The organism is Nonomuraea sp. B10E15 (assembly GCF_039871615.1).
Classification (GTDB): domain Bacteria; phylum Actinomycetota; class Actinomycetes; order Streptosporangiales; family Streptosporangiaceae; genus Nonomuraea.
The window spans coordinates 226,940-284,610 of the sequence record NZ_JBDPMB010000002.1 but is presented as its reverse complement, the minus strand read 5'-3'; the positions used below and the strand labels follow the sequence as shown (position 1 = coordinate 284,610).

45 protein-coding genes (2 of these 45 running past the window's edge) are annotated in these 57,671 nt (G+C 72.6%); 16 read left to right on the top strand and 29 right to left on the bottom strand.

Annotation, left to right across the window (positions count from 1 at the left end; genetic code table 11):
• Positions 1-254: the 3' portion of an MFS transporter gene (locus ABGB14_RS10410; RefSeq protein ID WP_347643377.1), read on the top strand. It extends 1,147 nt beyond the left edge of the window; only the last 254 of its 1,401 coding nucleotides appear in the window; its start codon lies beyond the left edge, outside the window; the stop codon is at positions 252-254.
• A 68-nt stretch (positions 255-322) separates the two neighbouring features.
• On the opposite strand, the gene ABGB14_RS10405 is transcribed toward ABGB14_RS10410, so the two are convergent.
• A complete protein-coding gene (locus ABGB14_RS10405) occupies positions 323-2,164 on the bottom strand; it encodes a glycoside hydrolase family 15 protein (RefSeq protein ID WP_347643376.1) in 1,842 nt (613 codons plus the stop codon).
• 303 nt (positions 2,165-2,467) lie between these two features.
• Between ABGB14_RS10405 and ABGB14_RS10400 the strand changes: the two genes are divergently transcribed.
• Both ABGB14_RS10400 and ABGB14_RS10395 read left to right on the top strand, forming a co-directional pair.
• The gene (locus tag ABGB14_RS10400) at positions 2,468-2,830 is read left to right on the top strand and encodes a hypothetical protein (RefSeq protein ID WP_347643375.1); all 363 of its coding nucleotides are present in this window, start codon (positions 2,468-2,470) and stop codon (positions 2,828-2,830) included.
• On the top strand, positions 2,827-4,011 hold the full coding sequence (locus ABGB14_RS10395; RefSeq protein ID WP_347643374.1) for a DegT/DnrJ/EryC1/StrS family aminotransferase: 1,185 nt from the start codon (positions 2,827-2,829) through the stop codon (positions 4,009-4,011). The genes ABGB14_RS10400 and ABGB14_RS10395 overlap by 4 nt, the downstream gene beginning before the upstream one ends.
• Positions 4,012-4,023: 12 nt before the next feature.
• On the opposite strand, the gene ABGB14_RS10390 is transcribed toward ABGB14_RS10395, so the two are convergent.
• From ABGB14_RS10390 to ABGB14_RS10380, 3 genes are all read right to left on the bottom strand, one after another.
• Entirely contained in the window at positions 4,024-4,206 is a 183-nt protein-coding gene (locus ABGB14_RS10390) for a hypothetical protein (protein ID WP_347643373.1), read from the bottom strand.
• A gap of 63 nt (positions 4,207-4,269) precedes the next feature.
• On the bottom strand, positions 4,270-4,857 hold the full coding sequence (locus ABGB14_RS10385; RefSeq protein WP_347643372.1) for a helix-turn-helix domain-containing protein: 588 nt from the start codon (positions 4,855-4,857) through the stop codon (positions 4,270-4,272).
• A gap of 153 nt (positions 4,858-5,010) precedes the next feature.
• Positions 5,011-5,535, bottom strand: a complete 525-nt coding sequence (locus tag ABGB14_RS10380) for a cysteine dioxygenase family protein (RefSeq protein ID WP_347643371.1) — start codon at positions 5,533-5,535, stop codon at positions 5,011-5,013.
• Between the two features lie 100 nt (positions 5,536-5,635).
• Between ABGB14_RS10380 and ABGB14_RS10375 the strand changes: the two genes are divergently transcribed.
• The 3 genes from ABGB14_RS10375 to ABGB14_RS10365 all read left to right on the top strand — a co-directional run bounded on the left by ABGB14_RS10375 (position 5,636) and on the right by ABGB14_RS10365 (position 13,379).
• Positions 5,636-6,508 carry a LysR family transcriptional regulator gene (locus ABGB14_RS10375; protein ID WP_347643370.1) on the top strand — a complete coding sequence of 291 codons (873 nt, stop codon included), beginning with the start codon at positions 5,636-5,638 and terminating at the stop codon, positions 6,506-6,508.
• A 21-nt stretch (positions 6,509-6,529) separates the two neighbouring features.
• Positions 6,530-7,156: a LysE family translocator gene (locus ABGB14_RS10370; protein ID WP_347643369.1), complete on the top strand. Its 627-nt coding sequence runs from the start codon at positions 6,530-6,532 to the stop codon at positions 7,154-7,156.
• A gap of 91 nt (positions 7,157-7,247) precedes the next feature.
• Positions 7,248-13,379: a tetratricopeptide repeat protein gene (locus ABGB14_RS10365; protein WP_347643368.1), complete on the top strand. Its 6,132-nt coding sequence runs from the start codon at positions 7,248-7,250 to the stop codon at positions 13,377-13,379.
• Positions 13,380-13,461: 82 nt separating this feature from the next.
• Here the strand turns inward: ABGB14_RS10365 and ABGB14_RS10360 are convergent, their stop codons facing one another.
• From ABGB14_RS10360 to ABGB14_RS10340, 5 genes are read right to left on the bottom strand one after another with little or no spacing between them, the layout of a single operon-like run.
• Positions 13,462-15,063, bottom strand: coding sequence for an acyl-CoA synthetase (locus tag ABGB14_RS10360; RefSeq protein WP_347643367.1), 1,602 nt, complete (start codon positions 15,061-15,063; stop codon positions 13,462-13,464).
• A gap of 45 nt (positions 15,064-15,108) precedes the next feature.
• Complete coding sequence (locus ABGB14_RS10355) at positions 15,109-16,257, bottom strand: thiolase domain-containing protein (protein ID WP_347643366.1); 1,149 nt, start codon at positions 16,255-16,257, stop codon at positions 15,109-15,111.
• Positions 16,257-17,276 (bottom strand): lipid-transfer protein, encoded by a 1,020-nt coding sequence (locus ABGB14_RS10350; RefSeq protein WP_347643365.1) that lies wholly within the window; start codon positions 17,274-17,276, stop codon positions 16,257-16,259. The genes ABGB14_RS10355 and ABGB14_RS10350 overlap by 1 nt, the downstream gene beginning before the upstream one ends.
• A complete protein-coding gene (locus ABGB14_RS10345) occupies positions 17,273-18,172 on the bottom strand; it encodes an OB-fold domain-containing protein (RefSeq protein ID WP_347643364.1) in 900 nt (299 codons plus the stop codon). Before ABGB14_RS10345 ends, ABGB14_RS10350 begins: the two co-directional genes overlap by 4 nt.
• Positions 18,162-19,709, bottom strand: coding sequence for an acyl-CoA synthetase (locus ABGB14_RS10340; RefSeq protein ID WP_347643363.1), 1,548 nt, complete (start codon positions 19,707-19,709; stop codon positions 18,162-18,164). The genes ABGB14_RS10345 and ABGB14_RS10340 overlap by 11 nt, the downstream gene beginning before the upstream one ends.
• A gap of 224 nt (positions 19,710-19,933) precedes the next feature.
• Here ABGB14_RS10340 and ABGB14_RS10335 point away from each other — a divergent pair, with 224 nt between their 5' ends.
• Positions 19,934-20,743, top strand: coding sequence for a crotonase/enoyl-CoA hydratase family protein (locus ABGB14_RS10335; protein WP_347643362.1), 810 nt, complete (start codon positions 19,934-19,936; stop codon positions 20,741-20,743).
• Here the strand turns inward: ABGB14_RS10335 and ABGB14_RS10330 are convergent.
• From ABGB14_RS10330 to ABGB14_RS10310, 5 genes are all read right to left on the bottom strand, one after another.
• The gene (locus tag ABGB14_RS10330; protein ID WP_347643361.1) at positions 20,740-21,846 is read right to left on the bottom strand and encodes a nitronate monooxygenase family protein; all 1,107 of its coding nucleotides are present in this window, start codon (positions 21,844-21,846) and stop codon (positions 20,740-20,742) included. The two genes, ABGB14_RS10335 and ABGB14_RS10330, sit on opposite strands and share 4 nt — an antisense overlap.
• An 83-nt stretch (positions 21,847-21,929) precedes the next feature.
• Positions 21,930-22,667 (bottom strand): SDR family NAD(P)-dependent oxidoreductase, encoded by a 738-nt coding sequence (locus tag ABGB14_RS10325; protein WP_347643360.1) that lies wholly within the window; start codon positions 22,665-22,667, stop codon positions 21,930-21,932.
• Positions 22,664-23,983 (bottom strand): FAD-binding oxidoreductase, encoded by a 1,320-nt coding sequence (locus tag ABGB14_RS10320; RefSeq protein WP_347643359.1) that lies wholly within the window; start codon positions 23,981-23,983, stop codon positions 22,664-22,666. The genes ABGB14_RS10325 and ABGB14_RS10320 overlap by 4 nt, the downstream gene beginning before the upstream one ends.
• The gene (locus tag ABGB14_RS10315) at positions 23,980-24,867 is read right to left on the bottom strand and encodes a decaprenyl-phosphate phosphoribosyltransferase (protein ID WP_347643358.1); all 888 of its coding nucleotides are present in this window, start codon (positions 24,865-24,867) and stop codon (positions 23,980-23,982) included. The genes ABGB14_RS10320 and ABGB14_RS10315 overlap by 4 nt, the downstream gene beginning before the upstream one ends.
• Positions 24,864-25,784: a DUF3068 domain-containing protein gene (locus tag ABGB14_RS10310; RefSeq protein WP_347643357.1), complete on the bottom strand. Its 921-nt coding sequence runs from the start codon at positions 25,782-25,784 to the stop codon at positions 24,864-24,866. Before ABGB14_RS10310 ends, ABGB14_RS10315 begins: the two co-directional genes overlap by 4 nt.
• 119 nt (positions 25,785-25,903) lie before the next feature.
• Here ABGB14_RS10310 and ABGB14_RS10305 point away from each other — a divergent pair, with 119 nt between their 5' ends.
• A complete protein-coding gene (locus ABGB14_RS10305) occupies positions 25,904-27,157 on the top strand; it encodes an acyltransferase (RefSeq protein ID WP_347643356.1) in 1,254 nt (417 codons plus the stop codon).
• On the opposite strand, the gene ABGB14_RS10300 is transcribed toward ABGB14_RS10305, so the two are convergent.
• The gene (locus ABGB14_RS10300) at positions 27,094-28,923 is read right to left on the bottom strand and encodes a hypothetical protein (protein ID WP_347643355.1); all 1,830 of its coding nucleotides are present in this window, start codon (positions 28,921-28,923) and stop codon (positions 27,094-27,096) included. The two genes, ABGB14_RS10305 and ABGB14_RS10300, sit on opposite strands and share 64 nt — an antisense overlap.
• 113 nt (positions 28,924-29,036) lie before the next feature.
• Between ABGB14_RS10300 and ABGB14_RS10295 the strand changes: the two genes are divergently transcribed.
• A complete protein-coding gene (locus tag ABGB14_RS10295) occupies positions 29,037-29,777 on the top strand; it encodes a class I SAM-dependent methyltransferase (protein WP_347643354.1) in 741 nt (246 codons plus the stop codon).
• Here ABGB14_RS10295 and ABGB14_RS10290 read toward each other — a convergent pair.
• From ABGB14_RS10290 to ABGB14_RS10250, 9 genes are all read right to left on the bottom strand, one after another.
• The gene (locus ABGB14_RS10290; RefSeq protein ID WP_347643353.1) at positions 29,718-30,686 is read right to left on the bottom strand and encodes a DUF3068 domain-containing protein; all 969 of its coding nucleotides are present in this window, start codon (positions 30,684-30,686) and stop codon (positions 29,718-29,720) included. The genes ABGB14_RS10295 and ABGB14_RS10290 overlap by 60 nt on opposite strands.
• Before the next feature lie 5 nt (positions 30,687-30,691).
• Positions 30,692-32,542 (bottom strand): hypothetical protein, encoded by a 1,851-nt coding sequence (locus ABGB14_RS10285; RefSeq protein WP_347643352.1) that lies wholly within the window; start codon positions 32,540-32,542, stop codon positions 30,692-30,694.
• Positions 32,539-36,789, bottom strand: a complete 4,251-nt coding sequence (locus ABGB14_RS10280; RefSeq protein WP_347643351.1) for an alpha-(1->3)-arabinofuranosyltransferase family protein — start codon at positions 36,787-36,789, stop codon at positions 32,539-32,541. Before ABGB14_RS10280 ends, ABGB14_RS10285 begins: the two co-directional genes overlap by 4 nt.
• On the bottom strand, positions 36,786-37,997 hold the full coding sequence (locus tag ABGB14_RS10275; protein WP_347643350.1) for a glycosyltransferase family 4 protein: 1,212 nt from the start codon (positions 37,995-37,997) through the stop codon (positions 36,786-36,788). The genes ABGB14_RS10280 and ABGB14_RS10275 overlap by 4 nt, the downstream gene beginning before the upstream one ends.
• Positions 37,998-38,100: 103 nt before the next feature.
• Complete coding sequence (locus ABGB14_RS10270) at positions 38,101-38,232, bottom strand: hypothetical protein (RefSeq protein ID WP_281284010.1); 132 nt, start codon at positions 38,230-38,232, stop codon at positions 38,101-38,103.
• 124 nt (positions 38,233-38,356) lie between these two features.
• Complete coding sequence (locus ABGB14_RS10265) at positions 38,357-39,886, bottom strand: hypothetical protein (RefSeq protein WP_347643349.1); 1,530 nt, start codon at positions 39,884-39,886, stop codon at positions 38,357-38,359.
• Between the two features lie 160 nt (positions 39,887-40,046).
• Positions 40,047-41,219: an acyl-CoA dehydrogenase family protein gene (locus ABGB14_RS10260; RefSeq protein ID WP_347643348.1), complete on the bottom strand. Its 1,173-nt coding sequence runs from the start codon at positions 41,217-41,219 to the stop codon at positions 40,047-40,049.
• Positions 41,216-42,880 carry a class I adenylate-forming enzyme family protein gene (locus ABGB14_RS10255; protein WP_347643826.1) on the bottom strand — a complete coding sequence of 555 codons (1,665 nt, stop codon included), beginning with the start codon at positions 42,878-42,880 and terminating at the stop codon, positions 41,216-41,218. Before ABGB14_RS10255 ends, ABGB14_RS10260 begins: the two co-directional genes overlap by 4 nt.
• A gap of 47 nt (positions 42,881-42,927) precedes the next feature.
• Entirely contained in the window at positions 42,928-44,247 is a 1,320-nt protein-coding gene (locus tag ABGB14_RS10250; protein WP_347643347.1) for an MFS transporter, read from the bottom strand.
• Between the two features lie 204 nt (positions 44,248-44,451).
• Here ABGB14_RS10250 and ABGB14_RS10245 point away from each other — a divergent pair, with 204 nt between their 5' ends.
• Both ABGB14_RS10245 and ABGB14_RS10240 read left to right on the top strand, forming a co-directional pair.
• Positions 44,452-45,456, top strand: coding sequence for a hypothetical protein (locus ABGB14_RS10245; RefSeq protein WP_347643346.1), 1,005 nt, complete (start codon positions 44,452-44,454; stop codon positions 45,454-45,456).
• Positions 45,453-46,553, top strand: a complete 1,101-nt coding sequence (locus ABGB14_RS10240; RefSeq protein WP_347643345.1) for an alcohol dehydrogenase catalytic domain-containing protein — start codon at positions 45,453-45,455, stop codon at positions 46,551-46,553. The genes ABGB14_RS10245 and ABGB14_RS10240 overlap by 4 nt, the downstream gene beginning before the upstream one ends.
• A gap of 2 nt (positions 46,554-46,555) precedes the next feature.
• Here the strand turns inward: ABGB14_RS10240 and ABGB14_RS10235 are convergent, their stop codons facing one another.
• Positions 46,556-47,389 carry an IclR family transcriptional regulator gene (locus tag ABGB14_RS10235; RefSeq protein ID WP_347643344.1) on the bottom strand — a complete coding sequence of 278 codons (834 nt, stop codon included), beginning with the start codon at positions 47,387-47,389 and terminating at the stop codon, positions 46,556-46,558.
• 74 nt (positions 47,390-47,463) lie between these two features.
• Between ABGB14_RS10235 and ABGB14_RS10230 the strand changes: the two genes are divergently transcribed.
• From ABGB14_RS10230 to ABGB14_RS10220, 3 genes are read left to right on the top strand one after another with little or no spacing between them, the layout of a single operon-like run.
• Positions 47,464-48,609, top strand: coding sequence for a hypothetical protein (locus ABGB14_RS10230; RefSeq protein ID WP_347643343.1), 1,146 nt, complete (start codon positions 47,464-47,466; stop codon positions 48,607-48,609).
• A 34-nt stretch (positions 48,610-48,643) separates the two neighbouring features.
• The gene (locus tag ABGB14_RS10225; RefSeq protein ID WP_347643342.1) at positions 48,644-49,855 is read left to right on the top strand and encodes a CaiB/BaiF CoA-transferase family protein; all 1,212 of its coding nucleotides are present in this window, start codon (positions 48,644-48,646) and stop codon (positions 49,853-49,855) included.
• The gene (locus ABGB14_RS10220) at positions 49,852-50,616 is read left to right on the top strand and encodes an enoyl-CoA hydratase/isomerase family protein (RefSeq protein ID WP_347643341.1); all 765 of its coding nucleotides are present in this window, start codon (positions 49,852-49,854) and stop codon (positions 50,614-50,616) included. Before ABGB14_RS10225 ends, ABGB14_RS10220 begins: the two co-directional genes overlap by 4 nt.
• A gap of 46 nt (positions 50,617-50,662) precedes the next feature.
• On the opposite strand, the gene ABGB14_RS10215 is transcribed toward ABGB14_RS10220, so the two are convergent.
• Entirely contained in the window at positions 50,663-52,912 is a 2,250-nt protein-coding gene (locus ABGB14_RS10215) for an acyl-CoA dehydrogenase (RefSeq protein WP_347643340.1), read from the bottom strand.
• 62 nt (positions 52,913-52,974) lie between these two features.
• Positions 52,975-53,757 (bottom strand): hypothetical protein, encoded by a 783-nt coding sequence (locus ABGB14_RS10210; RefSeq protein ID WP_347643339.1) that lies wholly within the window; start codon positions 53,755-53,757, stop codon positions 52,975-52,977.
• A 692-nt stretch (positions 53,758-54,449) separates the two neighbouring features.
• Between ABGB14_RS10210 and ABGB14_RS10205 the strand changes: the two genes are divergently transcribed.
• Together ABGB14_RS10205 and ABGB14_RS10200 are read left to right on the top strand one after the other, a co-directional pair.
• Positions 54,450-55,880 carry an AMP-binding protein gene (locus ABGB14_RS10205; protein WP_347643338.1) on the top strand — a complete coding sequence of 477 codons (1,431 nt, stop codon included), beginning with the start codon at positions 54,450-54,452 and terminating at the stop codon, positions 55,878-55,880.
• 19 nt (positions 55,881-55,899) lie between these two features.
• Positions 55,900-56,985, top strand: a complete 1,086-nt coding sequence (locus ABGB14_RS10200) for a trypsin-like peptidase domain-containing protein (protein ID WP_347643337.1) — start codon at positions 55,900-55,902, stop codon at positions 56,983-56,985.
• Positions 56,986-56,993: 8 nt separating this feature from the next.
• On the opposite strand, the gene ABGB14_RS10195 is transcribed toward ABGB14_RS10200, so the two are convergent.
• Together ABGB14_RS10195 and ABGB14_RS10190 are read right to left on the bottom strand one after the other, a co-directional pair.
• Positions 56,994-57,506 carry an OmpA family protein gene (locus ABGB14_RS10195; RefSeq protein WP_347643336.1) on the bottom strand — a complete coding sequence of 171 codons (513 nt, stop codon included), beginning with the start codon at positions 57,504-57,506 and terminating at the stop codon, positions 56,994-56,996.
• A 7-nt stretch (positions 57,507-57,513) separates the two neighbouring features.
• Positions 57,514-57,671, bottom strand: partial view of a hypothetical protein gene (locus ABGB14_RS10190; protein ID WP_347643335.1) — the 3' portion only. It continues 445 nt past the right edge of the window; 158 of the gene's 603 nt are visible here — the last part of the coding sequence; its start codon lies beyond the right edge, outside the window — the gene reads right to left on this strand; its stop codon occupies positions 57,514-57,516.

The window sequence follows — 57,671 nt, the reverse complement described above, 5'->3', positions numbered from 1 at the left end:
CCCCGTCGGTCAACGTCGTGCAGTCCAGCTTCCCCGAAGAACTGCAGGGTGAGATTTCCGGATTGTCACGCAGCGTCTCCAACCTCGGCTCGTCGTTCGGCACGGCGATCGTCGGCACGATCCTCATCTCCAGGTCGGCCGAGGGGGAACATTCCTACGCTCTCGCCATGATCGCTCTCGCGGTCTTCGCGCTGATCGGCCTCGCCGCCGCCATCAGCCTCCCGTCCGGTTCGGGACCGCCCGGCCCGGCATAGCCTGCCGGGCCGTGCCGTACGGGCTCCCCCGGTCCGCGGGCCTCCGGCCCTGGGCTGCGCCGCGCCGCCTACCGGCCGGCGCGGTCGAGCTGCTCGTCGAGGGCGACGGCCGCGGCGATGATCGCCAGATGCGTGAACGCCTGCGGGAAGTTGCCGAGCTGCTCGCCCGACGGGCCGATCTCCTCGGCGAACAGGCCGACGTGGTTGGCGTAGGTGAGCATCTTGTCGAAGGCGTAGCGGGCCTGTTGCAGCCGGCCGGCGCGGGCGAGGGCCTCGACATAGAGGAAACTGCACAGGTTGAAGGTGCCCTCGCAGCCGCGCAGCCCGTCCGGGGAGGCGGCCGGATCGTAGCGGTAGACGAGACTGTCGCTGACCAGCTCGCGGTCCATGGCGTCGAGGGTGCTCAGCCAGGCCGGGTCACGCGGGGAGATGAAGCCGACGCGGGGCATGAGCAGGAGCGAGGCGTCCAGCACGTCGGTGGCGTAGTGCTGGACGAAGGCCTGCCTGCGCGGGTTCCATCCGCGGTCGACGATCTGGCTGAAGACGGCGTCGCGGGTGGCCATCCAGCGGACGAGATCGGCCGGGCGCGAGTAGGTGGTGGCCATGCGGATGCCGCGATCGAAGGCGACCCAGGTCATTAGACGGCTGTAGGTGAAGTCCTGGCGCCCGCCGCGGGTCTCCCAGATGCCCTCGTCCGGACGGTCCCAGGCGTCGGCCAGCCAGTCCAGCACGCCGGCGAAGGATCGCCAACCACGGATGTCCCCGATCTCCTGGGCCTGGGCCAGGGCGTCGGCGGCCTCACCGTATATGTCCAGCTGGAGCTGGTCGGCGGCCGCGTTGCCGGCCCGGACCGGCGCGGACTTCTGGTACCCCTCCAGGTGGTCGAGGACCTCCTCGGTCAGGTAGGGGTCGCCGTCGATCCGGTACATGATCTGCAGCGGCTCGCCCGAGGCGGTGCCGCCGGCCTCCAGGCGCTCGCGCAGCCATCTGCGGAAGGCCTGGGCCTCCTCGACGAAGCCGAGGTCGATCAGGGCCCGGACGGACAGCGACGCGTCGCGGACCCACGTGTACCGGTAGTCCCAGTTGCGCTCGCCGCCGATCTGTTCCGGCAGGCCCATCGTGGCGGCGGCGATCGGCGCGCCGGTGGGCGCGTAGGTGAGCAGCTTGAGAGTGATCACCGAACGGTTGACCATATCGTGCCAGCGGCCGCGGTACCGGGACGCGCGCAGCCAGTCATGCCAGAAGGCGCGGCACGATTCGATGCTCGCGCGCACCTCGTCGGCGGTCGGAGGGGCTGCCGCGTGGTGCCCGCCGCTCCCGCCGGCACCGCTCTCGGTGGTCAGGACGACGAAGGCCGTCTCACCGGCCTGGAGGACGAAGTCGGCGGTCACGTCGTCGCCGTCGGGGCGCAGCGAGAGAGAGGGGGGAACCTGCACGTGCAGGTCCGTTCCCGGGCCACGGAGAAGAGCCGAGCCGTCATCGAGGAAGGTGAGGGTGTGCGGTGCCCGCCCGTAGTCGAAGCGGGGACGGCAGACGAAGGAGAAGGGCAGGCTGCCCCGGACCACCCGGACGACCCGCACCAGACGGTGCCGGTCGGTGGGGATGCTGGAGGGGTTCGGTTCCATGAAGTCGGCGACCTCTCCGACGCCGCCGGGAGCCATGAAGCGGGTGACGAGGATCGCGGTGTCCGGTAGGTAGAGCTGCCGGATGGTCACTCCGGCGACGCGGCCGGAGTCGACGGCGAGCCGGCAGAAACCGCCGCGTTCGCTGTCGAGCAGGGAGGCGAAGATACTCGGGGAGTCGAACCGTGGCGTGCACCACCAGTCGATGGCGCCCGTTCCGGAGATGAGCGCGGCGGTCTGCAGGTCCCCCACCATGCCGTGGTCCGCGATCTGCGGGTAGTCGTTCATGGTTCCTCCGTCGTTCGCCGGGCGTGCCGAGCGACTGCCTCCACGCCTGCCGGGTGACCGGCCGCCGAGGGGACGGAGCAGTACTTTCCACTCTAACCACGGAACACGGCACGGAGCCGCCTCGGGTGGACGCAGAGTCAACGGGCCCGCGACTCCCGGCCATGGACCGCCCGGCGCTCCGCTCCCTAGGTTGATCAGACGTGACCGTCGCCGACCGGCGTCCGGTGGTGCGCCACCTGATCGGCCCCTGGCGCCGGCTGCGTCGTCGGGGGTGGCGGCGCTCGTCGCATGAAAGTGATCGTCGTGACGCAATCTCTGTATTACGTGGACGAACCTTCGCACCCGCGCTGGACCGAGCACGTGGGAACGCTGGACGTCGTACGGCCCGGGGAGCTGACCGCCGAGGCCCTCGCGGCGTGGCGGGCGATGCAGCGTGGCCGGCCGCAGCAGTTCAGCCTGCTGCGCCGGTGGAAGTCCGGGCAGTATCGGACGAAGGCGGGCCTGATCCAGCACGTACGGATGGTCGAGGCCGCCGCGGCGGCCGGGGTTCGCACCATCGACCTCAGCGTGAGGGCGGAATCGGAGTACAAGGACGCGCTGGGCAACGCCACGGGCGTCATCGCGTCGGGAGAGGCGCGCCGCCCCCGCTTGCGGGGTGCGGCATGATGCTGCGGGCGGCGATGGCCCGGCGGCTCGGCCAGCCGTGCGTGCACGTGCCCTCCGCGCGGCTCGGCCTCTACCTGGCGTTGCGCCACTGGACGCGGCCGGGCGACCGGGTCCTGATCGCGCCGACCAACTGCGAGACCGTGCTGTTCACCGCCCTGGCCGCCGGGCTGGAGCCGGTGATGGCCCCGGTCAGCATCCGCGACGGCAACATCGACCCGGCCAGGGTCGACTACCGGGGGCTTGCCTGCGTCGTCACCACCCACCTGTACGGCCAGCCCGACCGGATCGTCGAGCTGGAGGCCGCCTGCAGGGAACGAGGCCTCGTGCTCGTCGACGACGCCGCCCACGCGCTGGGTGTGCAGGTGGCGGGGCGCCCGCTGGGCACCTTCGGCGACGTCGGGGTGCTGAGCCTGGCCAAGCACGGCCGCGCCATGTCGGGCGGCTTCCTGACCAGCGCCGACACCGCCCGGCTCGCCGGGGCGGCGGGCACGCTGGACACGCTGCTGCGGCCGGGGACCTGGCACGGCCACCTGCGTGACCTGCTGCGGCCGATGGCCCGCGAAGCCGTCGCCCGGGCCGGGCTCACCGGCCCCGTGTGGCAGGCGATGAAGGCGACCGGCCTGGCATCCTGGGGAGCCCGCTGGGAGGGGCACCGCGTGGCCGCGCGCGAGCCCGAGCTGCGTGCCACGCTGGCGATGCCCTTGAGCGACGAGAACGCGCGGCTGTCGGCGCTCGACCGCTGGCTCCGCGTCGACCAGGCCGCCTGGCGTACGCGTCAGACCGCGGGGCTGCGCCGCTACCAGCTGACCCGCCTGCGCACGGCCGAACGTGAACGCGGGCGCAGGATCGTCGGCGTCGAGAGGCTGCGGGCGACGCCCTGGGCCGCCGACGGCGTCAAGGAAGGGCTGGCCCTGCCCCTGCTCCGCGTCCCGCTGCTCGTCCGGCAGCGGGACGAGGTGGTGCGGGCCCTCGAACGGCGCGGCGTGGTGCCCGGCTTCATCTACGACCCGCCGCTGAGCGACTATCTCGCCCTGGTGCGACCGGGCCCCGCCCAGGCCCACGCCCGCTGGTGGACCCGCCACGTCCTGCCCGTCGACCCCCTGGACGCCGAGCGCGTCGAAGCGCTGCTCACCGAGCTCGGCGTCCACCCGGCGCCGGCGCTCCACGACGTCCTGGCCTGAGGCGGGCACCGGTCAGGAGTGGGCGGGGCGGCGGTGGACGAGCCGCAGGCCCATCTCGATCAGTGCCCAGCCCAGGCGGGTCTCCCAGCGGCGGGCGGCATGGACGGGTGTCTCGGCCAGGCGGCTGCGCTCAGCCTCGGCGCGCAGTTCAAGGGCGCGGACGCGCTCGACGTACAGGAACAGGTCGGTGTTCATCGGCCCTCCCAGGGGTCGTTTCAGGCACGGAGCGGATCGTTTCGGGGCGGGGAGCGGGTCGCTTCAGACGCGGAACGGGAAAGCGTTGACGTGCAGGGCGACATTTTCGCGGCCCTGCGTGTCGCCGGCCTCGCGGGCCGCCGTGCCGCGTTCGCGCCACTTCGCGACCAGCTCGCCGAGCTCGCGGCCGAGCTCCTGCAGTTCCTCGGCCGTGAGCGTGAACAGGAACTCGGAGCTGAACGACGCGCCGCGCCAGTCGTCGCTCCACGCGTGCTTGCTGTCGAGGTATTCCTCGTACATCTCGTTTCGCTGGCGGGCGTACACGCGGGAGACGGCGGTGTGGACGGCGGCCCGTTCTGGGGCGTCGCGCCAGTCCTCGTCCCTGGTGCTGACGGTGGTGGAGACCGGCCGCCACCACCGCTCCCTGCCGTCGCCGCTGCCCGGCTCGGCCTCCTCGATGATGCCGTGCGCGGACAGCTTGCGCAGGTGGTAGCTGACCAGGGACACGGCCTCGTCGACCTTGTCGGCCAGCTGGGACGCGGTCGCCGTGCCCGCCATGAAGAGCGCGCGGTAGAGCTTGATGCGCAGCGGGTGGCCCAGCGCCTTGAGCGTGTCGATGTCCTTGACGCGATGGTTCTTCTCGGCGACCATGATTCCACCATAGAAGCGAAAGGAAATTTGCGCAATACAAGTTGCACAAATTTCGCTTCCTATCTGGGCGCGCGGACGGTCGGCTCCTAAGCGACGGGAGCGCGCGCAAAGGCCGCCCGGCGCTGGGAGGCGCCGGACGGCCGGTGGAGGTCGCTACCTCACGGGCAGGTCGTAGACGCGGCGCACGCTGCTGCCGAGCCGGCTCACGTCGGCGCCGTACACGTGGAGCGACACCCCGACCTCGTCGCTGGTGTTGCGCACCATGTGGATGTCACCGGGCGGCGCGAACCCGCTGACCTCGCCGGGGCGGTTGGCCGCGCGCCCGATCTCCACCAGATGGTGACCCATGTCGCGGTAGAGGGTTTCGTACTCGATGCCGCTGAGGATGCCGAACGTGCACCACGCCACATGGTCGTGGATCATCGTGAACTGGCCGGGCCGCCACACGACCGCCACCACCGAGAAGCGCTCCTGGGCGTGCAGCACGTGCGAGACGTACCCGTCGGGTGAGCCCGCGCGCTCCTCCGGCGTGAGGATGTCGAGCCCGGGGAGGCCGTCGCGGAGCAGATCGGCGACGGCGTGCGCGGTGTCGCGGGGCTCTATCTCGCGCGCCACGATCGCGGAGATGCCGGACACGAGCAGATCCAGCCCCGGACGGACGGCGGTGACGGTGCGCATGAGGTACTCCCTGGAAAATCGCCTTCCCTTCCACCGTGTCCCACTTGCATCGATAGGTCCAACAGAAGTCTTCTGGCCTATCGATAGATACCATTGATAGATGCTCGACGTCACCCGGCTCCACGTCCTGGTCGCGGTCGCCCGTACGGGGTCGCTCACCGCTGCCGCCAGGGAACTCCACTACTCCCAGCCCTCGGTCAGCCACCACCTGGCCAGGCTGGAGGCGGAGACGGGAGCCAAGCTCATCCAGCGCGCCGGGCGCGGCATCCGGCTCACGGACGCCGGCCGGCTGCTCGCCGAACGCGCCGCCGACATCATCGGCCGCCTCGACGCCACGTCCGAGGAACTGGCCGCCCACGTCGGGCTGCGCACCGGCCGCGTGCGGCTGGCCGCCTTCCCCTCCGCGCTCGGCACGTTCATCCCGAAGGCGGCCGGCCTGCTCGCCGCCGCCCACCCCGGGCTGCGCCTGGAGCTCATGGAGACCGAGCCGCCGGAGGCGCTCAGGCTGCTGCGGGCGGGCCGGGCCGACGTGGCGGTGATGTTCCGGTACGACGACACCGCGCCGGAGGACAACGGCCTCCACATGATCCACCTCTTCGACGAACTCAGCTACCTGGTGTCCAGCGCCCCGGCCGGCGGGCTGGAGAGCGGGCTGGCCGAGCATGCCGGCTCACCCTGGATCGCGGGCTGCGACCGGTGCCGCAGCCATCTGCTGGACATCTGCGACAAGGCGGGATTCACGCCGCGCATCTCGTTCACCAGCGACGACATCGTGGCCGTGCAGGCCCTCGTGGCGGCCGGGCTGGGCCTGACCCTGCTGCCCGGGCTGGCGCTCACCGCCCACCGCCACCCTGGCGTGCACGTGACCGAGGTGCCCGGCTCGACCCGGCACGTGTACGCCGCCGTCTACGGCGAACCACCCCACCCACCGGCCACGGAAGCACTCGTGAAGGCGCTGCGAGAAAGCCTTTGACGCCGTTCCTACGATGGCCGCATGCCAGACATCGCGACGCTCGCCGTCTTCTGCGTGGCCGTCCTCGGGCTGCTGCTCGTGCCCGGGCCTGCGGTCGTCTACATCGTCACCCGCAGCGTCGCGCAGGGCCGCGCCGCGGGCGTCATCTCCGTGCTCGGCGTGCACGCGGGCTCGCTGGTCCACATCGGCGCGGCGGCGCTGGGCATCAGCGCCCTGCTGGCGGCCTCGGCCACGGCGTTCACCGTGGTCAAATACGTGGGCGTGGCCTACCTCCTCTGGCTCGGCGTGCGCAAGCTGATGCGCGGCGAGGACGGCGCGGACACCGTCGAGCTGCACGTGCAGTCGAAGCGGCGGCTGTTCTGGGAGGGGTTCGTGGTCAACGTGCTCAACCCGAAGACGGCCGTCTTCTTCGTGGCGTTCCTGCCGCAGTTCGCCGATCAGCGGGCCGGGCCGATCGGACCGCAGATCCTGCTGCTCGGCGCGATCTGGCTGGTGCTCGGTGTGGCGTCGGACGGCACGTACGCGATGCTCTCCTCCGCGCTGGCCGGCCGGATCCGCGGGTCCGCCAGGGCGCGCCGGCGGCTCGAGCTGGGGAGCGGCGTGGTCTATCTGGGTCTGGCGGCGTGGCTCACATCCGCGAAGGCATGACAAGGGCGGAAATTTCCCAGCCATAGTGCGATAGTTGAGATCACAGGCTCGAGGGGGACGACACGTCGCGACGTACCTAATGGGCGGACCCATGGACACGCCACCACACCGCCTCGCGCTCGAACGGGTCGTCGAGGTCTACTCCGGTCACGACGACCTCGTCGGCGTGACCGGATCCGGATACGTGATCGGCGCCGACCTGGTGCTGGCCTCCGGCCAGGTGGTCGGGCCCGGCAGGCCGTGCCAGGTGCGCGCGCCCTGGTCGGCCCGGTGGATCGCGGCAGAGCAGGTGTGGCGTGGACGCGGCGCGGCCAGCGCGGTGCTGCTGCGGGTGCCCGGCTCCCCGTGGGCCGAACTGCCCGGCATCGAACACGTGCGCTGGGCCAGGGCCGCCGCACCCGGCGTACGGTGCCTGGCCAGAGGGTTTCCGCGGGCGGGGCAGCGGGCCGGGTTCCGCGACGCCGAGACGCTGGCCGGCGTGGTGGACGCCCCGGCCGACGCGGCGTCGAAGGCGCTGACGGTCTCCGTGGGGAATCCCGGGAGCCACGCGGTGCCGGGCTCGCTCTGGGGCGGCCTGCCGGGCGCCGCCCTGCTCGCCGAACCGGCCGGCCAGCTCATCGGCGTGATCACCTCAGGTACCGCACCGCGGCTGGACGCCGTACCGGTGACCGCGCTGCTGAGCGACGCGCGTTTCCGTGAGCTGGCCGGCGTGCCGCCCGGCCGGCTCGAGACCGTGACCGGCGACGAACCCTCCGTGCCGCTCGCCGACCTGCTGTCGCCCGCCCGTGACGACCCGCCGCCGGACGGCCCCGGCTGGACGCTGCTGCAGGCCCGTCACGCCGTCGTGCCCTTCCTGGGGCGGGAGGAGGAGCTGGCGCGGCTGCGCGCCTGGGCCGCCGAACCGGCCCCGCTGTCGATCGCGGTGCTGACCGGCCGCGCGGGAACCGGCAAGTCGCGCCTGGCGGGCGAGCTGTGCGCGGAGCTGGCGGGGTCCGGCTGGGACGCCGGCCTGCTCCCCCTCGACGCGCTCTGCGACCTGGACCCCGAACCGGACGCGGCCGCCGGCTGCGCGGCGGTGGGCGGACGGGCCGGTGCCGCGCTGGATGCCGTCCGGCCGACGTTGCTCGTCGTCGAGCATCCCGAACCGTCCGTTCCCCTGGTGGGCGAGCTGATCCGGCGGCTGGCCAAGCATGGCCGCAACCCCCGCGTACGGCTCCTGCTCGTGGCCCGCGAGCCGGGCGAGCCCGGGTGGTGGCGGCGCCTGGACACGGCGGCGGGCGGCTGGCTGCGGCGGCTCAACACCACGACGATCCAGCTCAACACCCGCCCGCTCACCCTGCCCGAGCGGACGGAGCACGCCCGCGCCGCCATGAAGGCGTTCGCCCCCAGCCGGGCCGCGCTGCCCGCCCCGCCCCATCTCGACGATCCCGAGTACGGCCTGCCGCTCCACGTCCACCTGGCCGCCCTGATGCGGCTGCGCGACGAGGGCGAGCACGCGCGCGGCGGGCTCCTGGAGCGGTTCGTCGCGCGCGAACTGCACGAGTGGGCACCGGCCCGGCCCGCCGGCCACCAGCGGACGGACGACGTGACGGCGCGCCAGGCTACGGCGGTGGACGCGGCGACCGCGCGCCAGGCCGTGGCGGTGGTCACGCTCACCGCGCCCACGCCCGCCGAACTGCCCGGCCTGCTCGCGGCCGTGCCGGGACTGCGCGACGCCGCGTCCAGCGGGCCCGGGCTCGACGGCCCCGTCCACGACGTGGTGGCCTGGCTCCGCCGGATCCTCCCCGGCGGCGAACGGCTCGTCCCGCGGCTCGTTCCCCTGGGCCCTGACCTCGTGGCCGAACAGCTCCTGTCCGGCACCGAGGACCTCGAATCGCTCGTGCTCGCCGTGCACGACCTCGACGGCCGGACGACCCGGCATCTCGTACGGATGCTGGACGTCCTGCGGGTGTCCGCGGGTGGGGAGCGGGTCAGGTCGGCGCTGCGGACGCTCGTCACGGCCAGGGCCGGCAACCTGGTCGAGGAGGCCGTGACCCGTCCGGGGACGCGGCTCGGCGACCTGGTCGACGCCGTACTCGGGCTGTTTCCCGCCGAACCGGAGGCCATGGCCGCGTTACCTGTACGGGCCGGGCGCGACCGGCTCGGCCTGCGGGCCCTCGACGTGACGCTCGGCGAACTGGCCGTGCACCGTCACCGGGCACGAGGCGAGCGGTTCGCCCTGGCGGAGGCGCTGTCCACGGTGTCGGGCCGGCTGGCGGCCGCGGGGCGCGTGGGCGAGGCGGTCGCCGCGGCGGCCGAGGCCGTGGAGATCCACGCGGCCGCTCCCCCGTACGAGGAGGTTGCCGGACGGGCGGAAGCGCTGTTCGACCTGGGGGCCTGCCTGTTGCTTGCGGGCGAGGCCGGGGGCGCGCTCAAGCCCGCTCAGGAGGCGGCGGCCAGGTTCCGGAAGCTGGCCGGGGACGACCCCCGGTATGCGGATGCGGCCGCGCGGGCACACCACAACCTCGCGTGCGCGCTGCTGGAGACCGGGCGGCTGGGTGAGGCGGTCCGGGCGTACGAGGCGGCGGGCGGGGACGGCGAGTTCGCGGGGCACCTGGCTGCCCTCCTGTCCGTGCCCGCCGCACGTCACCCCGGCACGACCTCGCAACCCCCGGCACCGCCGAGCGTCCCCGCTCCGCGCCTGGGGCGGTCCGGTTCCCCTCTTGGCGAGGCGGGTACGGCGGTTGTCTGGACGGGTGGGGCCGGGGCCGGCGGGGTGGTGCCGTCCGTGCCGGGAGCGGCGGCGACGGGCGGTGTGCGGCCGCTCGGCGTTCCGGTCGGGGGAACGGGTTTCCCGACGACGGACGCCGTCGCCGCGCCCGCGCCGCTGATGCGGTTCGACGGGCCGGATCCCGCGGCGGTGCCCGAGCTGGCCGCGTGCCTGGCCAGGGCCGCCACCGCCGCCGTCGAGCACGTGGCCCCGACGAGCAGGGACGTGGCCCGCCGCCTCCACCTCCTCGCCGCCTGGCTCGAAGCTCGGGACAAGCCGGCCGACGCCCTCGTCCCCGCGGGCGCGGCCGCCGTACGGCTGCGCGGCCTGGCCGCCGAGGGGCCGGAGCCGCGGTCCATGCTGGCGGAGACCGCGTGCATGCTGGCCAGGCTCCACACGCGGCTGGACGACCTGGACGCCGCCGCACGTTCCGCCTCGGAGGCCGTACGGAATCTGCGTGCCCTGGTCGCGCTCGACCCGGGCGGGCATCGCACCCGCCTGGCCGGGCAACTGCTGGTGCTGGGCGAGTTGCTGCTGGCGGACGACCGGCCCGAGGCGGCGCTCGGCCCGTTGCAGGAGGTCATGTGCGTGGCGGCGGAGCGGCACACCGCGACGCGGGCGAACGCCCGGCGGCTGCTCGGCCTCTGCCTGGACGAGCTGGGCAGGACCGCCGACGGCGCGGCGCAGCTGGAGGCCGCCGCCGAGCTGTACGACCTGGCCGGCGGCCACGCCCGGCAAGCGGCGGCGGTGCGGGCGAGGCTGGAGCGGATGCGCACGGCGCCGGACGTTCGCGACGTCGAACAGCCCTGGCTGCTGGCGATGGTCGCCCGCGATCCCGGGCAGGCCGTGTCCGGCGCGGAACAGCGGCTGGCGGAGTGCAGGCAGTCCTTCGAGAGCGCGGGCGTACCGGGGCTGGAGGAGATCCACGCCTACCTGGCCGCGCAGGCGACGCTCGCCCGCGCCTGGGCGGACGCCGGGCGGGCCGGGGACGGCCTCGCGCTCGCGACGCAGGCGGCCGAACTGTTGCAGCGGTATCCCGTACCGGATCGGCCCCACGCGATCGCCGTGGGCATGGTCGCGGCGGCGCTCGGGCGCTCGCTCGCCGGGCTCGGCCGCCATGAGGAGGCCGTTCCGCACCTGCGCACCGCGATCGAGTCCTACGAGCCGCAGACCGGTACGAGCGCCGCCTTCCGTACGGAGCTGGCGGAGCTTGCCATCCTGGAGACCGTCGCGCTGTCCCGTGCCGGTTGCCCACCGGACGCGGAGGCCGCCGCCGACCGGCTGGCGGGGCTGTACGAGGGGCTCGTGGCGGACGGGCTCCATGATCCCCTGGCGCACGCCGGCGCGCTGCGGCTCCAGGGCGGCATCCGCTTCGCCCGGCGGAACCCCGAGGGCGCGCTCCAGTCGGTCACCCGGGCCCTCGACGTCACGGGCACGGCGTCCGGCGATGGGCTGCTGGTCGCCACCTGCCTGGAGCTGGGCGGGTTGTGCCTGGCCGAGCTCGGCCGGAGTGGCGAGGCCAGGGCGAAGCTGGAGGAGGGGACGGCGTCGCTGGCGAAGCACGGTCGTGTCCCGCCGGATCTCGTCGACGCGCACGTGCTGGCGCTGATCAGGCTGGCCGGGCTGCGCGTGGCTGAGGAAGGGCCCGCCGCCGGGGTGGCTCTGTGGGCGCGGATTCTCGGCATGCGGCCGTTGCCGGGGGTGGACGTGCTGGAGGCCCTGGTCGAGTCCCTGGCCGGTTTCGCGGGCGACGTATCGGACCTGGGGCCGGCGCTGGCGGCGTTCACCGACGCTCTGGAGCGGGAGGTGCCGCTGAGCGGCACCGGCCCCGAACTGCACGCGAAGTACGGGCGCTGCCTCGCGAGGTTCCGGGACGCGGCAGCGCCGGCGGGAGACGACGGGACCACCCGCGTGCCCCCGGAACGGGCCACGGAACTGACCGCCGAGCTGACCATCCGTGTCCACCGGAACCTCGCCGCCGCGTCAGGCGCGCACCGTACGGAGCTGGGCCTCGCGCTGGCCGCCCTGGCCAGGATCGGCCACGCCGACCTCGCCGTCATGGAGCAGGCCATCGACCTCCTCACCGAACGACCGGCCGGCACGCCTGACCGGCCCGGCGAACGACCGGGCGGCAAACCCCGTCGGCCCGGCGAACGGCCGGGCGACACGACGGCCGGCACGCGCCGCCGGCCCGGCGGCGCGCTGGTCGACGTGCTCAACCGTTATGCCGTCCGGCTGCTCGAAGAGGACCGGGCCGTCGAGGCCCTGGCCCACTGCGAGCGCGCCGCCGATCTCTGCGACGAGCTGGACGACCCGGCCCTCGCCGCCGTCACCTACGCCCGGCTCGGCACCGGCCTGTCCGTGCTCGACCGTCCGCAGGCCGCGCTGGAGGCGATCACCTGGTCGCTGGCGGAGCTGGACCGGGCCGCGGCGTCGGGACAGGAGCTGCCGCACGTGCGGGCCGAGGCCGTCCGGGTGCGCGGGCAGGTGCTGCGGGCCTTCGGGAGGGGGCAGGAGGCGCTGGCTCACCTGGTGGCGGCGCTGGAACTGTTCGTGCAGCTGTCCGACGACGCGGCCACCGCCGATACCGCCGCGACGATCGCCGACGACCTGCTGGCGTCGGGGCGGGTCGAGGAGGCCGCCGGGTACGCCAGGACTGCCGCGACCGGGTACGCCCCCGGCACCGTCAAGCACGCGCTGGCCGTCCAGCGGCTGGCCAGGTGCCACCTGGTGCTCGGCGAGCTCACCGAGGCCAACGCGCTCGTGGAGCAGCTCATCCCGCTGGCCAGGCGGTCGCCGGACGAGCTCACCCACCGGGCGATCCTCGCCGACTCGCTGGCGCAGAGCTCTGAGCTGCTGCCCCTGCTGGGGCTGGACGGCGGGACGGAGGCGGAGACGAGAGCGCGGGAGGCGATCGCGATCTACGACGAGCTGCTGGCCGCGGGCATGGAAGCGCAGGCTCTGCACACGGGCCGGGCGGGCGCCTGCCTGACGCTGGCCTCCGCGCTGAGGATGCAGGGCATGGCCGCCGACGCGATCCAGCCGCTGCGGGAGGCGGTCGCGGCGCTCGAACGCCACGGGCCCGGCCATCCCATGCTGCTGGGTCTGCTGTCCAGGGGGATGCTCATGCTGGGCGACGCCCTCATGGAGGCGGGCCGGGCGCTGGAGGCCGGGCTCGTCTTCCACCGGGCCGCGCAGGTCACCCGGGACACGCTGTTCAGAGCCGTGGCGCACGCCAAGCTCGGCCTCTGCCAGGAGGAACTGGCCAGGGACGACGCCGCCGACGCCGCGCTGCGGGTCTCCGCGGGGCTGCTGCGCGACCTGCTGGCCGACGGGCGCGGCGAGGGGCCGGCCGAGTTACTGCGTGACGTGCTGCACGGCCGGCTGCGGCTCATGGAGCGGGCCGGGCGGAACGACGAGGCGACGGCGATCCAGGACGAGTTACACCGCCTCGCCCGCACGCAGGCTCCGTGATCGCGGGTGGGAGCCGGAGCCCCGGCACCTCACCCGCGCGTAGAATTCGTGATCGTCGGTGACGGCCGCAACCGCGCCGCTCTCACCCGCGCGGGGCTTCGGGCGAGCCGCCCTCTGCGATCTCTCGTGCCCAGCGGTAGTCGGCCTTGCCTGCCGGCGAGCGCATCATCTCCGCCACGAACGCGTACGAACGGGGCACCTTGTACCCCGACAGTAACGTCCTGCAGTGCGCGTCCAGCTCCTCCTCGGTGACCTCGACGCCCTCCCGAGGCTCGACCACGGCCGCCACCCTGTTCCCCCAGCGTTCGTCCGGCACGCCGGTCACCACCGCGTCGAACACCGCCTGATGCCCCTTGAGCACCGCCTCGACCTCTTCGGGGAACACCTTCTCCCCGCCGGTGTTGATGCACTGCGAGCCCCGGCCGAACACGTTCACCGTGCCGTCGGTCTCGACGGACGCGAGGTCGCCGGTGAGCAGCCAGCGGGTGCCCTCCTCGTCGGTGACGAACGTGCGGACCGTCTTGGCGGGGTCGTTGTAGTAGCCGAACGCCACCCGGCCCGACCTGGCCACCGTCCCCATCTGCCCGGAGCCGGGCTCGACGGGTCTGAGCCGTTCGTCGAGCACGGCCAGCTTGACCACGGAGTTGGGCTGGTAGCGCAGGCCCTTCTCCGGCGAGGAGCCGGCCACGCCCGAGGCCGTGTAGCCGGACTCGGTGGAGCCGAGGTTGTCGAGGATCATGACGTTCGGGAGCAGCTCCTGCAGCCGGTCACGTACGGCGCCGGACAGGATGGCCCCGGTCGAGCTGACCACGAGGAGCGAGGAGACGTCGTAGCCGCCGCCCTCCAGCGCGTCCGCCAGCGGCCTGGCCATGGCGTCGCCGGTGATGTTCAGGGTGAACACGCGTTCCCGCTCGATCGTCCGCCACACCTCCGGGGCGTCGAACTTGCGCACGTACACCATGGCCGAGCCCATCCACCAGGCGATGAACGTGGCCATCTGCGCGGCCCCGTGCATGAGCGGCGGCGCGGCCATCATCACCATCGGGTTGGCCTTGACCGCCTCGTCGACGACCTCCTGCGGGGTGGCGCGCGGCTCGCCGTACGGGTTGCCGCCGCCGAAGCCCATGAACAGGTCCTCGACGTGCCACATCGCGCCCTTGGGCAGTCCGGTGGTGCCGCCGGTGTAGATGATGTAGACGTCCTGGCCGGAGCGCGGCGGGAAGCCCCGTTCCGGCTTGCCGCGTTCGAGAGCCGTCGCGTACGGCACCGCGGAGCCGATCGACGACGGCCCGCCGACCGCGACCAGGTGCTCGAGCAGCGGCGCCGCACCGGCCACCGCGCTCACCCTCGGGTCGAACTCCACGTCGTAGATCAGCGCCCTGATGTCGGAGTCGCGGTACAGGTAGAGCAGTTCGGCCTCGACGTAGCGGTAGTTGACGTTGATCGGCACGGCCCTGATCTTCAGCGTGGCCAGCATGCCCGCGACGTACGGGATGCCGTTGTAGAGCTGGATCCCGACGTGCTGGCCCGGCTGGACGCCCAGGTCCGCCAGGTAGTGGGCGAGCCGGTTGGCCTCGGCGTCGAGTTCGGCGTAGGTGCGCCGGTCCTGACCGCAGACGGCGGCCGTCCTGTCCCCGATCGTGTCCGCGAGCCCTTCGAACAGGTCAGCGTGGTTGAACTCCATCGAAGTCCTTCCCATGGTCCGGGGTGTGGGGGCCTGCCTCGCAGGTCACGGTCTGTCGCGTCCGACGATCCACATCGCGAAGAACTGGGATCCTCCGCCGTAGGCGTGGCCGAGCGCCGTGCGGGCGCCGTCCACCTGGTGCTCGCCCGCCGTCCCGCGCACCTGCAGCGCGGCCTCGGCGAATCTGATCAGCCCGGACGCCCCGATCGGGTTGCTGGACAGCACGCCGCCCGAGGCGTTCCACGGGATGTCACCGTCGAGTGCCGTGGCGCCCGACTCGGTGATCTTCCATCCCTCTCCTGCCGCGGCGAACCCCAGGTTCTCCAGCCACATCGGCTCGTACCAGGAGAACGGCACGTACACCTCGGCGACGTCGATGTCGCGGCGCGGGTCGGAGATGCCGGCCTGGCGGTAGACGTCGGCCGCGCAGTCCTTGCCCGCCTGCGGGCTGACCGTGTCACGCCCGGCGCGGAAGATCGGCTCCGAGCGCATGGCCGTGCCGTGCACCCAGGCGGGGGTGCCGGTGGCCGCGGACTCGGACGACAGCACCATGGCGCAGGCGCCGTCGCTGGACGGGCAGGTCTCCAGGTAGCGGATGGGTTCCCAGAGCATGGGCGTGGACTCGACCATGGCCCGGTCGATGCCGGGGATCCTCAGGTGGGCGTACGGGTTCTTCAGCGCGTTCAGCCGGTCCTTGACCGCGACGAGCGTGCCGATGTGGCCGGGGGCGCCCGACGTGCGCATGTACTCGCGGATGTGCGGCGCGAAGTAGCCGCCCGCGCCCACCACCAGGGACGCGCTGAACGGCAGGTGTGTGGAAAGCGCCCAGGTGGCGTTCGACTCCGACTGTTTCTCGAACGCCACGACCAGCACCCGCTCGTGCACCCCGCCCTGGATGAGCGAGGCGCCGACGAGGGCCGTCGAGCCGCCGACGCTGCCCGCGGTGTGCACCCGCATCATCGGCTTGCCCGCCGCGCCGAGCGCGTCCGCCAGGTACGACTCGGGCATCATCACGCCCTCGAACAGGTCGGGCGCCTTGCCGATGACGACGGCGTCGATGTCCCTGAACGTCAGCCCGGCGTCCTCCAGCGCCCGCAGCGCCGCCTCGCGCACGAGCCCGGCGATCGAGACGTCCGTGCGCCTGCTGCGGTAGCGCGTCTGCCCGATGCCGACGACAGCACAACGGTTTCCCACTACGCCTCCAACACGGTGACGAGGTTCTGCTGCAGGCAGGGGCCGCTCGTGGCGTGCCCGACGGTGCGGCGGGCGGCGCCGTCGTGAATGCGCCGCGCGGCCTCGCCCACGCGGATGAGGCCCGTGGCCATGACGGGGTTGGCCGCCAGCGGGCCGCCGGACGGGTTGATCTCCGTCTCGTCGCGCAGGCCGAGCGCCTCCCGCAGGATGATCTCCTCGTGCGGGAACTGGGCGTGCAGCTCCGCCACCTCGACGGGGCCCTTGCCGACCCCCGCGGCGCGTGCGGCGTCGGCGGCGGAGGCCGAGCGCGCCAGGTCGCGCATGCCCAGGTAGTGGGGCTCCGTGCGGTGGGCGATCCCCCGGATGTAGGCGGGCCGGGGGCACAGCCGGCTCGCCAGGTCGCCCGCCGCGAGCACGACGGCGGCGGCGCCGTCGGTGATGGGCGGCACGTCCGTCGTCTTCAGCGGCCGGACGGCGACGTCCTCGCCTTCGGGGTCCGGCAGGTCGAGCGCGTACGGGTTGCGCCGCCCGTCGGCCCGGCTGCGCCTGACGATCTCGTCCAGCTCGGCCCGGTCGGCGCCGGCCGCGTTCGCCTGGAGCGCGGCGTAGGAGAGCTGGTCGAGCCCGAGCGGCGCCAGGTAGTACGGGTCGAGCTGGAGGGTCATGATCGTGCGCAGGTCGCCCAGCGACGACTTGCCGAAGCCGTAGACCAGGGCCGAGTCGACGTCGCCGTGCTGGAGGCGCACCCATGCCTCGTACAGGGCCCAGGCGGCGTCCATCTCGACGTGGCTCTCGGAGATGGGCGGCCAGGCGGCGAGCGCGTCGAGGGCCGACACGAACGAGAAGGGGGCGCCCGCCAGGTAGTCGCAGCTGCCGGAGCAGGTGAAGCCGAACCGCTTGAGCCCGGTGCGCTCCTTGACCTCGCCGATCACGGGGCCGATGAGCTCGGGCTCGGTCAGGCCGGTGTCGTGGCCCGTGTGCCGCGTCTGGGCGAACGCGACGATCGCTACGTCTCTCATGGCCGCTCCACGTCGGGCTCGCCGGTGGGGGCGAACCAGCGGATGTTCGCCATGGACGCCGTCCGTTCGTGCTCGGGGACCCAGACGGCCTTGACGCGCATGCCCTGGCGTACGTCGTGTGCTGGTATGTCCCCGATCAGGGCGATCATGGGGATGTCGCTGCCGTCGAGCAGGATGTACGCCGACACGAACGGCACCTCGGGGGCCCGCGGGTCGGGCAGGTTGTTGATGGCGAACGTGGTGATCGTCCCGGTGTCGGGGAGTTCGAGCGTCTCCGGGATGGCGTCTCCGCATTCTGGGCAGGTCAGCCGGTACGGCACGTACACCTTGGCGCAGGTGGCGCAGCGGCCGCCGAGGAAGACGCCGCGTTCGATGCCCTCCAGGAAGACGCGGAGGGCGCCGCCCGCCTGGAGGCGGTACTCGGTGCGGACGTTGGCCACGATGTCGGTGACCTCAGGGACGAAACACGAAATGTCGGTAATCTGGCCGGTGGGGCGGTCTTTCCAGACCGGCCACACCCGCAGGCCCGCCCGCAGCCTTCCAGGATCACCCGCGTCCACGGCGTGCACGAGCGCGGTGTCCGCGCCGTCGAGCCTGATCAGCGCCCAGGCGAAGGGCCGGTCGAGCGGGTGGCCCGCACCGGGCTCGGGCACGTACGCCCACGTCGTCACCGTCCCCGCCGGGCCGACCTCGACGAACTCGCCGGTGACCGGTTCGCCGGTCGCGGGGTCGTACTCGAGGGGCGGCACGAGCACCTTGCCCTCCTTCGTGCGCACCCCGACGATGCGGCGACTGCGTAATTCGCTGAGGAACCGGCCGATCACCGGGCCCGTGGTGCGCGAGTAACCGCCCGGGAACTCCAGAACGTGCCGGGCTACCAGCGGATCAGATGGCACGGTCGTGTCCCTCCCAGTACGGGGCGCGTAGCTTGCGTTTGAGCAGCTTGCCGTTGGGCTCGCGGGGCATCTCCGCGATGAAGTCGACGCTCCTGGGCCACTTCATCCTGGCCAGGCGGCCCTCCAGCGACGCGAGCAGCTCGGCTGCCAGCTCCGGCCCCGGCTCGATGCCGGGCGCGGGCTCGACCACGGCCTTGATCTGCTCGCCCCACTCCTCGTCCGGGATGCCGAACACGGCCACGTCCGCCACCTTCGGGTGGACCATGAGCTCGTTCTCGATCTCGGCCGGGTAGATGTTGGCGCCGCCCGAAATGATCATGTCGGCCTTGCGGTCGCAGAGGTAGAGGAAGCCCTCCTCGTCCAGGTATCCGATGTCCCCTACGGTGAAGTAGTCCTTGAGCCGGTTGGCTGCGGTCTTGGCGGGATCGCCCTTGTACTCGAACGGGACGCCCATCATCTTCATGTAGATCGTCCCGGGGGTGCCAGCCGGCACCGGCTCGCCCTGGTCGTCCACGACGAGCAGCTCGCTGATCGGCCAGGCCGAGCCCACCGTGCCCGGGTGCCCCTTCCAGCCCTCGGGCGTGGCCAGGGTGCCGCCACCCTCGGTGGCCGCGTAGTACTCGTACACGCAGTCGCCCCACCACTCGAACATCGCCCACTTCACCGGGACCGGGCAGGGAGCGGCGGCGTGGATCATCCACCGCAGCGAGGACAGGTCGTACGCGTGCCTGGTCTCCTCGGGCAGCGCGAGGAGCCGCTTGAAGTGGGTCGGGACCATGTGGGAGCTGGTGACGCGGTGCCGCTCGCACAACCGCAACATCTCCTCGGCGTCCCACCGGTCCATGTAGACGAGCGTGTGGCCCATGTGCAGGGCGCTCCCGCCGAACTGGGTCACTGCCGTGTGGTAGCTCGGCGAGGTCACCAGGTGGGCGTTGGGGCGGCCCGGCGTGATGCCGAACAGCCCGAGCAGACCCGTCATCAGCTCGGCCGAGTCGTCCGGATCCATCCCGCTCAGGTGGCGCCTGACGCCCTTGGGCTTGCCGGTGGTGCCCGAGGTGTAGTGCATGGTGGCGCCGGCGGTGCGGTCATCGGGCGCGGTGCCGGGCTGCCCGTCGGTCAGCTCGCGGGCCGGGCGGAAGCCGGCGGCCTGGCCGCCCAGGACGAACCGGCGCCCCGGCTCGACGGCCTCGGCGCCCCTCGCGCCCTCCTGGAGGAAGCGCGGGTGCACGAAGAACGCCTTCGCCTCGCTGTCGGAGACGATGTACGCGATCTCAGGGCCGGTCAGATGCCAGTTGACGGGGGTGTAGTACCACCCGGCCTGCAACGCGGCCAGGTAGAGGACGAGCCCGTCGGCGCCGTTCGGAACCAGCCCGCAGACGCCGTCGCCGCGCTCCAGCCCGAGACCGCGCAGGCCGTGCACGAGCCGGTTCGAGCGGGCCAGCAGGTCGCCGGCGCGGTGCTCCGTACCGTCGGGGTCGACGGCGGCGATCCACTCGGGGTCGGCCTGCGCGAGCCTCCAGAAGCCGAGCGTGCCCATCTACTCCCCCTGTTCATGGCCTCCACTCCGTGGAGGCGGGTTCGGTCGCCTTTGATGCCGCCACCTTCCCCCGCTCTGGTCGCTACGCTCCCGCCGCTCCTCCAGGCGACGGCGCTCCCTCACAGCACGGGGCCAGACAGGAACCTGTTCTCGTTTGATGGGGGGAGCGTATCCTGGGGCGAAAGTTTGTAGCAAGCGCTTGATTTAGCAATTCGGAGGCATCCGTGGAGCTCCTGCCGATCAGCACCCCCCACTGCCGGGTCGAACGCGACGGCCACGTCCTGACCGTCACCATGAACCGGCCGGAGGCCCGCAACGCGCTCTCCTCGGACATGCTCGTCGGCCTGGCCTCGGCCTGGGCGTACGCGTCGGCGGAGCCGGAGATCCGGGTCGCCGTCCTGACCGGCGCCGAGGGCACGTTCTGCTCCGGGGCCGACCTCAAGGCGATGGGGCAGCCGTCCACCGACCCCGAGGTCCAGGCCAGGGCCGCGCGGATCCCCGATTTCCACTGGAAAGGGCTGCTGCGCCAGGACCTGCCCGCCAAGCCGGTCATCAGCGCGGTCGAGGGGTACGCGGTCGCGGGCGGCACCGAACTGCTGGTGGGCACCGACCTGCGGGTGGTGGCGGAGTCGGCCACGCTGGGCCTGTTCGAGGCCAAGCGCGCCCTGTTCCCCATGGGCGGGAGCGCCGTACGCCTGCCGCGGCAGATCCCGTACTGCCACGCCATGGACCTGCTGCTCACGGGCCGCGCGATCACGGCCGCGGAAGCGCTGTCCATGGGCCTGGTCAACCGGGTGGTCCCCGACGGGCAGGCGCTCGCGGCCGCCCGCGAGCTGGCCGAGGACGTCGCCGCCTCGGGCCCGCTGGCGGTCCAGGCGATCCTGCGCACCTACCGCGACACGCTCGGCCTGGCCGAGCCCGAGTCGCTGAAGGTCTCGGACGAGCTCGGCTGGCCGGTGATCGGCTCGGAGGACGCCAAGGAGGGCACCCGCGCCTTCCGCGAGAAACGCTCTCCTCTCTACCGCGCCCTCTAGTCGCCGGTGATGCGCCCCAGGCGTTCCAGCGCCTCGCCGTACTCCTCCACCAGCCCGAACACCACGTCCTTGGTCGACCTGACCTGGTTGGTGACACCGATGATCTGACCGGCGGGGAACGTGGCCAGCTCCGAAACGTCCGAGCGGCCGATGCGGCGCAGCGCGTCCGACACCAGCATGAACTGCAGCGGCATCGGCAGCGTGCCCGGCGACTCCTCCGACTCCCACGCCTCGGTCCACTCGTTCCTGAGCAGCCGCGCCGGCTTGCCGGTCCAGCTGCGCGAGCGCACCGTGTCGCGGGACGTGGCCGCCAGGATGCGCCGCTTGGCCATCTCCGGCGTGTCCGCCTCCTCGACCGTGAGCCACAGGGATCCGGTCCACACGCCCTCCGCCCCCAGCGCCATCCCGGCCGCCATCTGGCGGCCGTTGCCGATGCCGCCCGCCGCCAGCACGGGCACGTCCACGGCGTCCACGACCTGCGGGATCAGCACCATCGTGGAGATCTCGCCGGTGTGCCCGCCGGCCTCCGTGCCCTGGGCGACGACGACGTCCACGCCCACCTCCACCTGCTTGAGCGCGTGGCGGGGCGTCGAGGCGAGCGCGGCGACCTTGACGCCCCGCGCGTGGGCGAGGTCCACCACGTCGGCGGGCGGCGGGCCGAGCGCGTTGGCCAGCAGCGCGATCGGGTGCCGCAGGGCCACCTCGACCTGCGGCCGGGCCGTGGCGTCCGTCCAGCCGAGCAGCACCCGTCCCGGGTCGGCGTCCGAGGACAGCGCCGGCACGCCGTGCCTGGACAGCAGGTTCTCCACGAACGCGCGGTGCCCGTCGGGGATCATCGACTGGAGGCGTCCGACCAGCTCATCGGGGGCGAAGTCCGCGCCCTCGTACGAGGCGGGCATGACGACGTCCACCCCGTACGGGCGGCCGTCCACGTGGTCGTCGATCCACTTGAGCTCCACCTCGAGCTCTTCCGGCGTGAAGTAGAGAGCCCCGAGCACCCCCATGCCGCCCGCGCGGCTGACGGCGGCGACCACGTCCCTGCAGTGGCTGAAGGCGAAGATCGGGAGCTCGATTCCGAACATGTCCGTGACCCGTGTCCGCATGGACCGACGATAAGTCCGGGCGAGCCATACTGCAACGCGTTCTACTCTAGAACGTTCGCTCGGTCAGCCTCATGGAATGCGTTCTAACGAGGCAGCCTGCGCCAGAGAGGGCGGGGCAGCAGCCGCAGCAGGCCGAAGGCGGGCCCGAGCGCCCGCGGCACCCAGACGGAGGACGATCCGTCACGCAGCGCGGCCACCGTGGCCAGCGCCACCTGCCGCGGCGTCGAGGACAACGGCGCGGGCGCCAGCCCTTTCGTCATCCGCCCGATCACGAAGCCCGGCCGCACGATCAGCACCCTCGCGCCCGACCCGTGCAGGGCGTCGCCCAGCCCCTGCGCGAACCCGTCGAGCCCGGCCTTGGCCGAGCCGTACACGAAATTGGCCCTGCGCACGCGCGCGCCCGCCACCGACGACAGCACCACGAGCGTGCCGTGGCCCTGCTCGCGCAGCACCCTGGCCGCGTGCAGCCCTGCCGACACGTGCGCGCCGTAGTTGACCGCCACGGCCTCGGCGGCGGCCACGGGATCGGCGTCGTAGCGCTCCTGGGTCCCCAGCACGCCGAACGCGGAGATCACCACATCGAGGTCGCCCACCAGCTCCGTCGCCCTGGCGAAGACGGCGCCGTGCCCGTGGACGTCCAGCGCGTCGAACGGCACGACATGGACCTCCGCGCCGAGGTCGGGCGGGTCGAAGCCGCCCCGCGCGGCCAGCACCACCCGGCTCGCGCCCAGCCCCGCCAGCAGCCTGACGATCTCCAGCCCGATCTCGCTGCGCCCGCCGAGCAGCAGCACGGTGTCGACCCCGCCGAGAGCGTTCTTCACAACCGCAGCCTCCTGGCCAGGTCGGAGCGGAACAGCCCGGCGGGATCGGCCTCGTCCCTGATCCGCCGCCACCGCTCCAGCTCGGGATACATCTCCGCCATCATGGCAGCGCCCAGTCGCGCGTCCTTGGCGAGATAGACGCGCCCGCCCGCCTCGGCCACCCGCCGGTCGAAGCCGCGCAGCAGGCCGCTCAGCCCGCGCCCGCCGGCGGGCAGGTCCAGGGCCAGGGTCCAGCCGGGCATGGGGAACGACAGCAGGCCGCCCGAGCCTGGCCCGAACCTCTTGAGCACCGTCAGGAACGACGGGCTGCCGTGCTCCGACAGGGTCGCGACGATGCCGCGCAGCGTCTCCTCCGCGCCGAAGGGCACCGCGAACTGGTACTGGACGAAGCCGCGCGGGCCGTACATGCGGTTCCAGCCCTCGACGCCGTCGAGCGGGTGGAAGAACGGCGCGATGCCCTGCGTGAGGGTCCTGCGCCGCGGCGCCCTGCGGTACCAGACCTCGTTGAACGCGCGCAGGCTCAGCCCGTTGAGCAGCCCGCCGGGCACCCACGCGGGGGCCCGCGCCAGCGCGCCGGGCGCGAACGGCGACGCCCGCTCCACTTCGGCGGGCGTCGCGTGATCGCCCCTGGTGAGCACGCTGCGCCCCATCCGGCGGCCCCGGGCGAGCAGGTCGATCCAGGCCACCGAGTAGCGGTGGCGGTCGTCGGTGCCCGCCATGACCGCCATCGTCTCGTCCAGGTCCGCGGTGCGCTGGACGTCCACCCGCATCATGGACGTCTCGATCGGCACGCAGCCGAACGTGACCTCGGCGATCACCCCGGTCAGCCCCATGCCGCCGACCGTGGCCGAGAAGAGCGGGTGGCCGGGGCGGAGGGTCAGGACCTCGCCGCCCGCGGTCACCAGGGTCAGCGAGCGGACGTGCGCGCCGAACGAGGAGTCGCGGTGGTGGTTCTTGCCGTGGACGTCGGCCGCGACGGCGCCGCCGACGGTGACGTGCCGCGTGCCGGGGCTGACGGGGACGAACCAGCCCCTGGGGACGAGCGCCGTCATCAGCGTGTGCAGGCTCACCCCGCCGGAGGCCGTCACCAGGCCGCCGCCCTCGTCGAAGTGCCACGCGTCCAGGCCGGTGCAGTCGAGGACGAGCCCGCCGGCGTTCTGCGCGGCGTCGCCGTACGAGCGGCCGAGGCCCCGCGCCACCACGCCCCGGCGCGGCGCGGACGCGACCAGCTCGCGCAGCTGCCCGACGGTGCGGGGCCTGGCGAGCCGCGCGGGCGTGGGCGCCGTACGCCCCCAGCCGGTCAGGAACGTGGTCACGCGTAGATCCCCAGGCCGACGAGGAGGACGAGCACGGCGGCGAAGAGCAGGGTCGGCCGGTCGCGCAGGGCGATCTCCTCGGGCTCCTCACCTCCCCCGCGCTCGACCAGCAGGTTGTGCCGGAGCACGAGCAGGACGAAGGGGACGATGCTGAGCCCGTAGAACAGGTCGTCGTGCGCGTTGAGCGCCCACAGGCAGTACGTCACGATCATCGCGCCCGAGCACATGGTCCGCACCTGGGCGAGGTAGGCGGGCGAGTAGGCGGCCAGCGTCGCGCGCGTCCCCGCCGCCTCCACGAGGCGCAGCTCGGCCTCGCGCTTGCCCGCCACCAGTTGCAGCGCGGCCAGCGAGACGACCACCAGGAACCACCCGGTCACCGGCACGTCGACCGCCACGGCTCCGGCGTACGCCCTGATCACGTGGCACCCGGCGACCGCGATCAGGTCCACGACCTCCTGGTGCTTGAGCCACAGCGTGTACGACAACGTCAGGACGAGGTAGCCGGCGACCACGGCGGGCGGCTTCCAGCTCCCGGTGAGCGCGGCGACGGCGGGCGCGAGGAGCAGCAGCGCGACGCCGGTCACCCGGGCTGCCCGCACCGACACCGCTCCCGCCGCGACGGCCCGCCGCCGCTTGCGCGGATGCAGCCGGTCGGCCGCCACGTCGGAGGCGTCGTTGATCAGGTACGAGCCGCTCGCGGCCAGGCAGAACGCGGCGAGCACCAGCAGCGCGGCGAGCAGGTCGCGCGGCTCGCCCAGCACCCCGGCGGCCATGGGGGCGGCGAGGACCAGGACGTTCTTCAGCCATTGGCGGGGCCTGGCGGCCCTGACCAGCGCCAGCGCCGGCGTGGCCGCCCGGGGACGAGCCACCACGCCCTGGCTCATGAGGTCCTGCGGCCGCGCAGGGTCAGCAGGAGGCCCGCCACGAACAGCACGACGCCCACCACGCCGAGCACGACGGGCAGCGTCACCCTGATCAGGTCGATCTGGCTCTTGCCCTCCCGCGCGTCCTTGACGAGCCCGTCGACGGTGTCGTCGGTCATCTTGGCCGTGGCCACGAACGCCTTGGAGCGCTCGACGCCGTCGTCGCTCTTGAGCACCTCGTCGCGCTGCTGCTCCTGGCGGACGGGCGCGCCGGTGGTGGGCTCGATCCAGAAGGTGTTGGTGCCGGAGTAGACGCGGTCGAGCTGCACGTCGCCGGATTCGCCCATGTCGAACCAGTCGGCGGGCGCGGTGAGCGTCTGCGTCTCGGTCTCGGGGACGACCTGCTCGAACTTGTACGTGTTCAGCCCGCCGACCTGCTCCTCGCCGACGAACTTGGCCTCGAACGCCTTGCCCGCCGTGGAGTTGAAGACCATGTAGCTCTTCTTCTCCACGTCGAACGGGAACTTGTAGATCTGGCCCTTCAGCTCCACCGGCTCCTTGTCGATGCTGACGCCGCAGCAGTTGAGCCCGACGCCCGAGCGCTTGTCGAAGGCGCTGCGCCGCTCGGTGAAGTCGATGCCGGGCTTGCCGTGGGTGACGTCGTTCACGGCGGTGAACTCGTCCCACACGACCCGGTCGCCGGACGCCTCCTTCACGTCTCCGCGCGTGGTGACGATGATGTCGAGGTCGGCGGTCAGCACCTTGCCGTCGGCGACGCTGAAGTACTGTGCGCCGGTCGCCCGCAGCTTGCTGATCCCGTACTGGTCGCCTGCGGCGCTCATGAGCGCGGGCGCCACCTGGAAGCGCACCAGGGGAGCCAGAACCACGAGGAATGCCCCGACGGCGATGAGGACGCTGCCAACGACGACCCGGTTCATCGACCCTCCATGTGCCAGGTGCACGGACGCCTGTCTGGGTGGTTAAGTACTGAAACCAAGTTTCTACTCGCCGGTATGTTATTGCGGGGAGTGACCATCGTCACCAGGGATGCGGAAACGTGACCGAAACAGGTTCTACATCGGCGCGGCTGCCGGAGATCTCCGGCCGCCAGGCCCCGCTCGACGGCATCCGCGCCGTGGCCGCCTTCTCCGTGCTGCTCTTCCACGTCGCGATGGAGGCGGGAACGGCGCTGGAGCCGGGGTTCCTCGGCGGCGTGTTGTCGAGGGGCGAGATCGGGGTGCCGATCTTCTTCACGCTCTCCGGCCTGCTGCTCTACCGCCCGTGGGCGGCGGAGGTGCTGACCGGCGAGCGTCCCCCGGACACGCGCCGCTACCTGTGGCGGCGCTTCTTCCGCATCATCCCTGCCTACTGGCTGGTGGTGGCCGTGGCCCTCCTGCTGTGGGGCGGGGCCCACCGGTCCGACCCGTGGACGTGGGCGCAGCTGGCGTTCCTCGTGCACATCTACGACCTGACCCCGTGGTGGTACGGCCTCGGGCCCAAGGGGCTCGGCCAGATGTGGAGCCTCGCGGTCGAGCTGACCTTCTACCTCACGCTCCCGCTGATGGCGGCGGCGCTGCGCTGGTTCGCGCTGCGCGCGGGAGCCGACCTGCGGGCCAGGGCCAGGCGCCTGCTGATCGGGCTGGCCGCCTTCGGCGCCCTGTCGTACGTGTACACGATCTTCGAGTACTTCCCCGAGTACCGCCCCTGGATGAACGTGTGGTTGCCACGCTCGTGGACGTTCTTCGTGCCCGGCATGGCCCTCGCGGTCCTGACCGTCTGGGCCAGGGCGGAGGACGGTCGGGTGCGCCGCCTGTGCGCGGCCCTGGCCGGCTCGTGGGGCACGTTGTGGCTGATCGCCGGGTTCGCCTACCTGATCGCCGCCACCCCGGTGACCGGGCCCCGCTTCGTCGGCCTGGGCGGCATCTGGACGGCCTTCTCCGAGCAGGCGCTCTACACGCTCGTCGCCTTCTGTCTCGTCGCGCCCGCGGCGCTGGAGGCCCAGCGGCCCACCCGGCTGGGCGGGCTGCTCGGCGGCCGGGTCATGAGCTATCTCGGCCGGATCTCGTACGGGGTCTTCCTCTGGCAGTTCGTGGTCATCTACCTCTGGTACGACTTCACGGGCCAGCGCCCGTGGACCGGCGACCTCGTCCTCAACCTCGTCGCGATCAGCGCCCTGACCGTCGCCCTCGCCGGGCTCACGCACCGTTACGTGGAGGAGCCCGCCCGGCGGCTGATCCGGTTCGTCCCTCACGCCGCGGGCGGGGCGGGCCCCGGCTCCCCGAAGGCCGCGGCCCTCAGGCAGAACGCCTGACCCTGGCCGCCCGCCGCGCTGATCCGCATGCCCTTGCCGGCCCCGTCGTGCGGCACGTAGTAGAGCGCGCCCGTCTCGCCGGTCGCCGGCAGCGTGGCCGCCCGCTCGGCGCCGCCGAGATCCACCACCACGTGCACCTGCCGGGGGCTGGTGTAGGCCAGGGCCACCACCATGCCGGGGCCGCCGGGGGACTCGACGGGGAAGACCTTGTCCTTCGCGAAACACTTCTCGCCCTTCATCGCGTCGAAGAACGGCGCCACCCGGCCCACCGGGACGAGCTTGCCCGTGGAGTCGAACACGTACGGCTTCGCCGAGGGCCGCGGGTCGCGCATGCGCCGCCGGAGCCCGGGATCGGCCAGCGGCGCGAGCGCGTACGACGTCAGCCTGCGGGCGCCGTTCCACGGCAGGACGACCTCCGGCGGCACGGGACGCGGGTAGATGTCGGTCTCCGGCGCGGCGGTGGCCAGGGAGGCCCGCGCGTTGTCCATATATTTCCTGATTTTGTCGCCGCTGAGGGTATCACCGTAGGTGTTGATCGAGACCAGCGACGCGGCGAGCACGGCCACGGTCAGCACGCTCGCGGCCATGGACAGGCCGCCGCCCACCGGCCGGCGGCGGGCGTCCTGCTCGCCCTCGACCGGATGCCAGGCCAGCGCCAGGCAGAGGGCGAACAACACCGCGGCGTCGGCGACGTACCGGGTCTCCGCGCCGACGAGGTCCCACGCGGTCGCCCGCGCGATCGTGGTGGGGATCGCGTCGGCCACGACGACGTACGCGGCCAGGATCGCCCAGGCCCGCCACGCCCGCCTGCGGTACACGCACGTGACCACGACCAGCAGCGCGAGCAGCACCCATGCCGCGATCACGGTGGCCCGGGCCGGGTCGGCCAGCCCGCCGGTGGAGGTCAGCCCGCCCCAGCGCAGCGGGCCGCCGACGGCGCCCGTGGGAAAGGTCTCCCCCAGTAACCTGCGCAGCAGCCCCGGCACCACCTCGGCCTTCGGCCCGGTCAGCGCGTCCGGGCCGGCGGTGTCGCGGCGCAGCAGGTAGAGCACGGCGTACCCGGCCAGCAGCACGCCGTGCGCCCACCAGACCGGCCTGCGCAGCTCTGCCCCCAGCGCCCGCAACCACAGGCCCCTTCCGAGGTAGGCGCTGGTGACCGCCAGCACGACGAAGGGAATGAACACCCCCTTCGTGGAGCAGGCCATCCCGGCGGCCGTCCAGATCAGGGCGTGCCAGCGGCCCCTGCCCTCGCGGACGTACCTGACGTGCGCCGCGAGCGCGGCGACCAGCGCGAGCTGCAGCGGCACCGCGTTGAGCGCCGCCGACCACCAGCTCATCGCGGGCACGGTGAGCGGCGCGAACGCGTAGACGGCCAGGGCGGCCAGCACCACGGCGCGGTCGCCGAAGAGCCGCCGCAGCAGCACCAGGAACACGATCGAGGCGGCCGCCTGGAGCGCGAGCGTCACGAACGACACCAGCGCCCAGCTGTACGGCGCCACCCAGGTGAGCAGCCACACCAGGGCCAGCGAGCCGGGCATGAGATGGCCCTTGTGCACGCGGGTCAGGTAGTCCCAGGTGAACCCGCTGTCGGCGGCCCCGGCCACGAAGAGGAAGTCGTCCTCGACGAAGTACGCCTTGCTGAGGACGTGGGCCCTGAAGATCAGCGAGACCAGGACGAGCAGCAGGCCGACGCCCACGATCGGCCCGGTGCGGATCGAGGGCAGCGTGATCCGCACGGGTTCGGAGCTCCTGGCGCCTTCCGTCATCGTCGATTCCTTCCGCTGCGTCAGAGATGCCCCGAATGGACTGCCGTGTCGGCTCTGCCGGGCCCGCCCGCGGCAGGCCGGCAGGCGGGTTCGGTGTTGGTAGGCTCCGCGCCGTGGACACCCCCGCACCGTTCCGAGCGGATCTCGGCAGGTCCGTCCGGCTGCTGCGCGCCTTCCGCCTGGAGCAGAGCAACCCGGACTTCTTCTACGGCACGCTGGCCATGGACACCGTCGCCCAGCTCGGCACGTACACGGAGCTGGCGGGCGCCACGGTGGCCGACGTCGGGGGCGGTCCCGGCTACTTCGCCGACGCGCTGCGCGCGGCGGGGGCGCGCCCGGTGTGCGTCGACTGCGACGCGGGCGAGATGCGCCTGCGCGACGGCCGGCCGCCGCGCGACGCCGTGCTGGGCAGCGCGCTCGACCTGCCGCTGGCCACGGGCTCGGTGGACGTGTGCTTCTCGTCCAACGTGCTGGAACACGTCCCCGACCCGCTCAGGATGGCCGCCGAGATGGTCAGGGTCACCCGGCCCGGCGGGATCGTCTACCTGTCGTACACGGTGTGGCTCTCGCTGTGGGGCGGCCACGAGACCTCCCCCTGGCACTACCTGGGCGGCCACTACGCCGCCCGGCGGTACACGCGCAGGCACGGCAGGCGGCCGAAGAACGTCTACGGCGAGAGCATGTTCGCCGTCGGGGTGACCCGCCCGCTGGCCTGGGCCAGGCGCTGCCCCGACGCCGAGCTGCTGGACGCGGTCCCCCGCTACCATCCCCGCTGGGCCCGGCATGTCGTCCACCTACCTGGCGTCCGCGAGCTGGTCACCTGGAACCTGCTCCTCGTCCTGCGCCGCAGGTGAGCGCCGCCGCATGAGCAGGAGCGCGGCCACGAGGCAGCCCGCGCCCGCCACGCCGCCGCCCACCGGCGCGACCGTGCCCAGCATCAGGATCCAGCGGCGGTAGGCCGCCGCCGTGTCCAGCGCCGCCACGACGTCGGCCTCGCTGGTGCGGAACGTCGCGTCCAGCGCGGTCAGCCGGCCCCGCTCGTCGGCCGTGACCAGCGTCTCCTTCACCTCTTCCACCGTCCTGACCGGCTGCCCGCTGACCGGCTCGACCCAGTACGTACGCCGGATCTCGGCGTAGCGGCCCAGCCCGACGTCGCCCTTGCCGGGCAGCCCGACCAGGCGGCGCGGCAGCGGCGCCGTCTCGCCCGGCACCAGCCGGCGCGGCGTGCGCTGGACGTAGCGGTAGGTCTCGACGCCGCCTATCCGCTCGACCCCGTCGAAGGCGGCCGTGACCGGCACGCGCAGCCGCAGGTCGAACAGCGTGTAGTCGCGGCGCTCGGCGTTGAAGGGCCAGCGGAACGCCTGGCCGGTTTGCCGGATCGTGGTGTCCTCGTCCAGGTACTCGCCGCAGCAGTTGACGATCGCGCCCGTGCGGCGGTCGAAGGCCAGGCGCCGCTCGTGGTAGTCGAGCCGCTCCTCCTCCCGCGTGGCCAGGGAGACCGACTCGCCCCACACCGCGCGGTCCTCGTCGCCGGCCAGCACGTCGCCGATCAGCCAGCGGGTCCGGACCAGCTCGCCCACCACCGGCCGCATCGTGGCCGGGTCGAGGTAGGTCGCCGACTCCGCCACCGACCGGGTCATGCTCTGCTGCTCCAGCGGCGCTTTGAGCACCTGGGCGGCCACGTACAGGCGGGTCAGGGGGATGAGGGTCAGCAGGAAGGCGCCCACGCCGGCCAGCACCAGCGCGAGGTTCCTGCGGCTCATGACGATCATGGTCGCGGCACCGCCTGTCCCGGTGTCACGTCGCCGATGCACACGCCCGGAGGCAGGTCGTCGATGACGATGCGGTCGGCGCCCGGCTCCGCGAGCACGAACACCCGGCCGAGGCCGGCCCGCAGCGCCACGTCCGTGGCGCGGTCGGCCATCCACAGGGTGACCCTCGTGTCCGCGCGGGCGGCGTACCCGAGCCTGACCAGGGTGCCCTCCGGGTGGCCGGCGCGGTTGTCCAGCGGCACCTGGACGGTTCCGCCGGTGACCGGCCAGCACCGGTCCCGGGTGCGCGGAGCGAGCGGGACACCCCGCACGTCCACGGGCCGCAGGCGGCCCTGGTCGTCGAAGACCATGCCGTCGAGCGCCGCGGGCGGCGCCTGCATCGTGGCCCTGAGCCGCGGCGGGGCCAGCGCGCCCAGCACCTTCGACGTCAGGCTGTAGGCGCCGTAGCTGCTCGGCAGCACGTCGGGCGGCACGAGCCGGTCGTAGATCACCGTGCCGGGCGCGGCTCCGGCCAGCTCGGCGCGTGCCGTCTCGATGTAGCGGTGGCGCCGCTCCGCGCCCAGGTGCCCCGCGAAGGCCGAGACCGACACCAGCGACGCGCCCACGAACAGCCCGAGCGCCGCCCCGCAGACCCCGCTCACCCGTTCCCTGGCGGGCAGCGCCCGCCGGTACGGCTCCGCCTCGCCGGGGAGCGGCAGCAGCACGAGCCCGGCGACGAGGGCGACCAGCGGGACGGCGTCGGCGACGTAGCGCGTGTCCGTGCCGGCGAACGAGCCGAGCAGGTGGACCCGGCCCCAGAGCACCGGAAGGGCGTCGGCGACGAGCACGTAGCCGAGCAGCAGCGCCCACGCCAGGCCGGCGCGCCTGCGATAGTACGTGGTGACCGCCACCATGGCCGCGAGGGTCACGAGGGAGGCGATCACGACGGGGAGCGGCGGCGAGGCGACCCCCCAGTCGTTGCCGGCGAACCACCGCCACGGGCCGCCCAGCACGGTCGTGGCGAAGGTCCTGCCCAGCAGCTCCCACAGGAAGCCCGCCGCCTGATCGAAGATCGGCGGTGCCCCGGTGCCGGGCGCCGACGACGACCGGTGGACGTAGAGCGCGCCGAAGCCCGCCAGCACGACGAGCTGCATCGACCAGGCCGCCAGGTGCCCGCGCAGCGCGCGGCGGAGACCGCCGTGATAGATCGCCGTGAGGGCGAACAACACCAGCGGCAGCGCGAAACCCTTGACGAAGCCCAGCAGCCCGAACAACACCCACAGCGCGGCGGCAACGGCGTGCCGCAGCCGGCCGGTCCGCAGGTGGTGCCAGTGCGAGGCGACCGCCATGGGCAGGGCGATCTGCAGGAAGACGGTGTTGAGCCCCGCCGCCCACCACACGAGCACGGGCACGGTGACGGGTGCGACGAGGAAGACGAGGAGCGGCGCGAGGATCGCGGGCCGCGCCCCGAACACGACGCGGAGCATGCGCAGCACGGCCAGGGCGGCGCAGGCGTGCAGCGCCAGGACCATGCCCGCCGCGTACCCCCAGCCGAAGGGCTCCAGCCTGGCCGACAGCCAGGCGAGCAGGAAACCGCCCGGCATGAACTGCCCGAAGTGCACCCGGGTCAGGTAGTCGAAGGAGAGATCGTTCTCCACCGCCCTGGCCACGAACTCGAAGTCGTCCTCCTTGAAGTAGGCGTGCTGGGCGATGGCCGCCTTCCACGCCATGGCCGCGCCGACGAGCACCAGCGCGGCCAGCAGCACCCCGTGCCGCCCGGCCCACCGGGACGCCGCCGCGGCGGCGCGCGCGATCGGTGTCGGGACGGTGATGACCATCCCGGTGCGCGGCTCGGCCGTCCGGCTCACGGAACGCTCGTCATGGCCGGGCCGCCCGCGGCGACGGGTACGGCACGTTCGGACGTCCGCGCGGCCCGCCTGGCGGGGATCTCGGCGAGCAACTGCGCGAGGAGGGGCAGGCAGAGGAGCTGCGGCCAGAACCCGCCGGCGCCGGCGGCCACCAGGACCGCGGCGGCCATGAAGAGGGCGACGCCGCCCGGCGGCCCGGTCAGCAGGCGCCGCCACCGCGGCACGCGCGCGTGTTCGGCCGTGCGCAGCGACCGCGACCACGCCCCCAGCGCGTAGGCGGCGCCCGCGACGCCCGCGCCCACCGGTCCGCCGGTCCAGAAGCCCAATGCGACGGCGAACGGCGCGAGGTGCGCGGCGCGCAGGCGTGCGGGTCGGACCAGAGCCCGGTGGCGCGCGGGCGGTGCCGTCCTGACCAGGGCCAGCAGCACGACCAGCAGCGCCAGAGCGCCGCCCGCGGCCAGCCCCGCGCGGTAGCGGGAGTCGGGCTCGTACGTGAGCGTGACCGCGCCCGCGACGTGCGACGGGAGGAACCACGCCTGCCGCCAGCCGTCGAGCCGGACCGGCTTGAGCTCGACGGCGCCCAGCCTGGCCCGCCAGCCGGGGTTGAAGTTCTCGTTGACGACCAGGTAGGAGTCCTTCGTGACACCGACCTGGACCACCCGCTCCCCGTCCGCCCACGACGTCACGGCCACCTCGCTCGTCTCCACGGGCGCGACCTCCTGGCCGCGGTCCTCGTGGCGGACGATCGCCGACTCGACGCGGTAGGCGTCGCCCGGCCGCAGGGACAACCGCGCCCGGCCGGCCTCCAGCCGCAGCGGCTCGCAACTCTCGAACGCGACGGGCCTGCCGGTGACCACGTCGTTCAGCGAGCCGTCGACGATCTTGGTGTGCACGGTCTCGCCACCGGCGGTGAACGTCGGCCCGAACCCGCAGGGCACGCGGAGCGGGAAGCCGGTCAGGGCGCCGAGCGGGCGAACCCCGGGGAAGGAGACGTCGGTGATCTCGACAGGACGGCCGCCCGACGCCCCGAACTCCAGCTCGACCTTCTTCGCCTCCATGGCGGGGAAGCGGATGATGCCGCCCTGGCCCACCCAGCTCTGCCTGACGCCGCCCTCGGCGCGGATCGTCACGCGGACAGGAGGCGCCCCGAGGTAGGAGTCGGGCGTGACGACGCGGATGCGCGACAACCGCGTCTTACGGGCCAGCTCGACGCTCAGCGTGGGCTTCGGGTCGAGCGGGTCGGCGAACCACGCGGTCTTCGGGTCTCCGTCGAACGCCCACCGGCCGGCCGCCGCGCCGTGCTCGACCGCCGTCGAGGACGCCCGCACCTTCACCGCGTCACCGGGCAGCGTGGTCAGCCGCTCGATGGCCGTGCGCTCGGTGAGCACCGTACGGCCGGAGAGCTCGTACGAGCCGTCCTTCCTGACGGTGAAGGAGCGGTCGAATCCGTGCCCGTCGTCGCCCAGGACCTCGTGGCCCTCGGCGCAACTCCAGGCGAGCGAGCCCCTGACGCAGCCGGGAACGTCACCCGTCCTGCTGAACGCGACCGCCGCGGGCTCCCCGGCACCCGTGCCCGTGCCCGGGTCCGGCACGGGCTGTTCCGTGCCCGGGTCCGGCACGGGCTGTTCCGTGCCCGGGTCCGGCACGGGCTGTTCCGTGCCCGGGTCCGGCACGGGCTGTTCCGTGCCCGGGTCCGGCACGGTGATCGAGCGGGTGGGGTGCACCCCTGGAATGGTCAGCTCAGTGATCCCGACCCGGCCGCCGAGCCCGCGCTCCGGCTCGCCGGCGGTGGCCACCACCTTCAGGCGCAACCGGTCGGCCGGGCCCGCCGGCATTACCAGCTCCTGGGCGTCCGAGGTGGCCCGGACCTTCTGGCGCAGGGCGCCGGTGCCGGTCTCCACCACCACCTCGGCGGGCGCGGGGCTGATGGCCGAGTGCTCGAAGGAGACCTGGAACGTGGCGACGTCCAGCGGCTCGGTGAAGGCGACCTCGATCCACTCGCCGGCAGCGCCGTTCCAGCCGGTGGAGCGCCAGCTGGTGCGCCGGTCGCCGTCGAGCGCGGCGAACGGCTGGTGGCCGGGCTCCCTGCTGCGCGGCGCCGCCGTGACGTCCGCCTCGGAGCTGGACGCCGTGACGCCCGCGATCCCGGTGAACGTGGCCGTGGCGAGATACCGCTCCCATCCCGGGTCCAGGATGTCGTTCGACGGCGAGGCGCCGCGGAACGGCTCGGCCGCGGTGAGCGTGGCGCTGGCGTTGCCGCGCAGGTCGGGGTAGGCGAGCTCGCGCCGGCGCAGCGTGTCGGTCAGCACGGTGTCGCGCCCTGGCACCTCGACGTGCCCGTCGTCGTCGTTGAGCAGCACGGGCCTGTCGTCGTCCAGGAGTCCCTGCTCGGCCAGGTCGAGCACGGCCTCGGGGGCTCCTCCGACGCGCAAGGGGCGGGTGGCGTCGACGGTGCCGACGAGCGGCGCGGCCCCTGGCACCCTGTAGATCTCGACCGCGGGGTAGGGCTGGTCCAGCCAGGCGGCGGCCTTGCCGTACTGGCCGATGCCCACGCCCGGGCCCATCCGGGCGGCGAGCTCGATGCCGGGCGAGTCCTCCAGCGCCTGGTGCACGCGGGCCGGCCAGGCCGTGCCGATGGTGGCGCGGTCCAGGTCGTTACGGACCACCAGGTGCGTCACCCCCATGCGGCGCAGCGTGGCCGTGAGCCCCGCGGACCCCACGCCGGCGGACAGGCGCTCGTCGACGGCCGCCATCAGCCGGGAGATGCCGGCCGACCCCCACGGCACGATGGTGTGCGTGGCCCAGCGGACCTGCGAGAGCGCCTGCATCGGCTCGTCGAGCGGGCGCCCCCAGAGGTACTCGCCGCGTTTGGCCCCCGGCACGGCCAGCACCATCCCGTCGCCGGCGTTGCGGCCGACCCAGGAGATGGCCTGCTTCCAGTAGTCGGGGATCGTGGTGAAGCCGCCGGCCGGCGCGAGGCCGGCGTACAGGACGGGCAGGCCCGACAGCCCCACGAGCCCGGCCGTGACGGCGGTGAGGGGCACGCGCAGGCGCGGGCGCGCCGTGGCGAGGAGGCCGGCGACCCCGAGCGCGACGGGCAGCCTGATCAGCGCGTCGAACTTGTGCAGGTTGCGGAAGGCGGCGAGCGGGCCGTCCAGCAGCTGCACCATGAGCTCGTGGTGGGGGGTGCCGGGATGGCCGGTGGTGATGACGGCCACCCCGCACAGCAGGCTGATGAGGAGGAAGGGCCGCTCCGGCATCCTGCGGGAGGCGAGACCCGCCATGCCCGCCGCCGCCACGGCGGCGGTGACCACGATCAGCCACGGAACCGTGGACTGCTGGTGGGCGTCCGGCAGCCAGGTCTGCCCGTCCACGTTGAGGAAGCTGAGCCAGCTCGACGTCCCGCGCAACGTGTTGACCAGCGAGGTGACGCCTGTGGTCGCGCTGGCGGTCTCGATGTAGGGCAGGAAGGAGAAGATGTAGCCGCCGAGCGTCAGCAGCGGGGCGAGCCACCACATCGAGGCGAACACGATGAGCGGCAACCACCAGGCGACGAGCCGCCGTTTGTCCGGCCCGCCGCGCCGCGTCAGCAGGTAGAGCAGCGGCACGGCGAGCACGGCGTACTCGGCGACGGCGTTGACGCCTCCGCAGAAGAGGAAGGCGAGCGCCGACAACGCGGCCGCCCGGCGCGCCGGCAGCTCGCCTCTGGCGCCCTTGACCAGGGGGAGAACGATCCACGGCAGGACCGCGCTGGGCAGGAACTCCGAGGAGTTGATGCCGATGAGCGCCTGCGCGTGCGGTGCGAGCGCGTACACGAAGCCGGCGATCACGCGGGTGTACGGGCCGCCGATGCGCAGGGCGCGGGCGAGCTGCACCACTCCGAGGAAGGCGGTGCAGAGGACCAGGGACATCCACAACCGCTGGACCACCCAGGCGTCCATGCCCAGCTTGAGGCAGAGCGCGTAGAACGGTCCCATGGGAAAGAGGTAGCCGTAGGCCTGGTTCTGCAGGTGGCCGAAGTACGCGCCGTCCCACAGGTGCAGGGCCCGGCCGAGGAATCCCAGCGGATTGACCGCCATGTCGAGCTTGGTCTCGGGGATGATCTTCTCGGTCGCGGTGTTGAACGCGATGGCGCCGAGCAGGAGGCAGGAGGCGAGGAGCCGCAGCCTGTGCCTGACCCGGATCTCGTAGCTCTCGGCGGCGGCCTCCGCGAGCTCTTCGTGGAGGCCAGGCGAGGCTTGGGTCACTGATGGGCTCCGCCGCGATCTTGGAGTTTCGCCAGGATAAGTCCGGTTATGCTAGCCCCAGTTCGGGCCCACGTAAATTCGCGCGCCCACTCCCGGCAGGCGCCGGCCACCTCGGCCCTGCGACACGGGTCCGACAGTTCCTTCAGCGCCCGTTCGACCACGTCGGCCAGGCACTCGTCCTCGCTCACGAGCCATCCGGTGACGCCGTGTCGCACGGAGTCGCGCAGGCCCGCCACGTCATAGGCAACCGTCGGGACCCCGAGGGCGGCGGCCTCGATCACGGTCAGCCCCCAGCCTTCGAACTCCGAGGCCGTCACGTTGAGGCGCGCGGCGCCGAGCAGCGCGTTCTTGCGCGCCGCCGGCAGGTATCCGTGCAGCACGGCCCGCCCGTGGAGCCCGTGGTCCGCGATCCGCCGGGCCAGCGGGCCCTGTTCCGGGCCGCGCCCGATGACGTGCACGGTCAGCCCCGGCCACGACGCGTCGAGGTGGGCGGCCAGGTCGACGACCCGCTCGATGCGCTTGTGCCCGACGAGCCGCCCCGCGTAAACGATCGTGGGCTCGCCCTGTCCCGGCTCCGGCGCGCCCGTCTCGGGCTCGGCGCAGCCGTTGGGCACGACGGTGATCGGGGCGAGCCAGCGCAGCTTCCCGGCCAGCTCCCGCTTGGACGACTCCGAGACGGTGACGGTCAGGCAGCGGCGGTAGAGCAGCCGGGCGACCGGCCCTTCGACGAAGCAGCCGATCCTGGCCAGCCAGCGCGGGAGGAAGGCGTGGAACTGCCGGTCGTGGACGTGGTGGACGAGGCACAGCACGGGTGTGCGGCGGCGTACGACGAGGGGGGAGAAGAAGGGGATGCCGTTCATCGTGTCGATGACGGCGTCGACCCGGCGCCGGTGGAACAACAACCAGAGCGGCACCAGCACGTAGACCAGGTAGGGGTTGCCCATCCTGCGCAGCCGGACGCCGTCCAGGACCTCGGCGCGCCGCTGTCCCCGCTGCCGGCCGGTCACGAAGGTCACCACGGCGCCCTGGGCCAGCAGGAACCGGCTGACCTGCCAGGCGTACTCCTCGGCGCCGCCGGCGGTCGACTGCCGGGGCTCGCGGAAGTTGAGCATGGCCACGCGGATTCCCGCGAGCGGCCGCTCTCCCCCTTCGCCGCCGGCCCGCGGCGCGGGCGGGGCCGCCGCCTCCGGGTCACCGGTAAAGACCACCGTCACTCCTCACAGCGGGCGTGCGGGCATGGCGAAGCCAACCCTTGTGCTGTTGAGCTGGTACGACGCCATCAAGCAGGGACGACCCGTCGAGGGGCCAGGATCACCTGGTGCCGTAGTTGTAGAGCGGCTGGTTCGGCGGGGTCAGGGCGGGTGACGCCACGTTGACCACGGCGACGGAGGCTCCGACCGCCAGCAGAGCTCCGATGGCCAGGGCCACGAGAAGTCGCAACAACAGAGCACTCCTTCCTGTCAGTGGCGCAGTGTGCCGAGACTAGAACCTGTTCCGCCTTGAAGCCATAACATTGGTCAAACCGTGATAAAGCAAGTTACCCTCCGGTATATCACAAAACAGCCGGTCAACGCCGCAACAGGTGCAGCTCTTCGCCGCGGAAAACGGTCTTCCAGCCGGCCGGCTCAAGGGAGAACTCGTTCTGGCTCCCCGCCACCAGGACGTACCTGGCGGGCAGGCCCGCGTAGTCACCGGCGGCCAGCAGCCCGGCGACGCGCCGGTTGAGCGGGTCCTCCCCGCGCACCCGCAACCGGCCACCGCCCGGCAGGCCGACGACGAGGGTGTCGTCCGCGATCACCCGGCGCTCGAAGAGCTTGGTCGCCGGATCGAGCACGACCCGGCCGCCGTTCCAGGCGAAGGCCCGGTGCGCGCCCCAGGGCAACGACAGCAGCGCGCCGGGGGCCGGGTCGTCGTTGACGATCCGCTGCACGGCCCGCCACTCGGGCGGGTACGCGGCCACCGCCAGCCGCCCGAAGGCCCCGTACGCCAGCGTGGGCAGCACCAGCACCGGCGCCATGACCCCCACGAGCGCCGGCGCGCCCGACCGCAGGGCCGCGGCCAGGCCGACCGCCGCCACCAGGACGAGCGGCGCCAGGTAGACCTGGCCGTCGCGCAGCGGCCCGAACCCCGGCCACAGCGCGATGAGCCCTTTGAGCGCCTCCCGCCCCGCCGGGAACGCCCCCAGCGCGGCGACGCAGAACCCGGCCCCGGCCGCCACGGCGAGCCCGCCCCACCACGCGGGCCGCTCGGGGCGGGAGCGGAGCCGGGCGTACCCGAGGACGCCGGCCGCGACCAGGAGCAGGCGCGTGGTGGCGGACCACCACGACTCCTGGCCGGGCAGCCCCGCGTCGGCGCTCCAGATGCCGCCCAGCGAGAAGAGGCTGGCCAGCACGCCGAAGGGACCGTCGGCGCGGGCCGCGAACGCGTCCACCCCGGCGGGGTCCGTCACCGCGCCCGAGCCGAGCGCGGGCAGCGCCCACGGCAGGCTGTACACGGCCAGGATCCCGGCCACCACGGGCACTCTGCGGCGCGCGACGGCGATCGGCAGCAGCGTCAGCGCCGAGACCAGCATCGCCTGGAACCCGCCGATCGCGGCGGGGAGCAGCGCCGCCGCCAGGCGGGTCCAGCGCAGGCCCGTGGCCCGCACCGCCCACGGCAGCCCGGCCACGCCGAGCAGCAGCGCCCACTGGCCGAGCATGAGCCGCTGTGCCAGATAGATGTTCCAGGCGAAGCAGGCCGCGGCGACCAGCCGGGCCAGCCGGCGCTCCGGCGCCACCAGCGCCGCCGCGCCGGTCGCGGCCAGCACGAAGATCCCGGCCAGCAGCCCTTTCTGCACGATCTCCACGGGCAACACCCGGGACAGGAGCGCCACGACCAGGTCGCTGGGCACGGCGCGAGGGAAGCCGCCGCGGTCCGGCAGCAGCGGCGCGTCGGGCACGAAGAGCAGGTCGTACCGGAGCACCAGGCCCCAGCCCAGCGCGGGCCCCAGGGCCAGCGCCGCCAGGGCCGCGCCGAGCAGCGCGGGCGCCATCCGGGCGGGCGTCAGGCGCGCGCGGGCGGGCGCCGGGGGCACGGGCGACGACCGCTCGACGTCCACCGCGGCACCGCCTCTCCCCCGTCCTCGGACATTCCAGGCACAGGGGAGAGTAGCCGCCACAGACTCACATGCGTTACTTACCGGGCTCCGGGTCCCTCGGCAAGGCCCCTTCCCGCCTGCTCCACCGCCTTGCGTCGTCGCTCAGGCGTCAATGGGGCACTCACCAGCCGGCCATGAAGTCGCTGCCGTTGGCGTTGTAGGCGCGTACGAGCCGGCGGCCGACCATCGTCTCGTGGATCTCGCTGGTGCCGTCGAAGATCTGGGTCGCCTTGGCATCACGGTGGAGGCGCTCGACCCGGCTGCCGATCACCATTCCGGAGGCGCCGAAGAGTTGCATGGCCTGGTCGGTGTGTTGGCGGGCAAGGTCGCTCGCGGTCATTTTGGCCACCGAAATCAGATCTTGGTCGCCGCCCGGCCTCGCCATGTAGCTCTCGGTCGCTCGGAGCGTGAGCTCGCGCGCGGCCTGGTAGGCGGCCCGCATCCTGCCCAACTTGATCTGGATGCTGGGGAGGTCGCCGATCTTGCCTCCGAACGCCTCGCGATGCGCGGCGCGCGCGACGCTCTCCTCGAGGGCGGCGCGGAGCAGGCCGCAGGCGTAGGCGGCCGCGTCGATCCGCGCCATGTTGAGGCCGTCCATCATCCCGGCGAAGCCCTCGACCTCAAGGGCGTGGTCGGCGGGCACGCGTACGCCATCGAAAGTGAGGGTCCCGTTCGGCAGCCCGCGGTAGCCCGACAACCGTGGGCCCCACTCGCCGGACGCGCCCTCGAAGGCCATGTCGACGACCAGCGCCAGGGTCTTGGCGTCCCGGGCGTCGGTCTCGGCCTTGCACAACACGATCGCGTAGTCCGCCACCGGAGCGAAGCCGACCCAGCACTTACCCCCGTCAAGGACGTAGCGGTCACCGTCGCGGCGGGCCACGGTCGTCATACCTCGCAGGTCGGTGCCGGCCTCGGGCTCGGAGAGGGCAAAGGACCCGTAGGCCTTGCCGGCCACGGTCAGCGGCAGCCAGCGGTCCCGGACCGGAGCGGGTGCGAAGCGCGCCAGCAGGTAGGAGACCAGCCGCAGCACGCCGACCTCCATCGCGAGCGGCGCGCACGCCGCCGTGAGCCGTTCGCTCGTCTCGTGGGCCAGCGGCATCCGGGAAAGGTCGAGACGGAGGTCGTCATCGAAGATCAGCCGGACCAGCCCGAGGCCGGCCGCCTGGTCGAGCAGGTCCTTGTCGAACTCCCCCGTCGCATCCATCCGGGCGCCACGGTCGCGGACCGTGGTTTCGACGAACTCCTCGACCGCCTCGCGTGTCGCCGGGGCCGGCGCGATGGTCTGGTTGGTCATGCCTCTCCCTCTGGTTCCTTCTGGTCGTGGAGATCGCGGTCGGGCTTCGCCCGATCGCGGGGGCGGAACTGGTGGTCCCAGTACGGGGCGAGCTCCGGTGCCATCCGGTCCGCGAGCCGGGACCGCTGGATCTTGCCGACCGACGTGGTCGGCAGGTCCTCACCGAAGAACACGACCTTCGGGCTGGCGTCAAAACCGAGTCGCTCGATGCACCAGGCCCGGAGCTCCTCCTCGGTCACCGGCGCGTGGGGAATCACCGACGCCGCCACCTCCTCGCCGTACCAGCGGTTGGCAAAGCCGAACGCCGCCGCCCTGGTCACGGAGGGATGGGCGGCGAGCACCTCATCGACGGCCTGCGGGAGAACGGTCGAGCCGCCTCGGGAGATCGAGTCGCTGAGCCGCCCCTCGAGGAAGAACCAGGGCAGCCCGTCCGGTCCGGTGGTGCGGTAGCCGCGGTCGCCGGTGTGGAACCAGCCCCGGGCAAACGCCGCCGCGGTCGCCTCCGGGTTGTGGGCGTAGCCGAGCATGAGCATGCTGCCGCGCGCCACGATCTCGCCGCGCTCCTCGTCCGCGCACTCCCGCCCCCCGGGGTCGACGACGCGGACGTCGGCATGCCGCACGGGCGTACCGATCGAGCCACGCATCCGGCCGGCCAGCGCACCGACGGGCAGTGAAGTCGTCGTCGTCAGCACCGACGTGGTCTCGGACAGTCCGTAGAGCTGCCGCACGGGAATGCCGAAGCGCTGCTCGAACTGTTCCGCAGCCTCCGGGCGCAGGGGGCCGCTGCCCGACACCACGTGGCGCAGCCCGTGCCCGGGCTCGGGCGTCGACGGGTCAGCGAGCAGGTACTCCAGCACTGTCGGTACGAGGCTGCAGGCGTTGGCGCCCGATCTGGCGACAGTCGACCAGAAGCGGTCGCTGCGGAAGCGGTCCATCAGTACCGTCGAGCCGCCCGCGAACCAGGGCAGGAACGAGCAGATGACCAGCCCGTTGGCATGGCTGATCGGCAGAACGTTGATCAGCCTGGTGTCCGGTGTCCAGTCGAGCGCGGCGCGCATCGCGTCGCAGTTGACGAACAGCCCGCGCATCGACAGCAGAATCGGCTTCGGCGTACCACTGGTGCCGCTGGTGTGGAGGCGAAGCGCCGGCGCGTCCAGGTCGGGCTCCGGCCCCTCGTCCTCGAGTACCACGGCCGGGGACGGCACCTCGGCCGAAGGCAGCACCTCGGCGGTCGGGAGCAGCCGACCGGGGCCGTCCGGGTCGTCGGTGACCAGCCACGGCTCCTCGCAGGCGGCGAGCAGGGCCGCGTGACGCTCCCGCCCGTCGCGCGGGTCGAGCGGGACGAAGCAGGCGCCGATCCACCAGGCGGCGAACGCGACCAGCAACGTCGCGGGGCGGTTGGTCGCGACCAGGGCGAGATCGTCGCCGGGGCGCACTCCCGAGGCGCGGAGCCGGGCGGCGACGGACCGCACGTCCGCGGTCCAAGCGGCACCGGTCCAGGTTCGTGACCCGGCACGGGAGGGGTCCTCGACCAGGTAGGTGGTGTGGTCGGCGCGGCGCTCGAGAAGGAGCCCGCGATACGACGTCCAAGGCGCGACGTGGTCGTCGACCGGCGCACGAGCCGCGTCCACGTCGCTCTCTCTGGCCGGCCGGGCTTTCATGGTGATCACCACTCCTCCGACGTGCTCATGCGACCTCCTCGGGCCGGTCAGCGCCCGACGTGCACGTGCCCGCGGGAGCGGGCTAGGTAGTAGAAGACGACACTGACGAGCGCGACGACCCCGCCGTACACCGCGAACAGCCAGAAGTTGCCGTTGGAGCGCAACCAGACCAGCAAGTAGGACGAGGTGCCGCCGAAGATCGAGACTCCGAGGGCGTAGCCGAGCGCGACGCCGGTGGTGCGGATCTCGCGCGGCATCAGCGTGACCGCGACGTAGTTGTAGAGGCTCATGTTGAAGCCGACCACCACACCGCCGAGCACCATGACAAGCGCGAACATCGCAAGGTTCCGCTCGCTGTAGAGCAGCATGAAGAAGAACGTCGGCACCAGCGCCAGCCGCATCGCGGTGAACACACGCGCGGTGCCGATCCGGTCTGCCAGGCCACCGATGATCGGCCCGGACACGATCCAGATGACTCCCATGATCGTGGTGAGCGCGAAGACCCACGTGCTGTTCTCGGAGTACGTCGAGTTCGCCAGGTTGGGGAGACCGGTGATCCAGGCGTAGTTCGCGATCTGGATGGACCCGATGACGAGCACGACCCCCACCAGCGCGAGACGGGCCCGCCACAGCGTCTTCCACAGCGAGGCCACGCCGCGCCGCTCGGGGGCGTCGTGACTGCGGCTGACCGCACGGGTGACCAGCGTCTCGGGCAGGGTCTTGCGCAGGTAGAGGACCGCGATACCGGCCAGCCCGGCAATCGCGAACGGTACTCGCCAGGCCCAGTCCGCCATCGCGGCAGGCGAGACGATCGCGCTGACGACGAACGCCACCGCGCTGGCGCTGAAGATCCCGATCTGGATGAACGTCCCGCTGATCAGACCGAGATAGCGACCCTCCTCACCGCGAGGGGCGAGCTCCGCGCCGATGGCGTTGGCCACGCCGGCCTCGGCCCCGGTGACCAGTCCCTGGACCAGGCGCAGCACCAGGAGCATCACGCCGGCCCCGGCGCCCAGCGTCTGATAGGTGGGCATCACGGCCACGGCCAGCGAGGTAGCCGACATCGCCGCGACCGAGATCAGCATCACCCGCTTGTGGCTGATCAGGTCCGCGACCGGCCCGAGCAGCGCCGCTCCGATCGGCCGCGCGAAGAAGCCGGCCCCGAAGACGGCCAGCGCGCTCAGCAGGGCGGTGGCCGGATCCTCCGACGGGAAGAAGTGTGGCGCGAGGAAGGCGGCCATCAGGCCGTACATGTTCCAGTCGAACCACTCCAGCGCGACCCCGCCACCGAGACCCGCCGTCATCCGCCGGTCGGGCCGGGCCACGTTCGCGGGGGCCTCGGCGGGCGCCTGCTGCTCCGGGTGCATCGGTTCTCCGTTCGTGCGAGCCGTCTCAACATCATCTGAAATATTGGACGGTCTCCGATATTTGGAGCACGTTGACATACGACCTCGAGGTCGGTCAAGCCCTCGACCTCCAACCTGGCCGCGCCTTGACGCCACGAACACGGATGGGGTAGGCGTTTAACGGGACAGACGTTGTCCGAAATTTCAAACAGAAGGGTTGGGTTCATGGCCGATGGGACGGTCACCGGCTCGTCCGCGGTCCGGACGCTCGTGGAGGACGGCCTCCTCGGCGCCCCGCCGCCCGAGGTGCCCGCGTCGTCTGTCGCGTTCCCCGACGGCGGTTCGTGGCGGGTCGAGCTGCCCAGCGTGGAGGGGCCGGCCGCGGCACAAACCGCGCTGGAGGAGGCGGAGTCGCTCGACGTACCCGTTCATCGGATCTCGCAGGGCTCAGGCGTGACGATGCTCAGCGACCGCGAGATCACTGACATGGTGCAGCTGTGCCGGGAGCGATCGGTGGAGCTGTGCCTGTTCGCCCGGCCCGGGGCGAACTGGGACGTCGGAGCCTCGCACCTCAGCCCTGCCGGCTCCCCCGGGACACGCGCGCGCGGCGTCAACCAGCTCCGAGCCGCCGTCGAGGAGATCATGCGGGCCGGCGACCTCGGCGTCACCTCGTTCCTCGTCGCGGACGAGGGAGTGCTGTGGGCGGCCCACCGGCTGCGCGCGACCGGCAAACTACCGGCCGGCACGCAGCTCAAGGTGTCGGTGATGGCCGCGCCCGCCAACCCGGTCGCCTTCGCCGTGCAGGCGGGCCTCGGCGCCGACACGATCAACCTTGCTTCGGACCTCTCACTGACCCAACTGGCCGAGATGCGCGGCGCCAGCGACGCCACGATCGACTTCTACGTCGAAGCCCCCGACAACATCGGCGGCTTCGTCCGGTACGGCGAGATCGGGGACATCGTGCGGGTCGCGGCCCCTGTCTACCTGAAGTTCGGGCTGCGCAACGCTCCGGACGTCTACCCGGCCGGCGCCCAGCTGGACAAGGTCACTCTCGCGTCGACCCGGGAGCGGGTACGCCGGGCGCGGCTCGGGCTCGACCAGCTCGCGCGCACCCCCGGCATACCCCCGATGTCACCGCTCGGCGAGCGCGACCAACCCGTACTGCCGCGTTTCGCAGCACCAGACATCTCCACGACCCAGACCGCCCATCGCGCAGGGAGCAACCTATGAGAGCAGCCGTCCTCCGCAAGCCGGGCTCACCACTGACGATCGAGGACGTTGACCTGGCCGCGCCGCAGCGCGGCGAGGTGCACGTCCGCGTGGAGGCCGCGGGCGTGTGCCACAGCGACCTGCACTACATGACCGGCGACCTCCAGGGGAGGCTGCCCGCCGTCCTCGGCCACGAAGGGGTCGGCGTCGTCGAGGGCGTCGGATCGGGAGTCACCCGCGTCGCCCCGGGCGACCGGGTGGTGATGACCTGGCGACCGCGCTGCGGCGAGTGCGAGTTCTGCACCAGCGGCCGTCCCGCCCTGTGCGTGCTCGGCCGCGTCCAGGGCACCACCGGAGGCCTGCCCGACGGCACCACCCGCCTGCGCGCCGGTGACGAAACCGTCCACCACCTCATGGGCGTCTCGTGCTTCGCCGAGCGCTGCGTGGTCTCCGACCGGTCCGTGGTCGCCATCCCCAAGGACGTTCCCGCCGAGGTCGCGGCGATCGTCGGCTGCGCGGTCGTGACCGGCGTCGGCGCCGTTCTCAACGTGATGTCCACGGCCACGGCCGACCCGGTCGTGGTGATCGGCGCCGGCGGTGTCGGGCTGAGCACGGTCATAGGCCTTGCCCTGGTCGGCGCCGGCCCGATCGTCGCGGTCGATACTGTGGACGCCCGGCTCCGGCTCGCTCGCGATCTCGGCGCCACGCACACGGTCAACGCGACGACCGACGACCTCGCCGCCGTCCTCGACGAGGTCGCTCCAGGCGGTGCGCGCTGGGCCGTGGACGCCGTCGGTGCGCCCGGCACGATGGAGCAGGCGTTCGCCAGCCTGAGCACGGCCGGCACGCTGGTGGCCCTCGGCTTGGGCCGGGCCGGAGCGGGGTTCACTGTGCCGGTGAACACGCTGGTGCAGCAGGAGCGGCGCGTGGTCGGCAGCCTCTACGGCTCATCGAACCCCGTCGTGCAGATCCCCCAGATCCTGGACCTTCACCAGCGTGGCCTGCTGCCGCTGGACAGGCTCGTCGGACGCCGGTTCGCCCTCGACGAGGTCAACGAGGCCTACTCGGCGCTGACGGCAGGCGCGACCGGGCGCTCCGTCATCGTGCCCGGCGCGTGAGTTCAGCCGTGCTCGCCGCTCGCACCCAGCTCTCGCGAAAGCGCCCTGGCGCCCTCGCGGACCAGGTCGAGGTCCCGCTCGCGCGCGCCCTCGTTCCAGCGAATGGTCGGCACAGTGATGCTCATGGCGGCGACACAGCTGCCGTGCGCGTCGAAGACCGGAGCCGCGACGCACGCCGCGTCGTCGTTGGACTCGCAGAACTCCTCGGACCAACCGCGCCGACGGATCTCGCCCAGCTCGGCGAGGAGCCGGGCCTTGGAGTCGATGCTCCGCCTCGTCATCGGCTCCACCGACTCGTCGTCCGGGTAGAGGGCGTCGAGCTCGTCGTCGTCGAGAGCGGAGAGCAACATCTTGCCGCCCGCGGTGCAGTGCGCGGCCAGGCGGCTGCCCACGGTCGAGACCAGGCGGACGGCGTGCCGGCTGTCGATGCGGACGACGTAAACCGCGAGCCGGCCGTCGCGCACGGCCACCTGGACGGTCTCGCCGCTTTCCGCGGCGACCGACTTGGCGATCTTGCGACCGAGCGCGGCCATGTCGAGAGCCCTCTCGTACGCGCCGCCGAGCTGGAGCACCTTCACTCCAAGGGTGTAGGAGCCCGGCTGGTCTCCGGCCGCCGTCAGGTAGCCACGGTCGACCAGCGCGCCCACGAGCTCGTGGACGCTCGCCCGCGGAAGCCCGAGACGGGCGGTGATCTCGGGCACCCGGAGGCCGTTGGAGGAGTCGAGGAACAGCTCGAGGATGTCAAGCCCTCGACGCAGCGCGGGCGCCGTCATCCGCCCGCCGTTCGGGGAGGTCGCTCGCACCTGTGTCGACCGGTCGTTTACCATGACAGACATCGTCTGATATTTCGGAAAATATCGCAACTAACCCACGCGTCGGGTCCGCGGCACCTGCGCCCGGGAGGACTTCTATGACCACATCTCTAGCACTCGCGCGCGACCGGATGGTGGAGCGCGCCGTCCAGAGCCGCTCGGTGCTCTCGCGTGGCCTACCCCATTGGGCGTCGGGCGAGACCGGCGACTGGACGGTCACCCCCGACGGCGACTGGACGGGCGGCGCCTACGTCGGTGAGCTCTGGCTCGCCCACGCGCTCGATCCCGCCCGGGTCAGCGCCGCGGACGCCCGGGCGGCACTGGCCCTGATGCTGCCGCGGACGGATCACCGCACCGCCTTCAAGGGCTTCGGGTTCTACTTCGGCGCCGCGGCGGCCACCCGACTGGCCGACGACGCCGGCACCGACAAGATCGCGCTGAGGGCCGCACGGGTGCTCGTTGACATGTACGACGAGCGGCTCGGACTGATCCCGCTCGGGGAGGACGCGGAAGAGGCCACCTCCGTCGGCGCGGCCGAGAGCAGCATCGACTCCCTGCAGGCCGTCGCCCTGCTCTTCTGGGCGGCGGACCACACCGGCGACGAGACGTTCGATCGGATCGCCACACGGCATCTGGAGCGGGTCCTGGGGATCCACGTGCGGGCGGATGGCTCGGTTGTCCAGTCCTCCACCCTCGACCCGACGAACGGCCGGGTGCTGCGCACCCACACCCACAAGGGCTACGACGACGAGAGCACGTGGGGTCGCGCGCAGGGCTGGGCAATGCTGTACGCCGCGCACGCAGCCGTCGTACGCCCCGGAGACCCGCGCTGGCAAGGCCTCGCCCGTCGCACCGTCGACTGGTGGATCACGCACGTCCCGGACGACCTGATCGCGTTCTGGGACTTCGACGACCCCGCGATCCCCGACACCGATCGCGATACCGCAGCGACCACGATGGCCATCGCGGCCGCGCTACGGCTCGCCCACGCGCTCGGCGAGGGCGGCGCGCCGTACCGCGACTTCGCAGAGCGCACGGCTCACGCCGTGGTCGACCGCTACCTGACGCCGACCGGCGACACCGACGGGCGACCGGTCGGCATGCTCACCGGCGGGTGCTTCACGCGTCGCGGCACCGTGCGTCAGCAGGACGCGGCGACGAACGTCGAGCTCGTCTTCGGCAGCTACTTCCTGCTCGAGTCGCTGATGATCTTGACCGGCGTGATCCCCGCCGGCCGGATCTGAGCCAGCCAGAACCCACCACCACAGGAGGAGTACCGTGAGTGACTCACGACCCCTGCCCCTGGCCGGAGTACGCGTCCTGGACCTCAGCCAGGTCCAGTTCGGCCCGCAGGCGACCCAGATCCTCGCCGACTTCGGCGCCGACGTGATCAAGGTCGAGCGACCGCGCACCGGCGACATCAGCCGGTCGATCGACACCAGGTCCGACGGCATAGAGGACAGCGCGTCATTCATCTCGCTCAACCGCAACAAGCGCTCGATCGTGCTTGACCTGAAGCAACCGGAGGCAGTGGACGTCGTGATGCGGCTGCTGGCCGACACCGACGTGCTGGTCTCCAACTACCGCGCCGGCGTGGCCGAGCGGATGGGACTCGGGTGGGAGGCCCTGCACGAGCGATTCCCGCGCCTGGTCTACGCCTACGGCACCGGGTTCGGCGACACCGGCCCATTGCGCGACCTCGGCGGCCAGGACATGGCACTGCAGTCGTTCGGCGGAGCCGCCTGGCACAACCGCGGCGACGACGGCCGCCCAAGCATCTATCCTGTCCCGTTCATCGACTTCGGCGCCGGCATGGCACTCGTGCAGGGCATCTTGATGGCGCTGCTCGAGCGGTCGACCTCGGGTCGGGGCCAGCGGGTGGACGTCTCACTGATCGACACCGCGGTGTTCCAGCAGATGCAGGAGATGACCGCATGGATGATGCGCCGCCACGAGATCCACTGGGAACGCGACAACTTCGTTGGAGCCTTCAGAACAGCCGACGGCTGGGTGACGATCGTGGGTCTGTTCCGACCCGAACCCCTGCGCGACGTGTGCACAGCGCTCGGGATCGACGACCTGACCCTGCGCAGCGAGTTCGCGACGGCCGAGCTGCAGCAGCAGAATCGGTCAGCGCTATGGAAGATCATGGACGGCGAGCTGGAGCGGTTCGGCACCGACGAGGTCCTCGAGCGTCTGGGCGAAGCGGGCATCCTCTGCGGCCCCGTCCTCGACTACGACGAGGTGCTCGCGCATCCGCAGGTGGTGCACAACGATGTCGTACGCACACTCGAACAGCCGCGGCTCGGAAAGGTGAAGGTGATCGACAACCCGATCCGGTTGTCAGCCGCGACCGACCGTCGCTACGACCCGGCACCGCTGCTCGGCCAGCACACCGACGAGGTGCTGCGAGCGGCCGGCTGCACGGAGGACGAGGTCGAGGACCTCGTCGCCCGCGGGATCGCCAGCCGCACGGCGGAGGACGCGTGACCGCCCCGGACACGGCCGCGACCGCGGTGCGAACCCGCCGCGACGGCGCCGTGCTCGTCGTGAGCTTCGACCGGCCGCACAAGCGCAACGCGATCGACCTGGCCACGGTGCGAGGTGTCCGGGCGGCGCTGCGGTCGGCGTCGCGGGCAGAGGAGGTGCGTGCGGTCGTGCTGACCGGCACGCCGGTGTTCAGCGCGGGGGCCGACATCGGCACCTACGCTGAGGGAGACCCCGCCGCGATCGCCACGTTGATGGACGAGGCGAACGCGATGTGCGACGAGATCGCCGATTCCCCGGCGCCGGTGGTCGCGGCGGTCGAGGGCGTCGCGCTGGGTGGCGGCTTCGAGTGCGTGCTCGCCTGCGATCTCGTCGTCGCCGCCGAGGACGCCCGCTTCGGACTGCCGGAGGTGGGCCTCGGGCTGCTGCCGGGGTGGGGCGGCACCCAACGGCTCACCGCCCAGATAGGTCCCCGCCGGGCTAAGGCGATCATTCTCCTCGGTGACCGGCTCGACGCTGCCACCGCGGCGGACCTCGGTCTGGTCACCACCGTCTGCGCGTCCGGTGACGCCCTCGCGGTGGCGACCACCATCGCGGAGCGGCTCGCCGCACTCCCCGCGCGCGCGGTCGCCGAGGCGTGCAGGGCAATCGACCTGGCACCGCACGGACGTCGAGAGGAGCGTGCGGCGCTGGACCGGCTCTTCGCCACCACCGAGGCAGCTGACGCGATCCGCGCGTTCGTGGAGAAGCGCAGCAGCCGCTGACCGCGCGCGCACCCCATAGCACCCCAGTGCCACGGGGCGTGCGCGGTCACTTACCGGGCTCCGGGTCTCTCGGCAGGCCCAGCATGCGCTCGCCGATGATGTTGAGCTGCACCTCGGTGGTGCCGCCGTAGATGGTCATCGCGCGGGTGGCGAGCACCGCCCTGTTCCAGTAGCCGGCGTCGCCGAGCTTCATGTCGGCGGCCGTCACCGCCGCCGGGCCGAGCAGTTCCACGGCGGTCTCGGAGACGTGCTGGGCATGGGAGGTCGACAGCAGCTTGCGTACGGAGGCGTCCGCGCCCGGCTCGGAGCCGGCCAGTTGCTTGAGCGTGACCCGCAGCGACAGCGCGTTGATGGAGTGGCCCTCGCACACCACCCCGGCCACCCGCTGCGCCTCCACGGGCGACAGCTCGCGGCCCAGCCGCCCGGCCAGGCCGAGCAGGTCGGGCACGGAGGAGCCGGTGCCGCCCGAGCCGGACGACAACGAGACCCGCTCGTTGGACAGCGTGTTGCGGGCGACCTTCCAGCCCTCGCCGACCTCGCCCACGACCAGGTCGTCGGGGACGAACACGTCGTCGAGGAAGACCTCGTTGAACAGGTTCTCGCCGGTCATCTCCGTCAGCGGCCGGACCGTGACGCCCGGGGCCTTCATGTCGACCAGGAAGTACGTGATGCCCTCGTGCTTGGAGCCCTCGCTGGAGTTGCGGGCGATGCAGATGCCCCACTCGGCCACGTGGGCGACCGAGGTCCAGATCTTCTGGCCGTTGAGCCTCCAGCCGCCCTCGACCCGCTCCGCCTTCATCTGCAGCGAGGCCAGGTCGGATCCGGCGCCGGGCTCGGAGAACAGCTGGCACCAGATCATCTCGCCGCTGAGCGTCTTGGGCAGGAACCGTTCCTGCTGCTCCCGGGTGCCGTACGTGGCGATGGACGGCACCACCCAGGCACCGATGATCATCTGGGGCAGCCGGACCTTCGCGGCCCTGAGCTCCTGCGCGATCAGCACCTGCTCCAGCGGCCTGGCGTCGCGCCCCCACGGCCTGGGCAGATGGGGCATGACGAAGCCGCGCGAGGCGAGCGCCCGCTTCTGCTCCTTGCCCTCCAGCCCGCCCATCTCCGCGATCTCGGCGCGGATCGACTCGCGCAGCTCGCCCGCGCCCTCCGGCAGGTCGATCTCCATCGAGCGGGAGACGCCCTGCAGGGCGAGCGCGGCGACCGTGGCGGCCCACTCGGACGACGGGCCGAGCAGGGCCCGCAGGGTGAGCGCGCGGCGGTAGTAGAGGTGCGCGTCGTGCTCGAAGGTGTAGCCGATGCCGCCGAACGTCTGGATGGCGTCCTTCGCGCACTGGACGGCCGCGTCGGGCGCCATCACCCCGGCGACGGCCGCGGCGAGCTCCAGCTCCTTCGCCGCGCCCGCGGTCGCGCTCTCCGGAGCCTCCACCGGCTCCTCGGGACCGGCTTCCCGCTCCGCCGCCCTGGTGGCGTCCCAGACGGTGGCGCGGGCCTGCTCCAGCGCGACCAGCATGCGGGAGAGCTTGTGCTTGATGCCCTGGAACTGGCCGATCGGGCGGCCGAACTGCACGCGTACCTTGGCGTATTCGGCGGCGGCCGTGACGCACCACGAGGCCAGTCCCGCCGCCTCCGCGCCGAGCACGATGGCCGCCAGGTTGCGGACGTCGGCGACCTCGACACCGTCGAGCACCCGCTCCGCGGGCACGGCCGCGCCCGCGAGCTCGACCCTGGCCACCGGCCTGGTCAGGTCGAGGGAGGGGAGCGCGGTGACCGTGGCGGCGGAGGCGTCGACCACGACCCACTCCTCGCCCTCCGGCGTGGTCACCGGCAGCACCAGCACGTCCGCCAGGGAGCCGCCGAGCACGGGCTCGGCCGTGCCGGAGACGACCAGGGAGCCGTCGTCGTCACGGATGCCGGTAAGCGAGCCGGTAAGTGAGCCGGCCAGAGCGACAGCGCCGGTGAGCGTGCCGTCGGCGAGGCCCTCCAGCAGGTCGTGCCGCTTGGAGGCGTGGATCACCGCGCTCGCCAGCACGGTCGGCACGTACGGGCCCGGCGCCATCCGCTCGGCCAGCGCCTCCACGGCCACGGCGGTCTCCAGCAGCCCGTAGCCGGAACCGCCCGACTCCTCGGGCAGGTGCAGGCCGAGCAGCCCCTGCTCGGCGAGGCCCGGCCAGAACGGCGGGCGGCCGTCCACCTCGGCGCGCAGCAGCTCCGCCGGGATGTTGCGCTCCGCCCAGCCGCTCACCGACTCGCGGAGCGCCCCGTGCTCCTCGCTCAAACCGATCGCCATGCTCATCCTCCAGCCAGGTCCGGCGCCATGCCCAGAACCATATTCTAGAGGATGCTTCTGGCCTAGAGCGGGCGAACCCGCTTCACGATGGTGCTCAGGTCACGCCAGCGCTCCTTGTTCGTCTCGGGGATGGAGGCCATGAGCAGCGTCGGCTTCGTCCTGCCCACCTCGACCACCGTCACCATGGCCTGGGCGACCTGCTCCTTGCCGTCGAAGGTGTAGGTGACCTTGTAGCCGAGCGTCCACCCCTTGCCGACCGGGATCTTCTGCGAGGCCGTCCACGCGAGCGTGGCGCCCTTCGGATATTGCGTACGGATGGTCCAGCGGGCCGCCTCCGTGGCGATCGCGCGGTAGTCGGCGTTGGACGACGGCTTCTTGTCCGGCCCGTCAGCCGGGTATTTCGCCGAGGCGACCAGCGTGTGCGGGATGGCCACCTCGCCGATCCGCTGCGCGACCGAGAACGGCGGGAAGTCCCTGGCCTTCCACGGCGAGCCCAGGCGCGGATACTTGATCCCGGTGTTCTTGTCGGTGATGGTGCCGGTGACCTTGGCCGCCTTGCCGGACAGCGCCGGGAACTTCTTGCTCTCCGGCACCGGCGGCAACACGATCGGGCTCTCGCTGACGGTCGGGCTGGGCGTCGCCGACGGGGTGGCCGAGCTCGGCACGGGAGCGACGGCGACCACCTCCTCCTGCTGCCCCTGGTTGGCGGGCACGTCGCCGGAGAAGACCACGAAGACGAGCAGCACGGCCAGGACGGTCGCGAGGCTGGCGCCGGCCAGGTAGACGACCTTGATCGGGATGTCGCCGAGACCGCGGGACGCCGGCTTGGCCGTGCGCTCCGGCACCGGATGCGCCTGCGGCTGCATGAACGGCTGCGCGGGTGGCGGCTGGTTCGCGGGCGGACGCGGCGGCTGGTGCAGGGGGCGCGGCGGCTGCCGGCCGCCCGGGCCCCCCGGGCCACCTGGGCCACCTGGGCCACCTGGGCCGCCTGGGCCACCCTGAGGCGGGTTCCCAGCGCTCGGCGGCCGACCCCCGCCACCCGGCGGCTGGTTCCCGGCGCCCGGCGGCTGACTCGCGGCGCCCGGGGACTGGTTCCCGGCACCCGGCGGCTGGTTGCCCGCGTTCGGCGGCTGGTTACCGGCGTTCGGCGGCTGGTTTCCCTCCCGGCCCGGCGGCTTGTTTCCGGCGCCTGGTGCCTGATTTCCAGGCCGGCCGGACGGCTGGCCCTGAGGCGGGTTGCCGGGCGGCGGGCCGCCGGGGCGGCTCTGGGACTGCTTCGCGGGCTGGCCGGCGGGTTTCACCGGGGTGGACGACCCCTGCGCCGACGGCCGGGTGATCTGGACCGTCTCCTCGGCGAGACGGCCGATCTGGACCGTCTCCTCGGCGGGCAGGACGATCTTGCGGAACGGGGTGGTGGGTGGATCATGTTCAGGTCTCTGGTCGCCGTCGTCCGCCATGGCCTTGAGATTACGTCACCTCGGCGAGGCATAAATCCTCTATTCCCTTTGCAGAATCTTATTCTGTAAGGTCGGCGAACATGAGGGGTTTCTACGAGATCGCGGCCAACGACCCTGAACGCCCCGCCCTGCTCGGCGACCAGGAGGTCACCTACGGAGCGCTGCTCGACCGGGTGAACCGAGCGTCCAACGGACTGACCGCGCGCGGAACCGGCCCTGGCGACTGCGTGGTCACCGTGCTGAAGAACGGGCTCGACGCCCTCACCATGATGCTGGCGACCTACCAGATCGGCGCGTACCTGGTGCCGGTCAACTGGCACTTCACGGCCGAGGAGATCGACTACATCGTGACCGACTGCGGCGCCACCGTGGTGATCGGCCCGGACGCGCTCACGGTCGGCGAGCTCGTGGCCGGCTCGCCCGCCGTCGCCCCCGAGCGCCGCAGGGCCGGATCGATGATGCTCTACACCTCGGGCACCACGGGCCGGCCCAAGGGGGTACGGCGGCGGCTGCTGGACCTGACGCCCGAGGAGCTGTACCCGATCCTCATGCGCAAGAGCTGGCGGCACTTCGGGCTGCCGGCGGGCGGCGTGCACCTGGTGTGCTCGCAGCTCTACCACTCGGCGCCGTACGGGCAGGCGATGATGGCGCTGCAGTTCGGGCACGCGGTCGTGGCGCCGGAGCGGTTCGAGGCGGCCGGCGCGCTACGGCTGATCGAGCGGCACCGGGTGACGAACGCCTTCATGGTGCCCACGATGTTCCACCGCCTGCTGGGGGTGCCCGATCGGGAGTCGTACGACCTGTCGTCGCTCACCCACCTCTACCACGGCGCCGCGCCGTGCCCGCCGGCCGTCAAGAAGGCGATGATCGACTGGCTGGGGCCGGTGTTGTGGGAGTACTACGGCTCCACCGAGGCGGCCGTGGTGACCATGGTGTCCTCGCAGGAGTGGCTGGCCAGGCCGGGCACGGTCGGCAGGGCGCTGGACGGCATGGCGTTCACGATCGTCGGCGAGGACGGCGGGGAGGTGCCGCCGGGCTCGCCGGGCCAGGTGTACGTCGACGGGATCAACCGGTTCGAGTACCACCGCGACCCCGGCAAGACGGCGGCGGCCATGCGCGGGCGGGCGTACACGCCGGGGGACATCGGCTATCTCGACGGCGACGGCTACCTGTTCCTGCTCGACCGCCGGACCGACCTGATCATCTCCGGCGGGGTCAACATCTATCCGGCCGAGATCGAGGCGGCGCTGCTGGAGCACCCGTCCGTGGCGGACGTCGCGGTGATCGGCGTGCCCGACTCCGAGTGGGGGCAGAAGGTCGTGGCGCTCGTGCAGCCCGCGGCGGGCGTCTCGGGTGGCGCGGAGCTCACCGCCGATCTGCTGCGCCACTGCGAGCCCCGGCTGGCCCGGATGAAGCACCCGCGGATGATCGAATACCGCGAGTCGTTGCCACGCACGCCGACAGGCAAGCTGAGCAGGCGCGACGTCCGCGAAGCGTATCTTTCGAGGTGAGCTGGGCACAGAACCCTGTATGAGGGAGTTCGTCGCAGGACTGGCGGCTGCCGCGGTGGTGCTCGCAGGCTGCGGGTCGGCCCCGCCGTCGCCGGGTGCCGCCACGCCGACAGGTACGGGCACCGCCTCGCCGGCGGAGACCGCTTCCCCGACCGCCTCCCCCACGGTGTCGCGGCTCCCGCTCGAGGCGGCGTACGAGCAGGTCATCACGAACGTCCTGCCGTCCATCGTGCAGATCACCACGAAGGTGGGCCTCGGATCCGGCGTCGTGTTCGACACGGCCGGGCACATCGTCACCAACGCGCACGTGGTCGGCCAGGCCCAGGAGATGGAGGTCACGCTCGCCAGCGGCGGCCCGCCGCGCCCGGCCAGGCTCGTCGAGTCGTTCCCCGCGGGAGACCTGGCGGTGATCAAGGTGGACCGGCCCGACGGCCTGCGCCCGGCGAAGTTCGGCGACTCGTCGAAGCTGCGGGTCGGACAGATCGTCCTCGCCATGGGCAACCCGCTGGGGTTCTCGGGCAGCGTGACGAACGGCATCGTCTCGGCGCTCGGCCGTACCGTCTCGGAACCGCAGTCCGCCGGCTCGCCCGGCGCCACGATCGCCGGCGCGATCCAGACCTCCGCCGCGATCAACCCCGGCAACAGCGGCGGCGCGCTCGTGGACCTGTCGGGTCAGGTGATCGGCATCCCGACCCTCGCCGCCACGGACCCCGACCTCGGCGGGGGCGCCGCTCCCGGCATCGGCTTCGCGATCCCCAGCAACACCGCCACCGACATCGCCGCGCAGATCGTCAAGGACGGCAAGGTCACCAACACCCACCGGGCGGCGCTGGGCATCAGGGGCAGCACGGTCGTCGGCGAGGACGGGCAGCCCTCCGGCGTGGGCGTCGTCAGGGTCGAGCGCGGCGGGGGCGCGGAGAAGGCCGGCATCCGGGCGGGCGACGTGATCGTCTCGATCAACGACGAGGAGACGGCGACCATGGCCGAGCTCTCCGAGGCCATCACGGCGCTCCAACCCGGCGACAAGGTGCGCGTGGGGGTCATCCGCTCGGGCGGGAAGAGGGAGACGATCACCGTGACGCTGGGGCAGCTGCCGGGCGAGTGACCCCGGGATCACTGCTTGGCGGTGAAGACGATCTCGACGCGGCGGTTCTTGGCCCGGTTCTTCTCCATGGGCTTGCCGTCCACCAGGTTGGGCAGCTTGGGACGGCTCTCACCGTACCCCTTCGCCTGGAGCGTCACCCCCGAGCCGGTCAGCAACCGGCGCATGGCCGTCTGTACGGCCTGCGCCCGGCGCTGCGAGAGCGTGACGTTGTAGGAGTCGCTCCCCTGGTCGTCCGTGTGCCCCTCGATCTTGACGACGCCGCCCGCGCCCTCCGCGCCGATCTTCCCGGCCACCTGCTTGAGCCGCTGCTCGGCCTTGCCGGTCAGCTTCCACTTGTCCAGCCCGAACAGCACGTCGCTGGTGAGCGCGACCGTCACCTCGCGGCCCTGCCTGGTCTCGCTCTGCGTGCCGTCCAGCGACTCGACCTCGCCGATGACGTCCTCCACGGGCAGCACCAGGTCCTCGACCGCCCCGGTCGCGTCCGGAGGCGTGCTGGGCGCCGGCGACAGGACGAGGGACACCGCGAGGCTAAGAGATCGGAACATCGGTGAACACGCCGAACATCGGCATCTCGACGTTGATCTTCGTGACGTCGGCGGGCGGGGCGGCGAAGACCGCGTACAACGTGGACGAGTCGCCCTTCTCCAGGAACTGGCCCTGGGTGCCCGAGCACACGCACTCCGCGT

What these genes read in the sequence shown, in the direction of transcription:
- ABGB14_RS10405 (WP_347643376.1), bottom strand. Translation starts at nt 2,164, where the DNA reads ATGAACGACTACCCGCAGATCGCGGACCACGGCATGGTGGGGGACCTG.
- ABGB14_RS10395 (WP_347643374.1), top strand. Translation starts at nt 2,827, where the DNA reads ATGATGCTGCGGGCGGCGATGGCCCGGCGGCTCGGCCAGCCGTGCGTG.
- ABGB14_RS10390 (WP_347643373.1), bottom strand. Translation starts at nt 4,206, where the DNA reads ATGAACACCGACCTGTTCCTGTACGTCGAGCGCGTCCGCGCCCTTGAA.
- ABGB14_RS10385 (WP_347643372.1), bottom strand. Translation starts at nt 4,857, where the DNA reads ATGGTCGCCGAGAAGAACCATCGCGTCAAGGACATCGACACGCTCAAG.
- ABGB14_RS10380 (WP_347643371.1), bottom strand. Translation starts at nt 5,535, where the DNA reads ATGCGCACCGTCACCGCCGTCCGTCCGGGGCTGGATCTGCTCGTGTCC.
- ABGB14_RS10375 (WP_347643370.1), top strand. Translation starts at nt 5,636, where the DNA reads ATGCTCGACGTCACCCGGCTCCACGTCCTGGTCGCGGTCGCCCGTACG.
- ABGB14_RS10370 (WP_347643369.1), top strand. Translation starts at nt 6,530, where the DNA reads ATGCCAGACATCGCGACGCTCGCCGTCTTCTGCGTGGCCGTCCTCGGG.
- ABGB14_RS10365 (WP_347643368.1), top strand. Translation starts at nt 7,248, where the DNA reads ATGGACACGCCACCACACCGCCTCGCGCTCGAACGGGTCGTCGAGGTC.
- ABGB14_RS10360 (WP_347643367.1), bottom strand. Translation starts at nt 15,063, where the DNA reads ATGGAGTTCAACCACGCTGACCTGTTCGAAGGGCTCGCGGACACGATC.
- ABGB14_RS10350 (WP_347643365.1), bottom strand. Translation starts at nt 17,276, where the DNA reads ATGAGAGACGTAGCGATCGTCGCGTTCGCCCAGACGCGGCACACGGGC.
- ABGB14_RS10340 (WP_347643363.1), bottom strand. Translation starts at nt 19,709, where the DNA reads ATGGGCACGCTCGGCTTCTGGAGGCTCGCGCAGGCCGACCCCGAGTGG.
- ABGB14_RS10330 (WP_347643361.1), bottom strand. Translation starts at nt 21,846, where the DNA reads ATGCGGACACGGGTCACGGACATGTTCGGAATCGAGCTCCCGATCTTC.
- ABGB14_RS10315 (WP_347643358.1), bottom strand. Translation starts at nt 24,867, where the DNA reads ATGAGCCAGGGCGTGGTGGCTCGTCCCCGGGCGGCCACGCCGGCGCTG.
- ABGB14_RS10310 (WP_347643357.1), bottom strand. Translation starts at nt 25,784, where the DNA reads ATGAACCGGGTCGTCGTTGGCAGCGTCCTCATCGCCGTCGGGGCATTC.
- ABGB14_RS10300 (WP_347643355.1), bottom strand. Translation starts at nt 28,923, where the DNA reads ATGACGGAAGGCGCCAGGAGCTCCGAACCCGTGCGGATCACGCTGCCC.
- ABGB14_RS10290 (WP_347643353.1), bottom strand. Translation starts at nt 30,686, where the DNA reads ATGAGCCGCAGGAACCTCGCGCTGGTGCTGGCCGGCGTGGGCGCCTTC.
- ABGB14_RS10260 (WP_347643348.1), bottom strand. Translation starts at nt 41,219, where the DNA reads ATGACCAACCAGACCATCGCGCCGGCCCCGGCGACACGCGAGGCGGTC.
- ABGB14_RS10255 (WP_347643826.1), bottom strand. Translation starts at nt 42,880, where the DNA reads ATGAAAGCCCGGCCGGCCAGAGAGAGCGACGTGGACGCGGCTCGTGCG.
- ABGB14_RS10250 (WP_347643347.1), bottom strand. Translation starts at nt 44,247, where the DNA reads ATGCACCCGGAGCAGCAGGCGCCCGCCGAGGCCCCCGCGAACGTGGCC.
- ABGB14_RS10245 (WP_347643346.1), top strand. Translation starts at nt 44,452, where the DNA reads ATGGCCGATGGGACGGTCACCGGCTCGTCCGCGGTCCGGACGCTCGTG.
- ABGB14_RS10240 (WP_347643345.1), top strand. Translation starts at nt 45,453, where the DNA reads ATGAGAGCAGCCGTCCTCCGCAAGCCGGGCTCACCACTGACGATCGAG.
- ABGB14_RS10235 (WP_347643344.1), bottom strand. Translation starts at nt 47,389, where the DNA reads ATGTCTGTCATGGTAAACGACCGGTCGACACAGGTGCGAGCGACCTCC.
- ABGB14_RS10230 (WP_347643343.1), top strand. Translation starts at nt 47,464, where the DNA reads ATGACCACATCTCTAGCACTCGCGCGCGACCGGATGGTGGAGCGCGCC.
- ABGB14_RS10215 (WP_347643340.1), bottom strand. Translation starts at nt 52,912, where the DNA reads ATGGCGATCGGTTTGAGCGAGGAGCACGGGGCGCTCCGCGAGTCGGTG.
- ABGB14_RS10205 (WP_347643338.1), top strand. Translation starts at nt 54,450, where the DNA reads ATGAGGGGTTTCTACGAGATCGCGGCCAACGACCCTGAACGCCCCGCC.
- ABGB14_RS10200 (WP_347643337.1), top strand. Translation starts at nt 55,900, where the DNA reads ATGAGGGAGTTCGTCGCAGGACTGGCGGCTGCCGCGGTGGTGCTCGCA.